At 60.6% G+C, this 44,103-nt stretch carries 35 protein-coding genes (2 of these 35 only partly in view); 19 read left to right on the top strand and 16 right to left on the bottom strand.

The genetic code is table 11. The features are described 5' to 3' along the window. The 4 genes from pssA to M1E04_RS03490 all read right to left on the bottom strand — a co-directional run. Nucleotides 1–774 carry the 5' portion of a CDP-diacylglycerol--serine O-phosphatidyltransferase gene (gene pssA / locus M1E04_RS03505; RefSeq protein WP_065988279.1) on the bottom strand. It extends 75 nt beyond the left edge of the window, so only the first 774 of its 849 coding nucleotides appear in the window; its start codon is at nucleotides 772–774; its stop codon lies beyond the left edge, outside the window. Between the two features lie 149 nt (nucleotides 775–923). Continuing rightward, the gene (gene ilvC, locus M1E04_RS03500) at nucleotides 924–1,940 is read right to left on the bottom strand and encodes a ketol-acid reductoisomerase (RefSeq protein ID WP_065988280.1); all 1,017 of its coding nucleotides are present in this window, start codon (nucleotides 1,938–1,940) and stop codon (nucleotides 924–926) included. 46 nt (nucleotides 1,941–1,986) lie between these two features. Further along, on the bottom strand, nucleotides 1,987–2,478 hold the full coding sequence (ilvN, locus tag M1E04_RS03495; protein WP_065988281.1) for an acetolactate synthase small subunit: 492 nt from the start codon (nucleotides 2,476–2,478) through the stop codon (nucleotides 1,987–1,989). Nucleotides 2,479–2,480: 2 nt separating this feature from the next. Next, nucleotides 2,481–4,205 (bottom strand): acetolactate synthase 3 large subunit, encoded by a 1,725-nt coding sequence (locus tag M1E04_RS03490; RefSeq protein WP_192135969.1) that lies wholly within the window; start codon nucleotides 4,203–4,205, stop codon nucleotides 2,481–2,483. A gap of 410 nt (nucleotides 4,206–4,615) precedes the next feature. Here M1E04_RS03490 and M1E04_RS03485 point away from each other — a divergent pair, with 410 nt between their 5' ends. Further along, the gene (locus tag M1E04_RS03485) at nucleotides 4,616–5,044 is read left to right on the top strand and encodes a DUF4124 domain-containing protein (RefSeq protein ID WP_065988282.1); all 429 of its coding nucleotides are present in this window, start codon (nucleotides 4,616–4,618) and stop codon (nucleotides 5,042–5,044) included. Nucleotides 5,045–5,047: 3 nt separating this feature from the next. Here M1E04_RS03485 and M1E04_RS03480 read toward each other — a convergent pair whose 3' ends face one another. From M1E04_RS03480 to mrcB, 3 genes are read right to left on the bottom strand one after another with little or no spacing between them, the layout of a single operon-like run. Further along, the gene (locus tag M1E04_RS03480; RefSeq protein ID WP_065988283.1) at nucleotides 5,048–5,377 is read right to left on the bottom strand and encodes a YqcC family protein; all 330 of its coding nucleotides are present in this window, start codon (nucleotides 5,375–5,377) and stop codon (nucleotides 5,048–5,050) included. Beyond that, nucleotides 5,370–6,110 (bottom strand): tetratricopeptide repeat protein, encoded by a 741-nt coding sequence (locus tag M1E04_RS03475; protein WP_065988284.1) that lies wholly within the window; start codon nucleotides 6,108–6,110, stop codon nucleotides 5,370–5,372. Before M1E04_RS03475 ends, M1E04_RS03480 begins: the two co-directional genes overlap by 8 nt. A 31-nt stretch (nucleotides 6,111–6,141) precedes the next feature. Beyond that, nucleotides 6,142–8,463: a penicillin-binding protein 1B gene (gene mrcB, locus M1E04_RS03470; protein ID WP_410930680.1), complete on the bottom strand. Its 2,322-nt coding sequence runs from the start codon at nucleotides 8,461–8,463 to the stop codon at nucleotides 6,142–6,144. Nucleotides 8,464–8,596: 133 nt separating this feature from the next. Here mrcB and M1E04_RS03465 point away from each other — a divergent pair, with 133 nt between their 5' ends. The 3 genes from M1E04_RS03465 (at nucleotide 8,597) to M1E04_RS03455 (ending at nucleotide 11,094) form a co-directional block, all read left to right on the top strand. After that, on the top strand, nucleotides 8,597–10,132 hold the full coding sequence (locus M1E04_RS03465) for a bifunctional aminoglycoside phosphotransferase/ATP-binding protein (RefSeq protein ID WP_456292406.1): 1,536 nt from the start codon (nucleotides 8,597–8,599) through the stop codon (nucleotides 10,130–10,132). Nucleotides 10,133–10,234: 102 nt separating this feature from the next. Further along, nucleotides 10,235–10,579 carry a pentapeptide repeat-containing protein gene (locus tag M1E04_RS03460; RefSeq protein ID WP_065988287.1) on the top strand — a complete coding sequence of 115 codons (345 nt, stop codon included), beginning with the start codon at nucleotides 10,235–10,237 and terminating at the stop codon, nucleotides 10,577–10,579. A 227-nt stretch (nucleotides 10,580–10,806) separates the two neighbouring features. Next, entirely contained in the window at nucleotides 10,807–11,094 is a 288-nt protein-coding gene (locus tag M1E04_RS03455) for a TfoX/Sxy family protein (RefSeq protein ID WP_455914784.1), read from the top strand. 181 nt (nucleotides 11,095–11,275) lie between these two features. Here M1E04_RS03455 and deoC read toward each other — a convergent pair whose 3' ends face one another. The 3 genes from deoC to M1E04_RS03440 form a co-directional block, all read right to left on the bottom strand. Then, on the bottom strand, nucleotides 11,276–12,052 hold the full coding sequence (gene deoC, locus M1E04_RS03450) for a deoxyribose-phosphate aldolase (protein ID WP_296306039.1): 777 nt from the start codon (nucleotides 12,050–12,052) through the stop codon (nucleotides 11,276–11,278). A gap of 189 nt (nucleotides 12,053–12,241) precedes the next feature. After that, nucleotides 12,242–13,009, bottom strand: coding sequence for a heme ABC transporter ATP-binding protein (locus tag M1E04_RS03445; RefSeq protein ID WP_410930677.1), 768 nt, complete (start codon nucleotides 13,007–13,009; stop codon nucleotides 12,242–12,244). Next, the gene (locus M1E04_RS03440) at nucleotides 13,009–13,992 is read right to left on the bottom strand and encodes a FecCD family ABC transporter permease (protein ID WP_456293146.1); all 984 of its coding nucleotides are present in this window, start codon (nucleotides 13,990–13,992) and stop codon (nucleotides 13,009–13,011) included. Before M1E04_RS03440 ends, M1E04_RS03445 begins: the two co-directional genes overlap by 1 nt. 212 nt (nucleotides 13,993–14,204) lie before the next feature. Between M1E04_RS03440 and M1E04_RS03435 the strand changes: the two genes are divergently transcribed. Beyond that, nucleotides 14,205–14,534 carry a Rieske (2Fe-2S) protein gene (locus tag M1E04_RS03435; protein WP_456293145.1) on the top strand — a complete coding sequence of 110 codons (330 nt, stop codon included), beginning with the start codon at nucleotides 14,205–14,207 and terminating at the stop codon, nucleotides 14,532–14,534. On the opposite strand, the gene sfsA is transcribed toward M1E04_RS03435, so the two are convergent. Next, the gene (gene sfsA / locus M1E04_RS03430; RefSeq protein ID WP_456292405.1) at nucleotides 14,512–15,255 is read right to left on the bottom strand and encodes a DNA/RNA nuclease SfsA; all 744 of its coding nucleotides are present in this window, start codon (nucleotides 15,253–15,255) and stop codon (nucleotides 14,512–14,514) included. The two genes, M1E04_RS03435 and sfsA, sit on opposite strands and share 23 nt — an antisense overlap. Then, nucleotides 15,255–16,427 carry a pyridoxal phosphate-dependent aminotransferase gene (locus M1E04_RS03425; RefSeq protein ID WP_192135958.1) on the bottom strand — a complete coding sequence of 391 codons (1,173 nt, stop codon included), beginning with the start codon at nucleotides 16,425–16,427 and terminating at the stop codon, nucleotides 15,255–15,257. Before M1E04_RS03425 ends, sfsA begins: the two co-directional genes overlap by 1 nt. Nucleotides 16,428–16,778: 351 nt before the next feature. Between M1E04_RS03425 and dksA the strand changes: the two genes are divergently transcribed. The 10 genes from dksA (at nucleotide 16,779) to pgi (ending at nucleotide 29,496) form a co-directional block, all read left to right on the top strand. Continuing rightward, entirely contained in the window at nucleotides 16,779–17,222 is a 444-nt protein-coding gene (gene dksA / locus M1E04_RS03420) for an RNA polymerase-binding protein DksA (protein WP_065988293.1), read from the top strand. Between the two features lie 177 nt (nucleotides 17,223–17,399). Continuing rightward, nucleotides 17,400–18,287, top strand: coding sequence for a tRNA glutamyl-Q(34) synthetase GluQRS (gene gluQRS, locus M1E04_RS03415; RefSeq protein ID WP_456292404.1), 888 nt, complete (start codon nucleotides 17,400–17,402; stop codon nucleotides 18,285–18,287). Nucleotides 18,288–18,408: 121 nt separating this feature from the next. After that, the gene (locus tag M1E04_RS03410; protein ID WP_002552060.1) at nucleotides 18,409–18,585 is read left to right on the top strand and encodes a hypothetical protein; all 177 of its coding nucleotides are present in this window, start codon (nucleotides 18,409–18,411) and stop codon (nucleotides 18,583–18,585) included. Beyond that, nucleotides 18,569–21,523, top strand: a complete 2,955-nt coding sequence (locus M1E04_RS03405) for a sensor histidine kinase (protein WP_192135956.1) — start codon at nucleotides 18,569–18,571, stop codon at nucleotides 21,521–21,523. Before M1E04_RS03410 ends, M1E04_RS03405 begins: the two co-directional genes overlap by 17 nt. Before the next feature lie 22 nt (nucleotides 21,524–21,545). Further along, a complete protein-coding gene (locus M1E04_RS03400; protein WP_456292403.1) occupies nucleotides 21,546–22,985 on the top strand; it encodes a sigma-54-dependent transcriptional regulator in 1,440 nt (479 codons plus the stop codon). Nucleotides 22,986–23,741: 756 nt separating this feature from the next. After that, complete coding sequence (locus tag M1E04_RS03395; RefSeq protein WP_065988297.1) at nucleotides 23,742–25,139, top strand: polynucleotide adenylyltransferase PcnB; 1,398 nt, start codon at nucleotides 23,742–23,744, stop codon at nucleotides 25,137–25,139. A gap of 6 nt (nucleotides 25,140–25,145) precedes the next feature. Next, nucleotides 25,146–25,628 (top strand): 2-amino-4-hydroxy-6-hydroxymethyldihydropteridine diphosphokinase, encoded by a 483-nt coding sequence (gene folK, locus M1E04_RS03390; RefSeq protein ID WP_369320123.1) that lies wholly within the window; start codon nucleotides 25,146–25,148, stop codon nucleotides 25,626–25,628. A gap of 210 nt (nucleotides 25,629–25,838) precedes the next feature. After that, nucleotides 25,839–26,639, top strand: coding sequence for a 3-methyl-2-oxobutanoate hydroxymethyltransferase (gene panB / locus M1E04_RS03385; protein ID WP_065988299.1), 801 nt, complete (start codon nucleotides 25,839–25,841; stop codon nucleotides 26,637–26,639). Further along, on the top strand, nucleotides 26,636–27,487 hold the full coding sequence (gene panC / locus M1E04_RS03380) for a pantoate--beta-alanine ligase (RefSeq protein WP_456292402.1): 852 nt from the start codon (nucleotides 26,636–26,638) through the stop codon (nucleotides 27,485–27,487). The genes panB and panC overlap by 4 nt, the downstream gene beginning before the upstream one ends. Nucleotides 27,488–27,831: 344 nt before the next feature. Beyond that, the gene (gene pgi, locus M1E04_RS03375) at nucleotides 27,832–29,496 is read left to right on the top strand and encodes a glucose-6-phosphate isomerase (RefSeq protein WP_065988301.1); all 1,665 of its coding nucleotides are present in this window, start codon (nucleotides 27,832–27,834) and stop codon (nucleotides 29,494–29,496) included. Between the two features lie 69 nt (nucleotides 29,497–29,565). Here the strand turns inward: pgi and M1E04_RS03370 are convergent, their stop codons facing one another. Further along, nucleotides 29,566–30,135, bottom strand: a complete 570-nt coding sequence (locus M1E04_RS03370; protein ID WP_065988302.1) for a hypothetical protein — start codon at nucleotides 30,133–30,135, stop codon at nucleotides 29,566–29,568. Nucleotides 30,136–30,460: 325 nt separating this feature from the next. Here M1E04_RS03370 and M1E04_RS03365 point away from each other — a divergent pair, with 325 nt between their 5' ends. Further along, the gene (locus tag M1E04_RS03365) at nucleotides 30,461–31,642 is read left to right on the top strand and encodes an acetyl-CoA C-acetyltransferase (RefSeq protein WP_456292401.1); all 1,182 of its coding nucleotides are present in this window, start codon (nucleotides 30,461–30,463) and stop codon (nucleotides 31,640–31,642) included. 1,310 nt (nucleotides 31,643–32,952) lie between these two features. On the opposite strand, the gene mgtA is transcribed toward M1E04_RS03365, so the two are convergent. Beyond that, nucleotides 32,953–35,688, bottom strand: coding sequence for a magnesium-translocating P-type ATPase (gene mgtA / locus M1E04_RS03360; RefSeq protein ID WP_410930672.1), 2,736 nt, complete (start codon nucleotides 35,686–35,688; stop codon nucleotides 32,953–32,955). A 765-nt stretch (nucleotides 35,689–36,453) separates the two neighbouring features. Here mgtA and M1E04_RS03355 point away from each other — a divergent pair. The 3 genes from M1E04_RS03355 (at nucleotide 36,454) to M1E04_RS03345 (ending at nucleotide 40,856) form a co-directional block, all read left to right on the top strand. Further along, nucleotides 36,454–37,470, top strand: coding sequence for a class I SAM-dependent rRNA methyltransferase (locus tag M1E04_RS03355; protein ID WP_456292400.1), 1,017 nt, complete (start codon nucleotides 36,454–36,456; stop codon nucleotides 37,468–37,470). A gap of 111 nt (nucleotides 37,471–37,581) precedes the next feature. Then, complete coding sequence (locus tag M1E04_RS03350) at nucleotides 37,582–40,539, top strand: DUF748 domain-containing protein (protein ID WP_456292399.1); 2,958 nt, start codon at nucleotides 37,582–37,584, stop codon at nucleotides 40,537–40,539. A 26-nt stretch (nucleotides 40,540–40,565) separates the two neighbouring features. After that, the gene (locus tag M1E04_RS03345; RefSeq protein ID WP_456293144.1) at nucleotides 40,566–40,856 is read left to right on the top strand and encodes a DUF2845 domain-containing protein; all 291 of its coding nucleotides are present in this window, start codon (nucleotides 40,566–40,568) and stop codon (nucleotides 40,854–40,856) included. A gap of 362 nt (nucleotides 40,857–41,218) precedes the next feature. Here M1E04_RS03345 and M1E04_RS03340 read toward each other — a convergent pair whose 3' ends face one another. Further along, entirely contained in the window at nucleotides 41,219–42,592 is a 1,374-nt protein-coding gene (locus tag M1E04_RS03340) for an HlyD family type I secretion periplasmic adaptor subunit (protein ID WP_065988308.1), read from the bottom strand. Further along, on the bottom strand, nucleotides 42,582–44,103 hold the 3' portion of the coding sequence (locus tag M1E04_RS03335; protein ID WP_192133623.1) for a type I secretion system permease/ATPase. It continues 632 nt past the right edge of the window; 1,522 of the gene's 2,154 nt are visible here — the last part of the coding sequence; the start codon falls outside the window, past its right edge — the gene reads right to left on this strand; it ends in the stop codon at nucleotides 42,582–42,584. The genes M1E04_RS03340 and M1E04_RS03335 overlap by 11 nt, the downstream gene beginning before the upstream one ends.

Raw genomic sequence — 44,103 nt, 5'->3', positions numbered from 1 at the left:
AATGCGCGGCGGATCACTGAACACCACAGCGAATACCAAAACGACGGCCAGAATCGCAACAAACGGCACCCGCCCTTTCAGATCCAGCTCTTTGAAGCTGTTGTACTTGATGTTGCTGACCATCAGCATGCCCGCTGCCGCGACCAATAGTGCAACCAGAAACGACAGTTTCGAACCCTGGATGCCGTAATCGCTGAACGCCCAGACGGTGCCCGCGACAACGCCTGCGGCGGCAGGACTTGCCAGGCCAATAAAGTAACGCTTGTCCGCCTTGCCCACCTGGGTGTTGAACCGGGCCAGACGCAACGCTGCCCCCGCCACATAGATGAAGGCGACCATCCAGCCGACCTTGCCCATGTCACCCAGCGCCCAGCCAAACGCCAACAGCGCCGGCGCCACGCCAAAAGCAACCATATCGGACAGCGAGTCGTACTCTGCGCCGAATGCGCTCTGGGTGTTTGTCATCCGCGCAACACGGCCGTCCAGACCATCCAGGACCATGGCAACGAAGATGGCGATGGCGGAAAACGCGAAGTATTTGCTCGCGCTCGCCTGATCACCCGCGCTCAATGCACTCTGCGCACTCATGGCGCTGATGATTGCGTAGAAGCCGGCGAACAGGTTCGCAGTGGTGAACAGATTGGGTAGCAGGTAGATGCCGCGATGGCGCACTTGGCGCCCCTCGTCGTCGTGACCCTCTTCAATGTGTTCATCAATCGGTAGCAGGCTTTCGGCGTCAGCAGCCTTGTTCGGCTCTTCGGGACGTTCGCTCATGGACAATACCTTGCAGCTGAAGAATTTCGACAAATGCTTGTGGCCTCTGGGCCGACAAACGATGCAGCTTTATACCAGATGAGCCCCCATAACGAAAAAAACGCGACCCGAGGGCCGCGTTTTTTACTGCAGGAACCTGATCGGTGATCTTAGTTCTTGGCTTGGTCGACGATCTTGTTCTTCGCGATCCAAGGCATCATCGAGCGCAGTTGCTCACCGATGATTTCCAGGCCGTGCGCCTTGTTGTTGCGACGCTTGGCGGTCATCGACGGGTAGCCGCTGGCGCCCTCGGCGATGAACATTTTGGCGTACTCGCCGTCCTGGATGCGCTTCAGAGCGTTGCGCATGGCCTGGCGGGATTCGGCATTGATGACTTCCGGGCCGGTAACGTACTCGCCGTATTCCGCGTTGTTGGAGATCGAGTAGTTCATGTTGGCGATGCCGCCTTCGTACATGAGGTCGACGATCAGCTTCAGTTCGTGCAGGCACTCGAAGTAAGCCATTTCCGGCGCATAACCGGCTTCAACCAGGGTCTCGAAACCGGCTTTGACCAGTTCAACAGTACCGCCACACAGAACGGCTTGCTCGCCGAACAGGTCGGTTTCGGTTTCGTCCTTGAAGGTGGTTTCGATGATACCGGTACGGCCGCCGCCAACACCCGACGCGTACGACAGAGCGACGTTCTTGGCGTTGCCCGAGGCGTCTTGGTAAACGGCGATCAGGTCAGGGATGCCACCGCCTTTGACGAATTCTGTACGCACGGTGTGGCCTGGTGCTTTTGGCGCGATCATGATCACGTCGAGATCGGCACGAGGAACAACCTGGTTGTAGTGAATCGCGAAGCCGTGGGAGAAGGCCAGTGTTGCGCCCTTCTTGATGTTCGGCTCGATTTCGTTCTTGTACAGCTGGGACTGGAATTCGTCCGGGGTCAGGATCATGACCAGGTCTGCAGCGGCGACGGCGGAAGCCACGTCAGTCACTTTCAGGCCGTGAGCTTCAGCTTTGGCGACAGTACCCGAACCCTTGCGCAGGCCAACAGTAACATCAACGCCGGAGTCTTTCAGGTTGCACGCTTGAGCGTGGCCCTGAGAACCGTAACCGATGATGGCAACTTTTTTTCCCTGGATGATCGAAAGGTCGCAGTCTTTGTCGTAATAAACTTTCATGAAATTCCCCTGATAACTTGGCCGCAAGGCCATTTGCAAAATTAGGTTAGATGCTCAGCACTTTGTCGCCGCGGGCAATGCCCGTGACGCCGCTTCGTACGGTTTCCAGAATGGCAGTAGTGCCAATCGCCTGGATGAAGCTGTCCAGCTTGTCGCTTGTCCCGGTCAACTGCACGGTATAGACGCTGCTGGAGACGTCGACGATCTGGCCGCGGAAAATGTCGGTGGTGCGCTTGATCTCGGCACGCTGGGCGCCAGTGGCTTTCACCTTGATCAGCATCAGCTCGCGCTCGATGTGGGCGCTTTCCGACAGGTCGACCAGCTTGACCACTTCGACCAGCTTGTTGAGGTTCTTGGTGATTTGCTCGATCACTTCATCTTGGCCAACGGTGGTCAGCGTCAGACGCGACAGGGTCGGGTCCTCGGTTGGCGCCACTGTCAGGCTTTCGATGTTGTAGTTGCGCTGCGAAAACAGGCCGACCACACGAGACAGCGCACCCGGTTCGTTTTCCAGCAATAGCGAAATGATGTGGCGCATGGTTATGTCCGCTCCGTCTTGCTCAGCCACATGTCACGCATGGACCCGTCTCTGATCTGCATCGGATAGACGTGCTCGCCGACATCGACCTTGATATCGAGGAACACCAGCCGATCTTTCATGGCGAACGCTTCTTCCATCTTCGGCTTCAGGTCCTTGAGATCGGTGATGCGCATGCCGACGTGCCCGTAAGCCTCGACCAGCTTCACGAAGTCAGGCAGCGACTCCATGTAGGAATGCGAGTGACGACCGCTGTAGCTCATGTCCTGCCACTGACGGACCATGCCGAGCACGCCGTTGTTGAGCAGGATGATCTTCACCGGCAGGTTGTACTGCAGACAGGTCGACAGCTCCTGAATGTTCATCTGAATGCTGCCTTCGCCGGTGACGCAGGCGACATTGTCATTCGGGAAACTCAGCGCAACACCCATCGCGGCCGGCAGGCCGAAGCCCATGGTGCCGAGGCCGCCGGAGTTGATCCAGCGATTGGGTTTGTTGAAGCGGTAGTACTGAGCCGCGAACATCTGGTGCTGCCCCACATCGGAGGTGACGTAGGCATCGCCTTTGGTCACTTCGCACAGCGTCTCGATCACAGTCTGCGGCTTGATGACGCTTCCGTCGCCACGGTTGTAAGGGAACAGGTCACCGCCGGCGCGCCATTCTTCGATCTGCTTCCACCACGTCGCGACCGACTCCTTGTTAGGGGTTTCGGCGAGCTCTTTGAGGGTCGCAACCATCTCGGTCAGCACGCTCTCGACCGGCCCGACGATTGGCACGTCGGCCTTGATGGTCTTGGAGATGGACGCCGGGTCGATGTCGACGTGAATGATTTTGGCGTTCGGGCAAAATTTCGCCGGCCCGTTGATCACGCGATCGTCGAACCGCGCGCCCACCGCAAGAATCACATCGGCGTGGTGCATCGCCAGGTTGGCGGTGTAGCTGCCATGCATCCCCAGCATGCCGACGAACTGGCGATCGGTGCCTGGATAAGCACCCAGGCCCATCAACGTGTTGGTGACCGGAGCGTTCAATTGCTGCGCCAGTTCGGTCAATGGCGCCGAACCGTTGCCCATGATCACGCCGCCGCCTGCGTAGATGACCGGGCGCTTGGCCGCGACCAGCATTTCCACGGCCTTGCGGATCTGGCCGGAATGGCCGCGGACCGCCGGGCTGTAGGAGCGCAGCTTGGCTTTCTTGGGGAAGATGTATTCGAACTTCTCTGCCGGGTTGGTCATGTCTTTCGGGATATCGACGACGACAGGACCAGGACGACCGGATTGGGCCAGGTAGAACGCCTTCTTCAGGACTTCCGGGATCTCCGACGGGTGTTTGATCATGAAGCTGTGCTTCACGATTGGCCGGGAGATACCGATCATGTCGGTTTCCTGGAACGCGTCGGTACCGACCATGTTGCTCGGGACCTGACCGGACAGCACCACCATTGGAATCGAATCCATGTAGGCGGTCGCGATACCGGTGATGGCATTGGTTGCGCCGGGACCCGAAGTCACCAGCACAACGCCTGCCTTGCCGGTGGCGCGGGCGTAACCGTCAGCCATGTGAGTCGCGGCCTGTTCGTGACGAACAAGGATATGGCTCACAGCCGGTTCTTTGAACAGCGCGTCGTATATATGCAGGAGGGCACCGCCAGGGTACCCGTAGATGTGCTCTACGCCTTCGTCACGCAAAAAGCGGACGACCATTTCAGCGCCAGATAAAAGCTCCACGTTGTTCACCTCTAAAACGCCAGAATACCGTCCACACAAGCGAGGAGACGGGTCTTAATAGGTTTACTGCAAAGCAGAGCATGAGCGACGGTGGTCGCCGACTACGTCAGCACTGACTGAGCAAGTATTGGGATCGCCCCTTAAGTGTTTCGGGGTCTTCCCACCCAGCGCGAGGTAACGCGTTGCGGGTGTTACGGGTCGGCGCGGGTGTGCGCCTCATGATCTACCGAGACGGTCTGCTTCTGGCAGTCCCTCTACAGCGAACTTTGGATTGTTCGGATTCGCCCCTCTCAAGTCAAGTCATCGATGCGCTTTCTTCGTCCACTGCCCGCCAAAAGGCACCGAATGAGGTCGCAGCGCGCCGCTTGTGATAGGTTTCCGGCCATTGCCACAGAAGTAAGGAACCGGGAATGCGCTGGATGATTCTTGCAGCGACGCTGACACTGGCCGTCGCCCCGGCGGTCGGCCAGGCCGCGCAGATATACAAATGGGTGGACGCTCAGGGCGTCACGCATTTCGACGCCCAGCCGCCTGCCGGGCAGACAGCACAGGAAATCAATACAGGGAGCCCCGTCTCCGCCCCACCTGCCCCGCCGCCGCAGAACCAGGAGGGAGCACGGGAGCAGGAGGCGGTCGATGCCAAGGTCAGAAAACAGGTTGCCGCTCAGGAAGCCAAGCGCAAAGAAGCGTGCGACGAACAGCGAACCAACCTTGCCCAACTGCAGAACAACCCTCGGGTACGGCAGGAGGTGAATGGCGAGTTCAGGCGGTTCACGGAAGAAGAGCGGCAGGCGCGCATCGTCGAGGTCAAGCAGTACCTCGACGATCAATGCAACTGAGGGTCAGACAGCCTCGGTAATCAACCGGTCGAAGTCTTTCAGCAGCGCCAGCAGGTTGCGCGCTTCGCGGATACGGCTGGCGTAAACCATCTCCGCCATTTCCAGAATGCCGGATGCCGTGGGCAACGGCATATCCTGCTCAAGGATGATCTTCATGCGTGGCAGGAAGATCCATTGCAGCCACTGATCAAAATCCAGCGTGTCGACGCAGAAGGGTTCACGGCTCGACAGCGACTCGTCGCTGGGCGGCACTTCCTTCCACCATCCCAAGACTCGCAATTCGCGCTCGATCAACAGCAACTGGTCAGCGATTTTCGGAAAGCGTTTATCCATTGGCTTTCTGCCGCGCCAACGCTGCACCGGCGGCGTCACCCTGCTTTTCCCGCGATTGGGCAATCAGGCCCCAAAGACTGGCTTGAAGGCTCGCGCGACCGTTGGCGTAGGTCAGAGCACGACGGGCCAATTGCTCAGCCTGAGGCGCATCGCCCTGGGCCAGACGCACTTGCGCCAGACGGTAGAGGACCTGGGGCTCACGGGGGGCAACACGTTGAGCACGCTCAAGGCTCGATGATGCGCCGTTGAGATCGCCACCGGACTGCTGCTGCTGAGCGGTGGTGAGCAACGCCAGCACCGGCCCATCCAGTTGCTCGTCTTCTGACAACCCGCCGCTGGACGCAGACGGAATGCCAGTCGGCGCCGAGGCCGGCATGTTGTAGGTATTGCTGGTCGCTGGCGGCGGTGTGTACGTATTGTTCACTGGGGCCTGATTAACCGGCGCAGTGCTGATCGGCGCCGTAGCGGGTGGCACGAACGTCGAAATAGGCGCACCACTGGCGTTGGCGCCGCCGGGTACCATGACCGTGACACCAGAATCTTCCTGAATCGTCTGCGACTGCGCGGGTGCCTGTACCGGCGCGCGATAGGTGTTGCTGCGAGTAGACGAAACGCGCTCGCCGTTTGAAACGCGTGACCCTGAATCGACCACCGGAATCGCACTGCGCGTCTGGGACGCGCAACCGTTGAGCAAAGCCAGAGCCGTTACAGCCGGAATCCACCACTTGTTCACGTCACATCCTCTTTGCTTAATTCAACCAGGCTTAGTTCAACCAGCCCTTGACCCAGTCCATCACCGAATCGGCAGGCGCTGCTGCCCCACCGCAGGTCGGGCCGGGTTGCGGCTCACTGCCGCGAATATACGGCATCTGTACGGCGTTCGGGCAGCTGGCGTCGGTGCCTTCGCCGGTACTGGCATTGACCCAGGCCTGCACGACGTTATCAGGCATCGCCATGTCCAGCGGCAGCGGATCGGCTTTCTTCATGAAGCTGGTCCAGATCTGCAGTGCGCCGGTAGCCCCAGTGAACGGCGTCTTGCCGTTGTCGTCGCGGCCCATCCAGACGATCGCCAGCAAGTCCTGGCTGAAGCCGGCAAACCAGCTGTCGCGCGAGTCATTGGTGGTGCCTGACTTGCCCGCCAGATTCAGGGTGCTCGGCAGCACGTTGTACACCGATTTACCCGTACCCTCGCGCATCACCCGCTGCATGGCGTTCTGCAGTAAATAGATCGAACCCGGGTCGAAACGTTGCTGAATCTGGAACGGGTAGCGCTTGAGCGGCTCCCCTTCGGCGGTCAGTACGCTGCGAATCCCGCGCAACGGCGTGTTGAAGCCGCCGCTGGCGATGGTCTGGTACATCGTCGCCACTTCGATCGGCGTCAGCGCGCCAGCCCCCAGGAGCATCGACGGGAACGCCGGCCACTCGCGAGTGACGCCCAGCTTGGTCAGGGTTTTGAAGACATTCGGAATGCCCAGGTCCAGACCCAGCTTAGCGCTGGACAGGTTGTAGGAATGCGCCAGGCCCTGATACAGGAAAATGTTGCCGTGGGCTTTGTGATCGTAGTTCTGCGGTTTCCAGATCTGGCCGTCGGCGCCTTTCACCTGAAAAGGCTCGTCGGGAATCCAGCTGGTCAGCGAGTACTGCTGCGGACGCTCGAGAGCGGTCAGATAGATGGCCGGCTTGACCAACGACCCGATCGGCCGAACGGCATCCAGCGCCCGGTTGAAACCCGCGAAGCCTGCCTGGCGGCTGCCGATCAGCGCCTGGACTTCGCCGGTCTCCGGATTGGTCACGACCATGGCCGTTTCCATCTCGTCCGCGCCTTTGCGGCCGGAAATCTTGGCGAAGCTTTCGCGCACGGCAGCTTCGGATTTCATCTGCAGAATAGGGTCGAAACTGGTGAAGATCCGCAGGCCCTCTTCGGTCAAATCCTCGTCGCGGTAGTCCTGACGCAGTTGACGTTTGACCAGATCGAGGAAGTCCGGGAACGAGCTGTCGGCCAGCGATCCGACTTTGCTCACGCCAAGCGGCATCTTCTTCGCAGCCGCAACCACTTCGGGGGTGGCGACACCCTGTTGTTCAAGCAGATCGAGGACCAGATTGCGACGCTCCAGCGCACGCTCGGGATTGCGGCGCGGGTTGTAATACGAAGGCCCCTTGACCAGACCGACCAGCAAGGCGACCTGATGCAGCTTCAACTCCGACAGCGGCTGACTGAAGAAATACTGACTCGCCAGACCAAAGCCGTGGACCGCGCGCTGGCCGTCCTGCCCCACGAACACTTCGTTGAGGTAGGCCTCGAGAATCTCCTGCTTGCTGTAATGAATCTCCAGCAGAACTGCCATCATCGCTTCGGTCAGCTTGCGGGTGATGCTGCGCTCGTTGGTCAGGTAGAAGTTCTTGACCAGTTGCTGAGTCAGCGTCGATCCGCCCTGGCGCATCTGGCCAGCGGAAGCGTTGATCCAGAAAGCTCGCAGGATCCCCTTCGGCGATACGCCGAAGTGATGGTAGAAATCCCGATCTTCGACGGTGACGAGCGTGTCGAGCAAATAAGGCGGCGCCTGATCGAGCTTGATCAGAATCCGGTCTTCGAGATTCTTCGGATACAAGCCGCCGATCATCAGGGGCTCAAGCCGCGCGACAGCAAGCTTGGCGCCATTGGCGGCGCTCAGTTCCGCGACGTAATCGCCGGAGAAGCGCACATGGATCTGCTGAGCCGGATCAGCGCCTTCATAGAACTGGAAGCCGCGGGTGTTGAGATCGACAGTGTTGCCGTTGACCGCGGCAGCGCCCGGCCCGTTGGCCACACCTTCACGACGATAGCCCAGCGCATCGAGCTCCAGAAGGAAGTCATCGCGTGAAAGCTTCTGGCCGACGAACAGCTCCAGTGGCCGTGCATAGACCTTGGCCGGAATGGTCCAGCGCTTGCCGGAGAATTTTTCCTGGACGATGGAATCCAGGTAAACGGCGAAGCAGCCAAGGATCACCAGCCCGACAAGACTGAGTTTCAGGGCCCAGCCCAACAGGCTGCGCAGGCGGCTGTTGGTGGGTTTGGGGGATTTTTTCGGGGTGCGGGATCGGGTCATGGCGGCGGATTATACGCACTTTCAAAGCCCCCGACAGACCGCCCTTTAAGCGGTTTGCAGCAATGGCTCCAGCGGCCATAATGGCCGCCTTTCGCTACTTCTCTATCGCCTTATCACCTTTCAAGGATCGTCCGTGAGCCAGACACTGATAGCCGCGCTGCAAAACCCCGCCCTGTTTCCTCACCCGGTCGAACAGTTTCAGGTCATCGAGACGCATATTTCCTGGGTGCTCCTCACCGGCCAGTACGTCTACAAGATGAAGAAGCCGGTCAATTTCGGTTTTCTGGACTTCACCAACCTGCCGGCGCGCCAGCATTTCTGTGAGCAGGAGCTGATGCTGAACCAGCGCCTGACGGACGATCTGTACCTGGAAGTGCTGCCTGTTACCGGCAGCATCGACGCTCCGCAGCTGAATGGTGAAGGTGAAGCGATCGAGTACGTGCTGAAAATGCGCCAGTTCCCGCAGGACGGCTTGCTCAGCACCTTGCAAGCAAAGGGCGAACTGACCACCGCGCACATCGACGACATGGCCCGGCAGATCGCCGAGTTTCATCGCAAGTCGCCCAAGGTGCCGATGGAAAACCCCCTCGGCAGCGCCGACAGCGCAATGGCGCCGGTCACGCAAAATTTTGAGCAGATTCTGCCCTTCCTCAGCGAAAAGTCTGACCTCATCCAACTTGAAGCGCTGGAGGCATGGGCGAACAGCAGTTTCGAGCGCCTCAAGCCATTGATGAACCAGCGCAAGCTCGACGGATTTGTCCGCGAGTGCCATGGCGACATCCACTTGGGCAATGCAACTCTGATCGATGGCAAGGTGGTGATTTTCGACTGCATCGAGTTCAACGAGCCCTTCCGCATGACAGATGTCTATGCCGACATCGGCTTCCTGGCCATGGACCTTGAGGATCGCGGCCTGAAAAGCCTTTCCCGTCGATTCGTCAGTCAGTACCTCGAACTGACCGGCGACTATGCGGGACTTCAGCTTCTCAATTTCTACAAGGCCTACCGGGCACTGGTCCGCGCCAAAGTGGCGCTGTTTAGCCTGAATGCCGACGCCGATCAGGTGCAACGGGCCGCGACACTGCGCCAGTATCGCAATTACGCCAACCTGGCCGAGAGCTATAGCGCGATTCCGTCGAATTTTCTGGCCATCACCCATGGCGTTTCCGCGGTCGGCAAAAGTCAGGTTGCGATGCGCCTGGTCGAAGCGCTGGGGGCGATCCGTCTGCGTTCAGATGTCGAGCGCAAGCGTGCATTCGCCGACCATGAAGATCTGTATTCCGCCGACGTCAGCGCGGCTACTTATCAGCGTCTGAATGAGCTGGCGGGTGTCGTGCTCCGCGCAGGCTTGCCGGTGGTCATCGATGCAACCTATTTGAAGCTCCCGCAGCGTCAGGCGACTGCGCAGATTGCCGAGGCAATGGGCGTTCCTTTTCTGATCGTTGACTGCGCCGCGCCAAAAGCGGTTATCGAGGGTTGGCTGGCGCAACGTCGGGCACAAAATGATGATCCTTCGGACGCAACCATGGAAGTCATTGAAGCGCAGCTGGCCAGTCGCGAGGCGCTGACCGCTGATGAAATATTGCGCAGCCGCCACGTCGAGACCAACCTCAGTGGTGATCTGGACAAGCTGGTCGCCGACATTCGTCAGCATCTCCCGGGGCTCTGATAGCCCGCATCCGCCAGCGGTCGAGTCGTGATGGATAACGCTTCACGGCTCGACGTAGGTGGCATTATAGTGGCGTCAGAATACCAACAATGGAGACGTCAAATGAACCAGCCCAAACAGCTCGACTCGCCTCTGTTCGCACTGTTGCGAAAAGACGATGTGACCGCCTTCAACCTCGAACGCCCTAAGCAGGGCCCTGTTGATCTTTCTGGAGGCGATTTCCGCGGCCTGGATCTGCGTGAGATCGACGCCGACCGCATCGACTTCACTGATGCTTACTTCAGGTCGGCGGACTTGCGCGGCGTTGACTTCCGGACGAGCCAACTTGAAGGTGCAAGCATCGCCCATGCACAGATATCCGGGGCGTACTTCCCGCCAGAGCTCAGTGCTGACGAGATTCTTATGTCAGTCAATTTCGGTACTCGCCTGCGCTATCGCACCCGCTAAGCCTCGCTCTAACCTCTCGCCCTGCATGCGCCGCCATGTCGGGCCTGCCCTCGCCTGCTTATCCAATCCAACCTGATCCTACCGTTCGGCGGCGTACGCCGCGTTCGAGTGGTAACACTCTGCAGATTGATTCGGCGTCGTCTACGCTAAACGGCATGGCTCGCCTTTTCAGTTTATGTCGAGCCTATGGAGAAGTTATTACATGGAACCACAGGATGGGTTTGCACATGGATGACGAATTGTTGGGCATGAAGAACCTGGGGAGGACCTCGGTTCAATGGCTTCACGCTGCGGGTATTCACACGATTGCTGATCTGCGGCGACTCGGCGCAATTCAGGCCTACCGGGCCGTTCAGGTCAGGGGATTCCGGGCCTCTAAAGCGCTGCTCTACTCACTGGAAGGCGCGTTGTCAGATCGCCCTTGGGCCGAGCTGCCCCAGGCGCACAAAGATTCCATGGACACTGAACTGAAGAACGCCAGTTCTGGGCTAATCCGGGAACGCCACATTCCATAAGTAAAATAGTCTGCAGAACGCTGTTGACTTACAAATGAGAATCACTATGATTATCACATCCGGTCGCGAGACTGGTCGATAACCTGAAAGGCTCCTTGGTTCGGACTCTCAGATTATCTCCTCATCAGGCTAATCACGGTTTTTGACCCGGCTCTTTGCCGGGTCTTTTTTTGCCTGGGATTCAGGGCCCTACTCCCAAGTGGCCCAACAAATCATCCAGCAGGCTGGTCGCCCCGAGCCGCAGTCTCCCCTGCTCAAGCCAGCGTGGGCCAAATCGTGCCTTGACCAGATCCATGTGAACCCGCGCTTCCTTGAGCGTCCGTACATTCCCGGAGACGTTGATGCCCACATGCGCGCCTGACTCGGCGATGGCAGCAATCAAAATCCGGCTGGCCTGGGGTGTCGCGTTGAGGACCTGTTTCCCCGTACTGGTTTTCAGAAAGTTGGCGCCCTCCTGAATTGCCACACAGCTTGCGCCGTGAATGACCTGCGGATCACGCAGCACGCCGGTTTCCAGCGTGACGGTCAATGCGGCACGACCGCATCTGGCTTTACAGGCGTTAATGATGTCCGCGCCAATCTGTCTGTCCCCGCCAAGCAGCGCATGGAAGGGATAGACCAGATCGATTTCGTCGGCACCCGCGAGAATTGCTGCCTGGGTTTCCGACTCGGCCGAGCTGACAGAAGGCGAACCGCTCGGAAAGTTAACCGCAGCCACGACGCTGACCTCCCGCGCATGCAGGCTGTCGAGGGTGCGCCGCGCCAGTCCTGCGAATCGGGGCATTACACAGACGGCGGCAACATGCCCCACAGGTGTCAGGGCTCGATGACACAACGCAATGATCTTTTCCGGCGTGTCATCGGCATTCAACGAAGCCAATTCCATCAGGCCTATAGCCAGTTGCGCCAATGACGCATCGACCGCATGCACGTCAATCGCTTCGTTTAAGTCGTTCATTACACATCCTCGATACCTTGGCTTGAGGCGACGATAATCGAGAACGGCTGTGCCTGAACGGTCACAAAGACGCAAAAGAGCAGGCCTACGTGATTACAAGAATTGTCCGAAGGACATTGCCCGCACAGGCAATGGAAACGGGGCTGCTGCATCGATAAAGGCAGCTGATGCACATCGACACGAGCCCATTCAGCGAGCGATCACCAGCGGATGCCCACGCTCGGGATGAGGCTGCACCAGAACATCCAGACCGAACACCGACTTCAGCGCCTCAGGCGTGAGCACGTGCTCTGGTGTGCCGGATAGATGTGCGCGCCCTTGCGCCAGCAGCAACAGCTGATCGCAGTAACGGGCTGCCAGGTTCAAGTCATGCAGGATCACCATCACCGCGCCGCCACGGTCGGCGAAGGCACGAACGGCCAACAGCGTGGTGTGCTGATGCAGCGGGTCGAGCGCCGACGTGGGCTCGTCCAGCAAGAGAATCTGGCCCTCCTCGCCCGGCCACACCTGCGCCAGCACCCGTGCCAGGTGAACCCGCTGACGCTCGCCGCCCGACAGCGTCAGATAGCTGCGACCGAGCAGGTGAAGCCCATCGGCCGCCGCAAGGGCGTGCTGGATGATCTCTCCGTCACATTGCTGACCGCTGTCATGGGGCAAGCGGCCCATCGCAACCACTTCCTCGACCTTGAACGCGAAATCCAATGTCGAGCTCTGCGGCAGTACCGCCAGCCGACGCGCCCGTTCGTGGCCGCGCCATTGATTCAGGGGAATGTCGTCCAGCACCACGTGACCGTGAGTCGGGGCAAGCTCGCCGCACAGGGCAGCCATCAGCGAACTTTTGCCGGCCCCGTTGGGCCCCAGCACGCCGAGCATCTGACCGGGCGCCAACGCCAAGTCGATGTTGGCGACCACCTGTTTGCCATCGCGCACGATGCCGAGGTTATTAGCGATCAACATCAGCGACGGCCTCGAACCAGCAGGAAAAGAAAAAACGGCGCGCCAAGGAACACGGTAACGATTCCGATTGGCAGCTCCGCCGGCGCCATCACCAATCGGGCGAAGATGTCTGCGACGAGCAGCAGTGTTGCCCCTGCCAGCGCTGAGGCGGGAAGGACAAAGCGGTGGTCCGGCCCGGTCAGCAGTCGCACCAGGTGCGGCACGATCAGGCCGATGAAGCCGATCAGCCCCGCCGCTGCGACGGCAGCCCCGACGCCAAGGGCGATGCACAGAATCAGCTCACGCTTGAGGCGTTCGACCTCGATGCCCAGATGGCGCGCTTCCGATTCTCCAAGCAGAAGCGCGTTGAGCGCCTTGGCTCGGCGCGGCAGCCAGAGGATCACCGCCACGCAAACCAGCAAAAGAGGCCAGAGCCGTGCGTAACTGGCACCATTAAGTGTGCCCAGGTTCCAGAACGTCAGCGTCCGCAGACTGGCGTCGTCGGCCATATACGTGAGCAGGCCGATGACTGAGCCGGCCAGCGCCGTCATTGCTACACCCGCCAGCAGCATGGTGCTGACGCTGGTTCGGCCCTCGCGGCGTCCCAGCCGATAGACGATTGCGGTCACGCCAAGCCCACCGGCAAATGCGCAGACTGACAGCAAATACGGCTGGAACGGCTCAGGTAAACCGCCCAGCGATGCTCCGGCAACGATGGCCACCGCCGCGCCCAATGCCGCGCCACTGGAAACCCCGACCAGACCGGGGTCGGCGAGGGGATTGCGAAACAAAGCCTGCATCGCCACGCCCGACAAGGCCAGCACAGCCCCCACCGCCAGCCCGAGCAACGTACGGGGCAGGCGGATCTGGCCCACGATCAGCTCCGCCTGCTGCAAGTTGTCCTCCGCCAAGGGCATGCCCATCAGATGAAGAACCGCGCGCAAAGTATCCATCATCGGCAGGCTGACAGGCCCGAGCGCGAGGGACGCCCACATCGCCAGCAAACAGGCCAGGCTCAGCGCGATCAGTTGAGAGGTGAAGCGCATAAAAAGGTGCGTCCCCTATAAAGGAAGGCGCAGTCGATCACCTCAAGGCGCGACTGGCTGGATTTCGTTCATCGACTGGCGGGTTCGACTGCTGGCAGAATGCGCAGCCTGCCAGGGCCTGGAATTTGATGATTATTTGCATTTGAGCGTCAAGCGCCAAGGAGACCATGCTGAAATACCTGTGCGACAGCGCTGCGCTGATGGAAGGCAAAAGCCTCGGGTTCGAGGTTGATGAACTCAGGATTCTGGCCGTCCGGCGAGCGGGTCAAGTGTATGTGTACGCCAATAGGTGCCCCCATCGCGGGGTGGCGCTGGAATGGCAGGCCGATGAGTTTCTCGATGCCAGCGCCAGTCTGATCCAGTGTGCCACTCACGGTGCCCTGTTCCTCATCGAAAGCGGCGAGTGCGTAGCCGGCCCTTGCGAGGGCAAGTCCCTCAGGGCTATCGCCTGCGACGAGGACGCTAAGGGCATCTGGATCAACCCGGTGGCAGCGGACTGAGCGGGCGCGTCTGGGTGAGGTGAATCTCAAGACGCCGATCAATGCGCACCTCGTCAGGGGTGAGCGCCACGCCATACGCAAGGACTTCAACCCCCGCCGCATTTGCGTCAAGTAAGGCAGCAGCATAGGCCGCGTCGATTTCGGCAGCGGGCCGCACGGCATCAATGCCTGTCAGATTCACGCAATACAGCAACACCGCACGCACGCCTTCCCGGGCCAGGGCCGCCAGTTCGCGCAGGTGCTTCGCGCCGCGTTGAGTGACCGCGTCGGGAAACGCAGCGACACGGCTGTCATCAAAGCCCAACGTCACGCTTTTGACTTCCAGGTACAGCGGGCCCTCTGGATAATCCAGCCGGAAGTCGACGCGGCTGTTTTCCTGACCGTAGGCAACTTCGCGCTTGAGCGCCGTAAACCCCGCCAATTCCGTGATTACGCCGGCCAGAAGTGCGTCTTCCACCAGCCTGTTGGCGCGCGCAGTGTTAACGCAGGCGAGCCGACCCTGTGGGGTTTCGGTGATTTCCCAGGTGCCCGGCAACTTGCGCTTGGGGTCATTGGACCTGCTGAACCAGACGCGGCCCCCCGGCATCATGCAATTGAACATGGAGCCCGTGTTGGGGCAGTGAATCGTCAGCAGTTCGCCGCTGGCGGTTTCGATGTCGGCGAGGAAACGCTTGTAGCGCTGAATCAGCCGGCCTTCTTCAAGGGGAGGAGAGAAACGCATCAGCCTTGCCAGCTCCGAAGACCACGGCCTATACGCTCGACCGCTTCCTGAAGGCGAGGCAGGCTTTGGGTGTAGGCGAAGCGCACATGGTGGCCGGCGCGGTACCGACCGAAATCCAGCCCGGGTGTGAACGCCACGTGCTCGGTTTCCAGGAAGTGATGGCAGAACGCGAACGCGTCGCCGCCGAACGCGCTGATGTCTGCGTATAGATAGAAGGCGCCCTCGGGCTCCACGGCAATGGTAAAGCCCAGTTCGCGCAGCGCCGGAAGCAGGAAATCGCGACGTCGGGCGAACTCGGCACGACGTTGCTCGAGGATCTCCAGGGTCTGTGGCTCGAAACAGGCAAGTGCCGCACTTTGCGCCATGCTCGGCGCGCTGATGTAAAGATTCTGCGCCAGCTTTTCCAGATCACCGACCGCCGCCTCGGGCGCAACCAGCCAACCGAGTCGCCAACCGGTCATGCCGAAATACTTGGAAAAACTATTCAGCACGAAGGCATCGTTGTCGACTTCCAGCACGCTGCTCGCGTCGGTGCCGTAGGTCAGGCCGTGATAGATCTCGTCAACCACGAGGTGGCCATCCCGCGCCTTGAGCGACGCCGAAAGCGCGGCGAGTTCGTCCCGGTGCAGCAAGGTCCCGGTCGGGTTGGCCGGGGAAGCCACCAGCGCACCGACGCTGTCCTCGTTCCAGTATTGGGCGACCAGATCGCCCGTCAGTTGATAACGCACGTCCGGGCCCACGGGCACCAACTGCGCGGCGCCCTCCACCAGGCGCAGAAAATGCCGGTTGCACGGGTAACCCGGATCGGCCAGGAGCCAGTGTTTGCCGGGATCGACCAGCAGACTCGCCGCCAGCAGCAACGCACCGGAACCGCCCGGCGTAATCAGGATCCGGCCCGGATCGACATTCACGCCGTAACGCTGCGCGTAAAAGCCCGCGATCGCCTCGCGCAATTCCGGCAGACCACGGGCCGCCGTGTAACGGGTCTTGCCAGCGGCCAACGCCGCCTGACCGGCCTTGATGATCGGCTCGGCCGTGGTGAAATCCGGCTCGCCGATCTCCAGGTGGATAACGTCATGCCCGGCCGCTTGCAGTTCATTCGCCCGCGCCAGCAGCGCCATGACATGAAAGGGTTCTATGGCGCGGCTGCGCGCACTGTAGGGCTGTGGCATGGGCCTTCCTTTGGTGAGGGGTGGCGAGACAAGTGGCCGATTCTACTCATCCGCCCGAGCGGGCTACAGCGTTTATCCGCCTTGACGGCAGTGACTTGCAGCCGACAGTCCGGAAAACCCGGGGCTTGCGGGCGCAGGGACTAAACTCGACGCGCTGCAAAATAGATAAAACCGGGGGCTCAGCCTGTGGTCATAGTCCACGTGCGTGTTGCAGGCCATCCTCGACAACCGGGAGTAGCGCGCTCCGATTCGATCTGGTAAGTTCGCCCGCTTGCAGCCGCAGGGCCGGCAGGTGTCGGCGATGGATCTTAACCTGTGTAATGGCTTAGAAGAGTGAGAGGCGGTCCGTTCATGCCCACCGAAGAAAAGCAAAAGAGCACCCCGGCAATCAGTGGTTTCGAACCTTACGTCGCGACGAAGGGTGAGGAATACATGGGCGACCCCATGCGCAAGCACTTCACCAAGATCCTGTCCAAGTGGAAACAGGAGTTGATGGTAGAAGTTGATCGCACGGTTGTTCACATGAAGGACGAGGCCGCTAACTTCCCTGACCCTGCCGACCGTGCAAGCCAGGAAGAAGAATTCGCACTGGAACTGCGCGCCCGTGATCGTGAGCGCAAGTTGATCAAGAAGATCGACAAGACGCTGCAGCTGATTCAGGACAAGGAATACGGCTGGTGCGAATCGTGCGGCGTCGAGATCGGTATCAAGCGCCTTGAAGCCCGCCCAACGGCCGATATGTGCGTTGACTGCAAAAGTCTCGCTGAAATCAAGGAAAAACAGGTCGGTAAATGATCCTGTTGATCCAGTAAAAAAAGGACGCCTCGGCGTCCTTTTTCGTTTGTCTGAAGACCGACCGGGCACCCGACGGCGTGGGCTGGAAAGCGCCCTACCGGGGCGTAGCGCTTTCCCACACGCCATGACATGTCCTCCGGTATTTCGTACGTTTTATTTCCAGTACCATCAGCGCCCATGAAAACCCCTTCTTATATAGGGCGCTTTGCGCCAACCCCCAGCGGTTATCTGCACTTCGGTTCTCTGGTAGCAGCCCTGGCCTCCTATCTCGACGCCCGCTCGGTCGGTGGAAAATGGCTGATGCGCATGGAAGATCTCGACCCTCCCCGCGAGGTCCCGGGTGCCCAGGCAGGAATACTCCACACCCTCGACGCCTACGGATTCGAATGGGACGGCGAACTGGTCAGGCAAAGCGACCGGCACGAGGCTTACCAGGCAATCATCCATCGGTGGTTCAGCCAAGGCCTCGCTTACGCGTGCACCTGTTCGCGCAAGCAACTGGAAGGCTACAACGGCATTTACCCGGGTTTTTGCCGTAATGCGGGCCACCCACCCGAGGATGCGGCCATCCGGATTCGGGTGCCTGAGCTGGAATACCGTTTCGAAGACCGGGTACAGGGGGAGTTTCGTCAACATCTGGGGCGCGATTCGGGAGATTTCATCATTCGTCGCCGGGACGGGTTTTACGCCTACCAACTGGCGGTTGTCCTCGACGACGGCTGGCAAGGAGTGACCGACATCGTACGCGGCGCAGATCTGCTCGATTCCACGCCACGTCAGCTGTACCTGCAAGAACTGCTGGGCTTGCCGCAACCGCGCTACCTTCATGTGCCGCTGATCACCCAGCCCGATGGTCATAAGCTGGGTAAGTCCTACCGATCGCCGCCACTGCCGCCGGACCAGGCCACGCCGTTGCTGCTCCGGGGGCTGCGGGCCTTGGGCCAAGAGACGCCAGGTGAACTGGATGACGCTACACCTCGAGAGGTACTGGATTGGGCCGTTGCCCACTGGAACGCCGATTCGATACCCCGCCTAGGTGCTATCGAGGAAGCTCGAATAGACTGAGCTCGCGCCACCGATTCATGTTGAGGGAGCACAAAGCTGGCGGAAACGTCGCTTGCAGCCCCATCGCCATCCGTTACCATGCCGCTCCGTCATCGTCTGGTCAGTCAACCTGGGAGGCCAAATGTATATTTATCGATTGGTCCTGCTGCTGGTGGTGGGCATCTATCTGTTCTCCCCCGCCATCATGGACTGGTGGATCGACGCCACGGGCGCCTGGTACAGGCCCTACATGCTGTGGCTGATCCTGATCGTCGTGACCTTCATTCTGCAGAGCCAACGAGATGCCGATGAGCTTTAGCCTGACCCAGATGATTCTGGTCAGTGCCGCCTACCTGACGTTGCTGTTCGGCGTTGCCTGGGTCAGTGAACGTGGCCTGATCCCGCGCTGGATCATTCGTCACCCGTTGACCTACACGCTGTCACTTGGCGTCTACGCCAGTGCGTGGGCGTTTTACGGCACGGTGGGGCTGGCTTACGAATACGGCTACGGTTTTCTGTCGAGTTATCTGGGGGTGTCCGGCGCTTTCCTGCTCGCCCCCGTCCTGCTTTACCCCATTCTCAAGATCACCCGCACCTACCAGCTCTCATCACTGGCTGACCTGTTTGCGTTCCGCTTTCGCAGCACTTGGGCGGGCGCGCTGACGACCATCTTCATGCTGATCGGCGTCTTGCCATTGCTGGCACTGCAAATCCAGGCCGTGGCCGACTCCATCGGCATTCTCACCCGGGAACCGGTGCGCAACTACGTGGCCTTTGCGTTCTGCGCGCTCATCACGCTGTTCACTATCTTCTTTGGCTCGCGTCACATCGCCACCCGGGAAAAACACGAAGGGCTGGTGTTCGCCATCGCCTTCGAGTCGGTCATCAAACTGGTCGCCATCGGCGGCATCGGTCTGTACGCCCTGTACGGCGTGTTCGATGGACCGCAGAGCCTGGAGCAATGGCTGCTGCAAAACCAGAGCGCACTGGCGGCGTTGCACACACCCCTGCAGGAAGGCCCATGGCGGACGCTGCTGCTGGTGTTCTTCGCCTCAGCCATCGTGATGCCGCACATGTATCACATGACCTTCACTGAAAACCTCAACCCCCGCTCGCTGGTCAGCGCCAGTTGGGGTCTGCCCCTGTTTCTGCTGCTGATGAGTCTGGCGGTACCCCTGGTGCTGTGGGCAGGGTTGAAACTGGGCGCCACCACCAGCCCTGAATATTTCACCCTGGGCATCGGCATCGCCGCGCACAGCAAGACCTTGGCGTTGCTCGGCTATATCGGGGGACTTTCCGCAGCGAGCGGACTGATCATCGTCACCACGCTGGCGTTGTCCGGCATGGCGCTGAACCACTTGGTGCTGCCGCTTTACCAGCCGCCAGCCGAAGGCAATATCTATCGCTGGCTGAAGTGGACACGGCGCGGCCTGATTGTCGCGATCATCATGGCCGGCTTTGGCTTCTATCTGTTGCTCGGCGCCAAGCAGAATCTGGCGAATCTGGGCATCGTCGCCTTCGTGGCAACATTGCAATTTCTACCCGGCGTGCTGTCGGTGCTGTACTGGCCGGCCGCCAACCGACGCGGTTTCATGGCGGGGCTCATCGCAGGCATCGCGGTCTGGACCATCAGCATGTTGCTGCCGCTGATCGGCGACTTCCAGGGGTTCTACATTCCGCTGCTGAACATGATTTACGTGCTGGATGACACCAGCTGGCACATGGCAGCCATCGCTTCTCTGGCGGCCAACGTGCTGGTGTTCACCCTGATTTCACTGTTCAGCAATCCCAGCCCCGAAGAGGCAAGCGCGGCCGAGGCCTGCGCGGTAGACAACGTTCGCCGCCCACAGCGTCGCGAACTGCACGCGGCCTCCCCTCAGGAGTTCGCCACCCAGCTGGCCAAACCCCTGGGCGCGAAGGCTGCGCAGAAGGAAGTCGAACAGGCGCTGCGGGATCTTTATCTGCCATTCGACGAGCGCCGGCCTTATGCGCTGCGGCGTTTGCGCGACCGTATCGAGGCCAACCTCTCCGGGCTGATGGGGCCGAGTGTTGCGCAGGACATGGTCGAGACGTTTCTGCCGTACAAATCCGGCAGTGAGAACTACGTCACCGAGGACATCCACTTCATCGAAAGCCGCCTCGAGGATTACCACTCCCGCCTCACCGGCCTGGCGGCAGAACTCGACGCCCTGCGCCGTTATCACCGCCAGACCCTGCAAGAACTGCCGATGGGTGTGTGCTCCCTGGCCAAGGATCAGGAGATCCTGATGTGGAACAAGGCCATGGAAGAGCTGACCGGCATCGGCGCTCAGCGCGTCGTCGGGTCACGGCTCGAGACCATCGTCGATCCCTGGAAGCAGCTGCTGCTGGGTTTCATCAACGTTCCTGACGAACACTTGCACAAGCAGCGCCTGGGCCTCGACGGTCAGACTCGCTGGCTCAACCTGCACAAGGCGGCCATCGACGAGCCGCTCGCGCCGGGTAACAGCGGGCTGGTGATTCTGGTGGAAGACCTGACCGATACCCAGATGCTCGAGGACAAACTCGTGCACTCCGAGCGGCTTGCGAGCATTGGTCGACTGGCTGCCGGCGTTGCCCACGAAATCGGCAACCCGATCACCGGCATCGCCTGCCTGGCGCAGAACCTGCGCGAAGAACGCGAAGAAGACAGTGAGCTGACGGAAATCAGCAGCCAGATTATCGAACAGACCAAGCGCGTCTCCCGCATCGTGCAGTCACTGATGAGCTTCGCCCACGCCGGTGGACATCAACACGCCGACGAGCCCGTGTGCCTGGCGGAGGTGGCGCAGGATGCCATTGGTCTGCTGGCGCTGAACCGGCGCAATTTCGAAGTGCAGTTCTATAACCTCTGCAACCCCAACCACTGGGTGGACGGCGATCCACAACGTCTTGCACAGGTGTTGATCAATCTGCTGTCCAACGCCCGCGACGCATCACCCGCCGGCAGTGCAGTGCGCGTGAAAAGCGAGGCCTCCGAACACACGGTCGATCTGATCGTCGAAGACGAAGGCAGCGGCATTCCGAAAGCCATCATGGACCGCTTGTTCGAACCTTTCTTCACCACCAAGGATCCGGGCGAAGGAACAGGACTGGGCCTCGCGCTGGTCTATTCCATCGTTGAAGAGCATTATGGACAGATCACCATCGACAGCCCGGCTGACCCCGAGCACCAACGCGGAACCCGGATTAGGGTGACCTTACCGCGACATGTCGAAGCGACGTCCGCCGTGAACTGAGACCGTCGAGAGAACCGAATCAATGCCTCACATTTTGATCGTGGAAGACGAAACCATCATCCGCTCCGCCCTGCGTCGACTGTTGGAACGTAATCAGTACCAGGTCAGCGAAGCCGGATCCGTGCAGGAAGCTCAGGAACGTTTCAGCATCCCTTCGTTTGACCTGATCGTCAGCGATTTACGCCTGCCCGGCGCCCCCGGCACAGAGCTGATCAAGCTCGGCCAGGGCAAACCCGTGCTGATCATGACCAGTTACGCCAGCCTGCGCTCGGCCGTGGACTCGATGAAAATGGGCGCGGTGGATTACATCGCCAAACCCTTCGACCACGACGAAATGCTTCAGGCCGTTTCGCGCATCCTTCGCGATCGCCAGACGCTGCAAAGCATGCAGGCCGAACGCGCCGCCACCGCAAAAACTGCGACGGGCGACAAGTCCGGTCCGGACAACAGCAACGGCGAGATCGGCATCATCGGCTCGTGCCCGCCGATGCAGGACATGTACAGCAAGATCCGCAAAGTCGCGCCAACCGACTCCAACGTGCTGATTCAGGGCGAGTCCGGTACGGGCAAGGAACTGGTGGCCCGCGCGCTGCATAACTTGTCCCGTCGCGCCAAGGCCCCGATGATTTCGGTCAACTGCGCAGCGATTCCGGAATCCCTCATCGAATCCGAGCTGTTCGGCCACGAAAAAGGGGCGTTTACCGGTGCCAGTGCCGGTCGTGCCGGTCTCGTGGAAGCGGCGGATGGCGGCACGTTGTTTCTCGATGAAATCGGCGAACTCCCGCTTGAGGCGCAGGCCCGCCTGTTGCGCGTCCTGCAAGAAGGCGAAATTCGCCGGGTGGGCTCGGTGCAGTCGCAAAAAGTCGACGTCCGCCTGATCGCAGCGACTCACCGCGACCTAAAGAGCCTGGCCAAAGTGGGCCAGTTCCGCGAAGACTTGTACTACCGCCTGCACGTGATCGCGCTGAAACTGCCCGCGCTGCGTGAACGCGGGGCAGACGTCAATGAGATCGCCAATGCGTTCCTGGCGCGGCAGAGCCTCAAGGCCGGTCGTAACGACTTGCGTTTCGCGCCGGATGCCGAGCAAGCGATTAGACACTATTCGTGGCCCGGTAACGTGCGAGAGCTCGAGAACGCGGTCGAGCGCGCGGTAATTCTGTGTGAAAGCCCGAACATTTCTGCCGAGCTGCTGGGCATCGATATCGAGCTGAGCGACCTCGACGTCAACGAGTTCATCGGCCTTGCACCCCAGGCGTCAGGCTCGTCGAGCTCCACGGCTGGTGAGCCGACCGAGGACTTGTCGCTGGAGGACTATTTCCAGCACTTCGTTCTGGAGCATCAGGACCACATGACCGAAACCGAACTGGCGCGCAAGCTGGGCGTCAGCCGCAAGTGCCTGTGGGAGCGTCGCCAACGCCTGGGTATTCCGCGACGCAAGACCGGAGTGGCCAGCGAAACGTGAGCGCATCTTCGCGCAGGCTCTGGCACGCGGGTTACGCGCCATGTGAAAAAACTGTTACCTCATAAATGGTGACGTAACAAAACCGGGGCGTACGGTAACGAACCCCCGGTTTTTTTCCGCCCGCGCAAAATAGCGTCAATTTGCCACACCCTTGCATTCCGCGGCGTGTAGCCTGTTTTCCAAAAGTTGGCACAGCTACTGCTATATGTATTCGTACAAGAACAACAAAAATCAGTCACCCGAAACACCAACATAATAAAAACAAGACGAAACGACTCACGCATAACAAGAACAACACGGCGGAGGCGCAGCTAACTGATTCTTTTGGAGAGGCGTTGCATTTGGGACTTGTCCCGCAACCAGGCCGAGAACAACAAAAACTACCCTTAGGTAGAGCCTGAACTGGTTGGATCGATAGATCACTGCCGCACAGCGACCAAAGCAATCCGTTTGCTCTTGACTCCCGATTGGGAGGTTTCACAGGCGAAAGCCGTGAATTGGGCGGTCAACAACAATAAAAAGCCCATCAGACAATAAAAATAAGAGCACGCACTTTGGGGGAGCTTCGGCTCCCCCAGTAGCATCTGCAATAAACCCCGTCCTGCTCGCCCCCCCCCTTGCACCCATTGTGCAGTCCGCCCCCAGGTGCCTATCGAGCTGCCTCCTACACCATCCCTCGACTAAATGCTAGAATCCCCGCCCATCGTGCGGTCACTCTTCGAAATTGGCCGAATATTCCTTCAAACAGTGCCTCCCATGCTGAAGAAGCTGTTCCAGTCATTCCGTTCCCCACTGCGCAAGCCGCAGCAACATGTGCGCACAACGCCTGAAGTGCTCAGCGGTAGCCAGCATTCGTTGCAACGCAATCAATTCAGCCGCTATGCGGTGAATATCGTCGAGCGCCTGCAGACCGCCGGCTACCAGGCCTATCTGGTCGGTGGCTGTGTCCGCGACATGATGCTCGGCATCACGCCCAAGGATTTCGACGTCGCCACCAGTGCCACGCCCGAGCAAATCCGCGCCGAGTTTCGCAACGCCCGTATCATCGGCCGCCGCTTCAAGCTGGTTCATATCCACTTCGGCCGTGAAATCATTGAAGTCGCGACCTTCCGCGCCAATCACCCGATCGATGACGAAGACGAAGACAGCAACCAGTCTTCGCGCAACGAGAGCGGGCGCATTCTGCGTGACAACGTCTACGGCACCCTCGAAGACGACGCCCAGCGCCGGGACTTCACGATCAACGCCCTGTATTACGATCCAGTGACCGAGCGCGTCCTCGATTACGCAAACGGCGTACACGACATCCGCAATCGCCTGATTCGTCTGATCGGCGACCCTCAGCAGCGTTACAAGGAAGACCCGGTGCGCATGCTGCGGGCCGTGCGTTTCGCCGCCAAGCTGGATTTCGGCATCGAGAAGCACAGCGCCACGCCCATTCGCCCGCTGGCGCCGATGCTGCGCGACATCCCGTCTGCGCGTCTGTTTGAAGAAGTACTGAAGCTGTTCCTATCGGGTTATGCCGAGGCGACGTTCGAGATGCTGGTCGATCTCGAACTGTTCGAGCCGCTGTTCCCGGCCAGCTCCAAGGCCCTGGAATACAACCCGACTTACACCCACACGCTGATCAGCGAGGCGTTGGCCAACACCGATCTGCGCATCAAGCAGAACAAACCGGTCACACCGGCGTTCCTGTTCGCAGCCCTACTGTGGCCTGCCCTGCCCGCCCGCGTGCTGCGTCTGCAAGAGCGCGGCATGCCGCCGATCCCGGCCATGCAGGAAGCGGCTCACGAACTGATTACCGAACAGTGCCAGCGGATCGCGATCCCGAAACGCTTCACCATGCCGATCCGCGAGATCTGGGACATGCAGGAACGTCTGCCGCGCCGATCGGGCAAACGCGCCGACCTGCTGCTGGAAAACCCGCGCTTCCGTGCCGGCTACGACTTCCTGTTGCTGCGCGAATCCGCTGGCGAAGAAACCGACGGCCTGGGTGAATGGTGGACCGACTATCAGGACGCCAATGATTCCGGACGCCGCGACATGATTCGTGACCTGGGCAGCAAGCCCGACGCCACCGGCCAGGGTCCGCGCAAACGTCGTCGCAGCAGCAGCGGCAAGCGCAAACGCGCTGGCGTCGACGGGGCGGAATAACACCCGATGATCGAGCGCGTTTACGTCGGCCTGGGGAGCAACCTGGCCGACCCTGCCGAACAGTTGCGCGAAGCGATCAAGGCCATGGGCCTGATACCGCAGAGCAGCCTGGCAGGCGTTTCCTCTTTCTATGTCAGCGACTCGCTGTTGCCGGGTCAGCCGCGCTACACCAATGCGGTGGCTGCGCTCGACACCTCGCTCCCCCCATTGGCGCTGCTCGACGCCTTGCAAGGCATCGAAAACGATCAGGGCCGCGAGCGCCTCGAACGCTGGGGGCCGCGCACGCTGGACCTCGACATCCTGTTGTTCGGCGATCGCCTCATCGATGAGCCGCGACTGAAGGTGCCGCATTACCAGATGCAGGCGCGCGCGTTTGTGCTGTACCCACTGGCCGAGCTGGCACCGGGCATCACCCTCGCTGATGGCCGCGCGCTGAATGATTTGCTTGCCCAGTGCCCGTTCGAAGGCCTGGAACGATCGCCGAGCTGAAGCTGTTCTGCGGGCACGCTCAAACCGGTAACACCCGGAATTGACTTCCCGCCCCCTCCTCACGAAGATAAGCGTCCCAAAGCCGGACGACCGGCCAAAAGGCGCGGATCAGGCCGTTGCAAACATCGCAAAACGACGATGTGCCTGCCTCCCAAGATGAATCACGCGTTGCTCGCCGCAGTATTCACAGCGCCTGAATGAGGACTTTCCATGCCCGATATCACCGTTACGTCCCTGCTGGCTCTGAAGCAAAAAGGTGAAAAAATCACCATGCTGACCTGCTACGACGCGACTTTTGCCCACACCGCCAGCCAGGCCGGTGTGGAAGTGCTGCTGGTCGGCGACTCGCTGGGCATGGTTCTTCAGGGCCACGACAGCACACTGCCTGTCACCACCGCCGAGATGGCGTACCACGTGGCCGGTGTCAAACGCGGCAACCAGGGCGCGCTGATTCTGGTGGATCTGCCGTTCATGTCCTACGCCACTCCTGAGCAGACCTTCGCCAACAGCGCCACGCTGATGCAAGCGGGTGCGCACATGGTCAAGATCGAAGGCGCGGCGTGGCTTGCCGACTCGATCCGGCTGCTGGCCGAGCGCGGCGTTCCCGTCTGTGCACACATGGGCCTGACGCCTCAGGCGGTCAACGTGCTGGGCGGCTATAAAGTGCAGGGTCGGCTGGAGTCGCAGGCGCGGCAGATGCGGGCCGACGCGATTACCCTTGAGCAGGCCGGCGCCGCGATGATTCTGCTGGAATGCGTGCCGAGCGAGCTGGCCCAGGAAATCACCCACGCCGTGAAGATTCCGGTGATCGGGATTGGCGCCGGCAGCGCCACAGACGGTCAGGTGCTGGTGCTTCACGACATGCTCGGCCTGTCGATCACCGGCCGTGTGCCCAAGTTCGTGAAGAATTTCATGGCCGGTCAGCCGGACATCCAGTCGGCGATCGCCGCGTATGTCAGCGCGGTCAAAGACGTCAGCTTCCCCGCTCCAGAACACGGATTCTCGGCATGAACACAGTTAAAACCGTTCGTGAGTTGCGCGCGGTTGTCGCCCGCGCACGCAGCGAAGGCAAACGCATCGCCCTGGTGCCCACCATGGGCAACCTGCACAGCGGCCATATCGCGTTGGTCACCAAAGCCGTTCAACGCGCTGATTTCGTGATCGCCAGCATCTTCGTCAACCCGCTTCAGTTTGGCCCCAACGAAGACCTGGCGTCGTACCCGCGGACCCTGGCCGCCGATCAGGAGCAGTTGCTTCAGGCCGGGTGCCACCTGTTGTTCACACCGACGGTCGATGAAATGTACCCCCATGGCATGGCCGATCAGACCATCGTGCGCGTGCCGGTGGTGTCAGAAGGTCTGTGTGGCGGCAGCCGTCCTGGTCACTTCGACGGCGTTTCGACGGTGGTCAGTAAGCTATTCAACATGGTGCAGCCGGACATCGCGATTTTCGGTCAGAAGGATTTCCAGCAGCTGGCCGTCGTCAACGCACTGGTGCGTGACCTGAACATGCCCATTCAAATCATCGGCGAACCCACCGTGCGTGCCGCCGACGGCCTGGCCCTGTCGTCGCGCAATGGCTACCTGACTGAAGCCCAGCGCGCTGCAGCGCCTGCGTTGTACCGCGTCATCAAACAGATCGGCATGGCGTTGCAGAATGGCGAGCAGGATCACCAGCAGTTGATCGGCGAGGGTGTGAAAGCGCTCGAAGCAGCGGGCTTTCGTACTGATTACCTGGAGATTCGCAACGCGGTCAGCCTGCGCCCTGCGACCCCGGATGATCATGATCTGGTTGTGCTGGGCGCGGCGTTCATGGGCAAGACGCGCCTGATCGACAACCTGCATCTGGTCAAGGAATAACCTGCACACCCGGCTGAAGGACGCGCCCGGTCATGTGTAAAGCAAAAGTCACGTGATCGGATGACCATCTGCGCCTATGCTCACTGCGCAAACCCGTTGTGGAGCGCAGGCCCTGGCCTTCGCAGGGCGCTGGTGATGAACTTAGCCAGACCCGCAATGCCATACCGATACAGTTCGTGTCAGACAAGCAACTCTACTCTGTGAGAAAAAGTACCGAGCAAAGGTAAAGCAAGGCGCAGACATCGGCGTTGCCTGGGACTAGTCTCTGATGCACCCACGAATTCATGTCCAATCCTGCTTTTCAGCGTCCAAAAGGCAGTTCAAGTACAAGGAAACCCGCAGCGATGGCGTACTACCGCACTCCTCATGACGTCACTACCCTGCCCGCCTGGCAGGCGCTCAAAGATCACCGCGAAGCGATGCAGAATTTCAGCATGCGCGAAGCGTTCAACGCCGACCCGAAGCGTTTTGACGAATTCACCCTCAGCAGTGCCGGTCTGTTTCTCGACTACTCGAAGAACCTGATCACCGCCGAGACCCGCCAGTTGCTGGTCAATCTGGCCAACGAAGTCGGCCTGAAAGAAGCCATCAAGGCGCAGTACGACGGCGAGCTGGTCAACGCTTCTGAAGGTCGCCCTGCACTGCACACCGCGCTGCGTCGTCCGGTGGGCGACAAGCTGCTGGTCAACGGCGTCAACGTGATGCCCGAAGTGCACAAGGTGCTGAATCAGATCACTGATCTGGTGGGGCGCATCCACGACGGTCTGTGGCGCGGTTACACCGAAAAGCCAATCACCGACGTGGTCAATATCGGCATCGGCGGCTCGTTCCTCGGTCCTGAGCTGGTGTCGGAAGCGCTGTTGTCCTACGCGCAGAAAGGCGTTCGCTGCCATTACCTGGCGAACATCGACGGCACCGAGCTGCACGAGCTGACCCAGAAGCTGCGCGCCGAAACCACGCTGTTCATCGTTTCGTCCAAGACCTTCACCACCCTCGAAACCCTGAAGAACGCCACCGCTGCCCGCGCCTGGTACCTCGCTCAGGGCGGGTCCGAAGCCGAGCTGTATCGCCACTTCATCGCGGTGTCGAGCAACAACGCCGCGGCGGTTGCGTTCGGGATTCGTGAAGAGAACATCTTCCCGATGTGGGACTGGGTTGGCGGCCGTTACTCGCTGTGGTCGGCCATCGGCCTGCCTATCGCGCTGGCGATCGGGATGTCCAACTTCAAGGAGCTGTTGTCCGGCGCCTACACCATGGATCAGCACTTCCAGAACGCCGAGTTCGAAGAGAACATGCCGGTGCTGCTGGGCTTGCTGGGTATCTGGTATGGCAATTTCTGGGACGCGCAAAGTCACGCGATCCTGCCGTACGACCATTACCTGCGCAACATCACCAAGCACCTGCAACAGCTGGACATGGAATCCAACGGCAAGAGCGTTCGCCAGGACGGCGTGCCGGTCAAAACCGACACAGGCCCGGTCATCTGGGGTGGCGTCGGCGCGAACGGTCAGCATGCATATCACCAGTTGCTGCACCAAGGCACCCAGATGATTCCTGCCGACTTCATCGTGCCGATCGTCAGCTTCAACCCGGTGTCTGACCACCATCAGTGGCTGTACGCCAACTGCCTGTCCCAGAGCCAGGCCTTGATGCAGGGTAAAACCCGCCCCGAAGCCGAAGCCGAACTGCGCGCCAAGGGCGTACCGGAAGAAGAAGTGCAGCGTGTCGCGCCGCACAAGGTCATTCCGGGCAACCGTCCGAGCAATACCATCGTCGTCGAGCGCATCAGCCCGCGCCGCCTGGGCGCACTGGTCGCGATGTACGAGCATAAAGTGTTCGTGCAAAGCGTGGTCTGGGGCACCAACGCCTTCGACCAATGGGGTGTCGAACTGGGCAAGGAGCTGGGCAAAGGCGTTTACAGCCGCCTTGTCGGCACCGACGAAACGGTCGCTGAAGACGCGTCGACCCAGGGCCTGATCAACTACTTCCGCGGTCGTCACCGCGGCTGATCTGCCGTCCTGTTACACCCTCGAAACCCGCTCCTTCGCAAGAGGCAGCGGGTTTTGTGCGTCCGGGTTTCAGTCTTGCAGTTCCGGTAGCGCTGTCGGGTCGAGCTGGATGGTGTGCTGCCGTGGATTGCGCTCACAAAGAAACAAGTCGTCTCGGGGACCGTCCTTGGGACCGACGTGACGCAGGTGCATCAACGAACCACACCAGGGACATTGCGCGGTCAGCCGATTGACCCGCAGGCGACCGCTCTGGCTCATTTCAAGGAAGTGCCGCGAGCCGAAGCAGTGATCGAATTTTCGCCGCCGCAATACCGCCGACATCACCACGGCCATGACCGCAACGATGAATGAAAACATGAACAATGTGGACCATGTGCTATGCCAGCCCAGCCCCGGCTGGAATAGGGTGAAGTACAGACCGATCAGGCTGGCCAGACCGGCGATGTAACCGAACACCGACACATTCCGGCTGTCGAGGCTGCGCCCGCCGAACGTCGGGTGACGCTCGATGTGCAGTTGTTCGGGAGTGAAGGTCGTGCGCTCACCGTTGTTGATATTCACATCGGCGCCACGAAAATCGCCGACGCCGACGTTCAGGCTGTTGTCGCCGCTTTGACTGCCATGGTTATCGTTGGACAAAAGGAGGCTCCTGAAGCATGACCGCTGGAATGGCCGGCGATTGTCCATGCATTCACTTTCAACAAAAATCAGCCGCTTCTCGGGTTTGCGTCAGAACCTGCGACACTTCTTGTCGTATGTTTCCGTAAGAAAAGTCCGCAGGCCGGCCACAGGATCGACCGGAAGCTTTGGAAGGCCGTGACTGCAAAATCCGGGCGACAAAGGGCTTAAATTATCATCGTCATTCATGCAACCATGCTCTCCCTTGATCCGGCTGCCCCGCTGTTTTCTTCACCTTTTCAAGCCCGGGCTCGCGCCGCGTCGCACACCATTGAGGATTCGCACCATGCAAGACGTCGTAATCGTTGCCGCTACCCGCACGGCTGTGGGCAGTTTCCAGGGTTCGCTGGCGAATGTCCCCGCAGTGGATCTCGGCGCTGCCGTCATCCGCCAACTGCTGGAGCAGACCGGTCTGGACGGCGCGCAGGTCGATGAGGTGATCATGGGTCAGGTGCTGACGGCGGGCGCCGGACAGAATCCTGCACGTCAGGCCGCGATCAAGGCGGGCTTGCCGTTCACGGTGCCGGCCATGACGCTGAACAAGGTCTGTGGCTCGGGCCTGAAGGCGCTGCATCTGGGGGCGCAGGCGATTCGCTGCGGCGACGCGGAAGTGATCATCGCCGGCGGCCAGGAAAACATGAGCCTGTCCAACTATGTGATGCCGGGCGCGCGAACCGGTCTGCGCATGGGCCACGCGACGATGGTCGACACGATGATCAGCGATGGCCTGTGGGATGCGTTCAACGATTACCACATGGGCATCACGGCCGAGAACCTGGCCGATCAATACGACATCAGCCGTGAGGCGCAAGATGCGTTTGCTGCGGCGTCCCAACAGAAAGCAACTGCCGCCATTGAAGCCGGGCGCTTCGTGGATGAGATCACCCCGATCCTGATTCCTCAGCGCAAGGGCGATCCGCTGTCTTTCAGCACCGACGAGCAGCCTCGTGCGGCGACCACTGTCGAATTACTGGGGAAGCTCAAGCCCGCGTTCAAAAAGGACGGCTCGGTCACGGCAGGCAATGCCTCGTCGCTGAATGACGGCGCGGCAGCGGTCATCCTGATGAGTGCCCGAAAAGCAGAAGAACTGGGCTTGCCGGTGCTGGCGCGGATTGCCGCTTACGCGAACGCCGGCGTCGATCCGGCGATCATGGGCATCGGCCCGGTGAGCGCAACCCGCCGCTGCCTGGACAAGGCGGGTTGGTCGCTGGAGGAGCTCGATCTGATCGAAGCCAACGAAGCCTTCGCGGCGCAGTCTTTGTCGGTTGGCAAGGAATTGGGCTGGGACATGAACAAGGTCAACGTCAACGGCGGCGCCATCGCCATCGGCCACCCGATCGGCGCGTCGGGCTGCCGCGTGCTGGTGACGCTGCTGCACGAAATGATCAAGCGCGACGCGAAGAAAGGCCTGGCGACGCTGTGCATTGGCGGCGGACAAGGCGTGGCGCTGGCGTTGGCGCGGTCTTAACAATCTGGGCAGTACGTGCGTAGGACCGGCTTCAGCCGGGAAGAGGCCGGTGTGAACGCCCTCAATTTTGCGGTGTGACGACTGACGCATTCCCGGCTAAAGCCGGTCCCACAAAAAGCACGCGCTCGGTCAGTAGGACCGGCTTCAGCCGGGAAGAGGCCGGTGTGAATGCCCTCAATTTTGCGGTGTGACGTCTGACGCATTCCCGGCTAAAGCCAGTCCCACTAAGAGAACGCGGTCAGTCAGTAGGACCGGCTTCAGCCGGGAAGAGACCGGTGTGAACGCCCTCAATTTTGCGGTGTGACGACTGACGCATTCCCGGCTAAAGCCGGTCCCACAAAAAGCACGCGCTCGGTCAGTAGGACCGGCTTCAGCCGGGAAGAGGCCGGTGTGAATACCCGCAGTTTTGCGGTGTGACGACTGACGCATTCCCGGCTAAAGCCAGTCCCAGAAAAAGCACGCGCTCGGTCAGTAGGACCGGCTTCAGCCGGGAAGAGGCCGGTGTGAACGCCCGCAGTTTTGCGGTGTGACGCCTGACGCCTTCCCGGCTAAAGCCAGTCCCACCAATAGAACGCGCTCGTTCAGTAGGGCCGGCTTCAGCCGGGAAGAGGCCGGTGTGAATACCTGCAGTTTTGCGGTGTGACGACTGACGCATTCCCGGCTAAAGCCAGTCCTACTAAACGCACGCGGTCAGTCAGTGGGACCGGCTTCAGCCGGGAAGAGGCCGGTGTGAACCCCCTCAGTTTGCGGTGTGACGCCTGCCCCATTCCCGGCTAAAGCCAGTCCCACTCAACGCACGCGCTCGGTCAGTAGGACGGGCTTCAGCCGGGAAGAGACCGGTGTGAACGCCCTCAATTTTGCGGTGTGACGACTGACGCATTCCCGGCTAAAGCCGGTCCCACAAAAAGCACGCGCTCGGTCAGTAGGACCGGCTTCAGCCGGGAAGAGGCCGGTGTGAATACCCGCAGTTTTGCGGTGTGACGACTGACGCATTCCCGGCTAAAGCCAGTCCCAGAAAAAGCACGCGCTCGGTCAGTAGGACCGGCTTCAGCCGGGAAGAGGCCGGTGTGAACGCCCGCAGTTTTGCGGTGTGACGCCTGACGCCTTCCCGGCTAAAGCCAGCCCCACTAAGAGAACGCGCTCAGTCAGTAGGACCGGCTTCAGCCGGGAAGAGGCCGGTGCGGACACCCTCACTGTTGCGGTGCAGCGAATGACGCCTTCCCGGCTGAAGCCGGTCCTACCGTGGGGGTCGACGCCAGTCTCCCGCTGCATACACGCGGTCAGTCAGTGGGGCCTGCGTCACATGCAAATCACTGCCAGCCAAACTTGCGTACGTAGAACCCCTTCACCGCCTGGGTCAGCGCCACGTAGGCGATCAGGATCAGCGGCAGGATGGCGAAGTACAGCGGTGGCAGCGCTTGCAGTTTGAAGTAGTGCGCCAGCGGGCCCATCGGCAGGAAGATGCCCACGGCCATGATGACACCGGTCATCACCATCAACGGCATCGCCGCACGGCTTTGCAGGAACGGGATTTTCGGTGTGCGGATCATGTGCACGATCAACGTTTGCGTCAGCAGGCCCACGACAAACCAGCCCGACTGAAACAGGGTCTGATGCTCAGGCGTGTTGGCGCCGAACACGTACCACATGACCGCGAACGTGGTGATGTCGAAGATCGAGCTGATCGGCCCGAAAAACAGCATGAAGCGTCCAACATCCGCAGGCTGCCAGCGCTGGGGTTTTTTCAGCAGTTCCTCATCGACGTTATCGAACGGGATGGCGATCTGGGAAATGTCGTACAGCAGGTTCTGCACCAGCAGGTGCATCGGCAGCATCGGTAGAAACGGGATGAACGCACTGGCGACCAGCACCGAGAACACGTTGCCGAAGTTGGAACTGGCCGTCATTTTGATGTACTTGAGCATGTTGGCGAAGGTCCGGCGCCCTTCCAGCACGCCCTCCTCCAGCACCATCAGGCTCTTCTCCAGCAGAATGATGTCCGCCGCTTCCTTGGCGATGTCCACCGCGGTGTCCACGGAAATACCGATGTCGGCGGTGCGCAGCGCAGGCGCGTCGTTGATGCCGTCGCCCATGAAACCCACCACGTGCCCGTTGGCCTTGAGCAGCCGCACGATGCGCTCCTTGTGGGAAGGCGTCAGCTTGGCGAACACGTTGGTGGTCTCGACCGCGACCGCCAGTTCGGCATCGCTCATCCGCTCGATATCACCCCCCATCAGCAGGCCCTGACGCTCCAGCCCGACTTCGCGGCAGATCTTCGCGGTGACGCGTTCGTTGTCGCCGGTCAGCACTTTCACCGCCACGCCATGCTCGGCCAACGCTTTAAGCGCCGGCGCCGTGCTTTCCTTCGGCGGATCGAGAAACGCCACATAACCGATCAGGGTCAGGTCGCTCTCGTCAGCCAGGCCGTAGGTGTCGCGGCCTGCCTCCATAGGACGCGCCGCCACCGCCACAACGCGCAGACCTTCTTCGTTGAACGCGGCGGTGACGCTCAGAATGCGCTCGAGCAGCTCAGGCGTCAGCGCTTCTTCGGCATCGCCATGACGTACGCGGTTGCACACGCTCAGCACTTCTTCCAGCGCGCCTTTGCAGATCAGCAGATGCGGCTCGTGCTGCTGTTGCACCACCACCGACATGCGCCGGCGATTGAAGTCGAACGGGACCTCATCAACCTTGCTGAACGCGGTGCCGACTTGCAGCTCGCGGTGAATCTCGACGTGCTCCAGCACCGCGACGTCCAGCAGGTTTTTCAGGCCGGTCTGGTAGTAGCTGTTGAGGTAGGCCATTTCCAGAACGTCGTCGGACTCATCGCCCCATACGTCGACATGGCGTGCGAGAAAAATCTTGTCCTGGGTCAGCGTGCCGGTCTTGTCGGTGCACAGCACGTCCATGGCGCCGAAGTTCTGGATCGCGTCGAGACGTTTGACGATGACTTTTTTGCGCGACAGAAACACCGCGCCCTTGGCCAGCGTCGAGGTGACGATCATCGGCAGCATTTCCGGGGTCAGGCCGACCGCGATGGACAGCGCGAACAGCAACGCTTCCATCCAGTCGCCCTTGGTGAAGCCATTGATGAACAACACCAGCGGCGCCATCACGAACATGAAGCGGATCAGCAGCCAGCTGACTTTATTGACCCCGGCCTGAAACGAGGTCGGCGCACGATCGGTGGCGCTGACCCGTTGCGCCAGCGCGCCGAAATAGGTGTGGTTGCCGGTGGCCAGGATGACACCCGTCGCCGCGCCGGACACCACGTTGGTGCCCATGAACAGAATGTTTTCCAGGTCCAGCGGGTTGCCCGTATCGACGCCCTGACGCCGCGCGAATTTCTCCACCGGCATGGATTCGCCGGTCATCGCGGCTTGGCTGACGAACAGGTCCTTGGCGCTGAGCACGCGGCAGTCCGCAGGGATCATGTCGCCGGCAGACAGCACGATGAGGTCGCCCGGTACCAGTTGCTTGATCGGCAGCTCAATGCGTTTTTGCTTTGCGTTATCGGCAGCGTCGAACGAGCTGTCGGCGCGGCGCATTACCGTCGCGGTGTTGCTGACCATTGCCTTGAGCGCGTCGGCGGCCTGATTGGAACGCGCCTCCTGCCAGAAACGCAGCAGCGTGGAGAGCACGACCATGGAGAAAATCACCGTGGCGGCTTTCATGTCTTCGGTCAGCCACGAGATGAACGCCAGCAGGGTCAGCAGCAGGTTGAACGGATTTCGATAGCAGTGCCACAAATGCACCCACCATGGCAGCGGCTGTTCGTGCTCGACTTCGTTGAGGCCGTGTTGCTCGCGCAGTTCGTGCGCTTCGGTTTCGGTGAGACCGTCGGCGTGGCTGCTCAGGCGTGCGAGCAATTCAGGCACATCGCTGCTGGCGCCGCGGGTCAGGGTCTGCGCGAGGGTGGGCGGCACTTCGCGGCTGACGGTGGCGTCGGTCACGCTGTCGAGCGTCGCCAGCCGACGGAAGTGCCGGCCGAGTTTGCGGGTGCGGACGAAGTCTGCGAGGAATTCTTTCAGGAGGGTGTACTTCATGGTTGTGTCCCCTGGACTGAAGGCTGCTGGAGCTGAAAGCACAGGAACCTTGAGCGGGTACGGCACGCCTCAGGCGGCGCGCTCGTTCATGAGCAGGCACCGCAGGCTGGCCCGCGCAGCAAAAGCCACGCGCGTCCGATGCGCAGACGAACGACAGACGCGTCGGTCATCACGCAGGATTGGGCGTCAGGGAAAGGACAGGGAAGCGGGCTCTGAGCAGAGTCCGCGGGCCACCGCCGCTTCTCACGTTGTCGGCGAGATAGCGGCAGTGAAAAGACTGCGCGTTATCGTGCCGAGGATTGGCCGGTCGTTATCACCGGCTGACGTCTGTCACTCGAACAAGTACCCACTGTGGGTCTCCGCATTGGTTGAAAACGGGCGAAGCATACGCCCGGGTTGTATGAGAGTAAATCGCCAGCATGGAGGGTGTGGGGGTTAATGCGGATGTCTTCAGGGGAGGTTCAGGAACCGGGGGATGACGCCCCTTGTAGGAGTGAGCTTGCTCGCACATGCGTCATATCTGAGACCCAAAGGTTGAACTGATTCACCTCAGTTTCTGTAGGAGTGAGCTTGCTCGCGATGGCGTTATGTCTGCGAAGAGGATGTCGTCTGACACGCCGCTATCGCGAGCAAGCTCACTCCTACAGTGGTTTGCGGCGAGGGCAGTGCGAAAGTCCGTAGAAGCTTGCTGGCGAACAGGCGGCAACACCGGCATTGGCCTTGCTGATAAACTCGCACGCCCTCATTCCTGCCCCAAGGCCGAGCATGTCCTCGTTGAATCAGGCGCTCAGCGTCGCCCTCGATAATCGTCAATCCCTGCTGGCGGAACTGCACGCCCAAGGCACCGATTGTTATCGCCTGTTCCACGGCAGTCAGGAAGGCGCGAGCGGGCTGACCGTCGATCGTTACGGCCCGCAATTGCTGGTGCAGAGTTTCCACAACAGCCTGGATCTCGACTCGCTGCTGGCGCTGCAGGCCACCGTCAATGGGCGGCTGGGCCTGGAACTGATGCTGGTTTATAACGACCGCTCCCAGGGCAACTCGCGGGTCGACCGGTCAGACCCGATCTACAAAGCCGACGACGCTGCGCTGGCCGATCTGGTCGGCCATGAGTGGGGCCTGAATTACCGGGTGCGCGGTCGTCATGCCGGGCAGGATCCACTGCTGTTTCTAGACCTGCGCAACGCCCGCGGCTGGGTCAAGCAACATGCCGCCGGCAAGAGCGTGCTCAATCTGTTCGCCTACACCTGCGGCGTCGGCCTGAGCGCAGCGGCGGGTGGCGCGCGCGAGGTGTGCAACCTGGATTTCGCCGAGGGCAATCTGGCCGTCGGGCGCGAGAACGGCCTGCTCAATCCGCAGCTGCCGGCCATGCAGTTCGTCCAGTCCGATTACTTCCCGGCCATTCGCCAATTGGCCGGACTGCCCATCGCTTCCCGTCGCGGCCACAAGCTGCCGAGTTACGTGCGCCTCGAGCAACGCCGATATGATCTGGTCTTGCTGGATCCGCCGGCCTGGGCCAAGAGCGCGTTCGGCACCGTCGATCTGCTGCGTGATTACCAGAGCCTGCTCAAACCCGCGCTGCTGACCACCGCCGAAGACGGCGTGCTGATCTGCTGCAACAACCTGGCGAAGGTCAGCCTCGACGATTGGCGCGAGCAGGTGGTGCGTTGCGCCAGCAAAATCGGCCGGCCCGTGCGCGACTGCCAGGTGCTGACCCCGGGCGCCGACTTTCCGTCACAGGACCAACAGCCCCCGCTCAAGACATTGATCTTGCAGCTGTGATGCTCAAACAGGCCTAAGGAAATTTCCCACAAGGATTGAAGCGACTGGATTCGGAACCAGATTGGCGTGCCATACTCCAAGGACCTCCCATCGAGAGAGTCGGCGACCTACATGCCCAAAGGATTGAAACGCGCCATCGGCGCCCTGCTGGCCGTCTTCGCCATTTACAGCGTGCTGGGGTTTCTGATCCTGCCCGGCGTTGCATTGCGAATCATCAATCAACAGCTGGCCAATTACGCCACGGTGCCGGCCAGGCTGGACCGTCTCGAACTCAATCCCTACAGCCTGGAAGTCACCCTCTGGGGCCTGAACATCGGGGCGCCGGGCAAGGAGCAAATCGGTTTCGCGCGGCTTTACGCGAACCTGCAAATCGACAGCCTCTGGACCAAAGCCCTGCACCTCAAGGCCGTCGAGCTCGATAAACCCAAGACCGAGTTGCTGTTCGCCAAAGACGGCACGCTCAATCTGGCCGGGCTGTTCAAGCTGCCGGCCAGCGAACCTGCTAAACCTGACGAACCCCCGAGCAAACCGTTCCCGCTGCGCATCGGCGAGATCAAGCTGGCCGACGGCTACGTGCATTTCCAGGACATGCGCCCCAGCGAGCCCATCGAGTTTCTCTACGACGCGCTGAATTTCGAGCTGAAAAACCTCAGCACGCTGCCGGAAGACAACGCCGACATGACCCTGGTCGCCGCGGGGCCTAACGGCGGTCAGATCGACTGGGTCGGGCGTATCAGCCTTGTGCCCCTCTCGTCCGAAGGCACGCTAAAAGTCACCGACGGCAAGATGGAAGTCTGGTGGCCCTACGTGCGCGACGCGCTGCCGCTGGTCCTCAAAGACGGCGTCCTCAATTTCAACACCCATTACACACTCAGTCTGGCGAAGGAAACCGAGCTGCTGCTGGACAAGACATCCCTGAGTGTTGCGCCCTTCGCCATCGATGCCCCGGACGGCAGACCGCTGGCGCGCCTGAAAAAACTGAGCGTGAGCGACACGTCAATCGATCTGGCCAAGCAGTTGGTGTCGGTCGGCAAGATTCGCAGCGAAGGCCTGGAAACCTGGGCGACGCGGGAGTCTGACGGCGAGCTGGACTGGCAGAAGCTGTTCGCCAGCCAGCCGTCCAAAGCACAAGCCAAGAAAGTCGAGGCTGAAAAACAGCAGCCCGCGACCGCCACCGGCGCAGAAACCACGGCCAGCGCAAAAACGGCGGCGCCAAGCAAACCTTGGCAGGTGTTGCTGCGGGATACGCAGCTGCGCGACTACCGGATTCATCTTGCCGACAAGGTCCCGAAAGAGCCTGTGGCGATTGATGTCGGCCCGCTGAACCTGGACCTGACCGGCTTCGACAGCCTCAACAAGTCACCCTTCAAGCTCAAGCTCGACACTGGTGTGGGCAAGCAAGGCAAGCTGACCGCCGAGGGCGAGGTGAATCTTGCGCCGGTTCGCGCCAATCTCAATGTCACTACGCGCGACATCGACCTGCGAGTCGCGCAGTCCTACGTCACGCCGTTCATTCGCCTGGAAGTGCGCAGCGGCATGCTCAACAGCGATCTGGCCGTGGACCTGAAAAGCACCGAGCCCTTTGCGCTGCGCATCACCGGCAAGGCGCAGGTTGACCAGTTGCATACCCTCGACACCCTCAAGTCGCGGGACTTCGTGAAGTGGCAGCGGTTGAACGTCGACGGGCTGAATTTCCAGCTGGGCGATAGCCTGACCATCGCTTCGATTAATGTCGACCAGCCGTATGCGCGCTTCGTGATCGCTGACGATCGCTCGACCAACATTGACGACCTGCTGATTCCGCAGCCTGCAGATAAGGCGCCTGCCGCGCCGAAAGCCAAAGCCGCCAGCAGCGAAAAGCCGATGGGCATTCGCATTGGCGAGGTGAACATCACCAACGGCTCGGCCAACTTCGCCGACTTTAGCCTGACGCCGAACTTCGCCACGGCCGTTCAGCAACTCAACGGCAAAATCGGCACGCTGGATAACCGCCAGGACAAACCCGCGACGGTGAATATCAACGGTAAGGTTGATCGCTATGCGCCGGTGACCATCAAGGGCGCGCTGAACCCGTTCAACCCGATGGCGAGTCTGGACATCGCGACCAGCTTCAAGCGCGTGGAGCTGACCACGTTGACGCCCTACTCCGGCAAATTCGCCGGTTATCGCATTCGCAAGGGGCGTCTGAATCTGGATCTCCACTACCTGATTACCAAGGGCCAGCTCAAGGCTGAGAACAAGGTGGTGGTCGAGCAGCTGCAATTGGGTGAGAAGGTGGACAGCCCGGACGCGGTGAATCTGCCGCTGAAACTGGCGATTGCCCTGCTCAAGGATACCGATGGCAAGATTTCCATCGAGTTGCCGGTAACGGGCGATCTCAACAATCCGCAGTTCAGCGTGATGCCGATCGTCTGGCAGACCCTGCGCAATCTGGTGGTGAAGGCAGCGGCGGCGCCGTTCAAATTCATCGGTGGATTGATCAGCGGCGGTGGCGGATCGGAGGACCTGGGCACGGTGTCCTTCGCGCCAGGGGCTGAGGAGCTGAGCCCTGAGGCGATGGCTTCGCTGGACAAGCTGGCGGCAGCCTTGAAAGCCCGGCCAGCGTTGCGTCTTGAGATTGAAGGCACCAGCGCTGAAGCCAGCGACGGCCCGTTGATTGCCCAGCAACGACTGGAGCGTGAATACCAGAGCACGTACTACAAGATTCTCCAGCGCCGAGGCGACAAGGTGCCTGCGCAGCCGAGTGATCTGACGGTACCTGCGGATGAGAAGGCGCCGATGCTTGACGGTATTTATCGCACGCGCCTGAAACAGCAGCCGCCGGCCGAGTGGGTGAATCTGGGCAAGGAAGAGCGTCAGAACAAGCTGCGCGAGGCGGTGCTCAAATCCTGGAGTTCGAGCGCGCTGCTGCTGCGTCAGCTCGGCCAGGCGCGGGCCGGAAGCATCAAGGACTACCTGGTCGACAAGGGCCAACTGGCAGACGAGCGGGTGTATTTCATCGACACCACCCTTGGCAAGCCAGAAAAAGACGGCCGCGTCATCAGCCCCCTGCACCTCGACAGCGAGTAATGATTTTGAAGAATGCGATAACGAGGATGGCGGTGATGCTCGGTATGACGGCGCTGCTTGGCATTGCCCAGGCAGACACATTGCGCTGTGGCAGCCAGCTGATCAGCGTCGGCGACCGGATGTTTGAAGTGCAGCAGAAATGCGGCCAGCCGGTCAGCCAGGACATCATCGGCTATAAGGAAACCGTCAATCACTACCGCCAGGTGGATCAGGTGCAAGTCCAGGAATGGATCTACGGCCCGAGCAACGGGATGTACCAGTATTTGCGGTTCGAAGGCGGGCGATTGGTGAGGATCGATAGCAAACGCGGAAGGTGATGGCTGCGGAAGATTTATTGTAGGACCGGCTTTAGCCGGGAAGAGGCCAGTATGAACACCACACATCTGCGGTGTGACACCCGACGCTTTCCCGGCTAAAGCCGGTGCTACAAAGGTGAGCCTGCCGCACTAGCAGGCGCGCCGCAGTTTTATAGTAGGACCGGCTTTAGCCGGGAAGAGGCCAGTGTGAACACCACACATCTGCGGTGTGACACCCGACGCTTTCCCGGCTGAAGCCGGTCCTACAGGGGAAGAGGCCCGCGTGAACACCCTACATTTGCGGTGTCACGCTTGACGCTTTCCCGGCTGAAGCCGGTCCTACAACGAGCGGGGCCAGTCCCACAGCCGTCAACCATCTACCATCAACGCTCGTGCAATGCCTCGGCGCGGGCTTTGAGGACGGGTTTGAGCATGTAGCTCAGGATGGTTTTCTTGCCGGTGATGATGTCCACCGAGGCGACCATGCCAGGGATGATCAGCAGCGGGTGCTCATCGGTGCCGAGGTGGCTGCGGTCGGTGCGCAGTTTGATCACGTAGAAGGTGTTCTTCTTCTCTTCGTCCTGAATGGTGTCAGCACCGATCTGTTCCAGCTTGCCTTTCAGCCCGCCATAAATCGTGTAGTCATACGCGGTGAACTTGATCATCGCCTCCTGACCCGGGTGCAGGAAGGCAATGTCTTGCGGGCGAATGCGCGCTTCCACCAACAGCGTGTCATCCAGCGGCACAACTTCGGCGATGTCGCTGCCCGGCTGAATGACGCCGCCAACGGTGTTGACCAGCATCTGCTTGACCACGCCGCGCACCGGCGATGTCACCATCGTGCGGTTGACGCGGTCTTCAAGGCCCTTGGCCGTCGACTGCGCTTTGGAAAGGTTGGTGCGCGCTTCATTCAGTTGCGTCAGCGCGTCGCTGCGGAATTTGCCACGGGTTTCATCGATCTTGCGCTGCACTTCGGCAATCGCCGCCTGTGCGCGAGGGATCGCCAGCGTGGTGCCGTCCAGCTGACCACGGGTTTCCACCTCGGATCGTTTCAGCCGAAGGATGTCCACCGGCGACACCGCGCCCTGTGACACCAACGGCTCGGACATGCCGATCTCCTGTCGCAACAGGCCGAGGCTGCTGCGGTACTGCTCCTGCTTGGAAGCAAATTCGCGCAATTCCTGCTGGCGTTGAATCAGCTGCTGCTGCAAACCACCGACCTCATCGACCAACTGCTGACGGCGGCTCTTGTACAGCGATTCTTCATTGGACGCCTGATTCGGCACCAACTTGCGCGCTTCGGCGCTGATGTTCAGTGGCCGATCGTCGACCTCGGCGCTCAGGCGCTCGACGCGCAACTGCATCGCCAGACGATCCGCTTCAGTCTCACCCACGTTGGAGGCAAAGCGAGTGTCGTCGAGACGAATCAGCGGGGCGCCGGCGTCGACAATCTGGCCGTCGTGGGCATAGATCTGCGCGACGATGCCGCCTTCCAGGTTCTGGATTTTCTGGATCTTGGTCGACGGAATGGCCTTGCCCTCGCCCTTCGTCACTTCATCGATCACGGCGTAGTTAGCCCACACCAGCAAGAAAACGAAGAACAGGATCACGGCCCAAATGGTCAGCCGCACGATGCGCGGGGCGTCGTCGACCAGTGCCTTTTTGACTTCCGGCAGCGCCTGGCCTTCAAGAGAAGGCGAGCCTTTGAAATAGCCGAAAATGCCGCCACCGGAGTTTTGACCTGACTTAAGCAACACTGATCTGCCCCTTCTTCAACGCTTCCATAACGGCGGCTTTCGGGCCGTCGGCCACGATCTGGCCGCGGTCGATGACCACCAGGCGATCAACCAGGCTGAGCAACGAAGCTCGGTGTGTCACAAGAATCACGGTCTTTTTCTCGATAACGCCATGCAGGCGCTGCTTCAAACGTTCTTCGCCGGTGTTGTCCATGGCGCTGGTGGGTTCGTCGAGCAACAGGATCGGCGGATCGAGCAACAAGGCCCGCGCCAGCGCAACGTTCTGCCGTTGACCACCGGACAGGTTCTGCCCGCGCTCGCCCACCTGCAACTCATAGCCCTGGGGATGCAGGCTGGCGAATTCATGCACGCCGGCCAGTTCAGCGGCCTGCAGCACCATCTCGTCGTCGACGTAACGCGCGCCGGAAATCAGATTGTCCCGCAGCGTGCCTGATAACAGTTGAATGTCCTGGGCCACGTAGCCGATGTTGTGGCGCACTTCGCTGACGTCGATCTGACGAATGTCGACGCCATCCACCAGCAGCGAGCCTTCGTCTGGCTGATACAGACCCACCAGCAGTTTGGCCAGAGAGCTTTTCCCCGAACCGCTGCGGCCGATGATGCCGACCTTCTCGCCCGGGCGGATCACCAGATTGATGTTGCGCAGGGCCAGGTTCTGTTGATTCGGGTACGTGAACTCCAGATTGCGGAATTCCATGGCGCCCTGCAGGACCTGACGGCTGAGCGGACGCTCGTCGAAGTTGCGTTCCTGGGGCAGCTCCATCATCTGATCGACCGAGACCATGGTGACTTTCGCTTGCTGATAACGGGTCAGCAGGCCGGACAATTGCGCCAAGGGGCCTAAAGCACGACCGCTGAGCATGTAGCACGCCACCAGGCCGCCCATGCTGAGGACGCCGTCCATGATCATGTAGACGCCGAAACAGATCATCGCCACGCCCGCCAGTTGCTGGATCAGCAGGGTGATGTTCATGGCGAGACCGGAAAGCACTTTGACGCGCAATTCCAGGCGGCTGAGCGTGCCGATGGTGTGTTCCCACTGGTACTGACGCTCGCTTTCGGCGTTGTTGACCTTCACGGCGTCGAGGCCGGCGAGGGTTTCAATCAGGCTCGACTGACGCTCGGCCCCCAGCGCCATGGTGCGTTCAAGGGTGGAGGTCAGCGGTTTTTGCAGGAAGTGGCCGATGCCCAGCGCCAGCGGGAAGGCAATGATCGGAATCCACACCAGATGCCCGCCCAGCAGCGCGATCACCAACAGGATGATCAGCGTGAACGGCAGGTCAATGAGGCTGGTCAGGGTCAGCGACGTGAGGAAGTCACGCATGCCCTGAAACTCATGGATGTTCTGGGCGTAGCTGCCGACCCGCGCCGGGCGAAACTTCATCGCCATGCCGACGATACGCTCGAACAGCGTGGCGGAAATGATCAGGTCGGTTTTCTTGCCGGCCAGGTCCAGGCACAGACTGCGCAGGCCCTTGAGCAAAAGATCAAACAGGAACGCGCCACAGATG

This window comes from Pseudomonas sp. AK106, assembly GCF_053903055.1.
This window is presented reverse-complemented; position numbering and strand designations above follow the sequence as displayed.

Bases quoted from the DNA above. Each gene is read 5' to 3' on its own strand.
- ilvC (WP_065988280.1), bottom strand. From the start codon at position 1,940: ATGAAAGTTTATTACGACAAAGACTGCGACCTTTCGATCATCCAGGGA.
- ilvN (WP_065988281.1), bottom strand. From the start codon at position 2,478: ATGCGCCACATCATTTCGCTATTGCTGGAAAACGAACCGGGTGCGCTG.
- M1E04_RS03485 (WP_065988282.1), top strand. From the start codon at position 4,616: ATGCGCTGGATGATTCTTGCAGCGACGCTGACACTGGCCGTCGCCCCG.
- M1E04_RS03480 (WP_065988283.1), bottom strand. From the start codon at position 5,377: ATGGATAAACGCTTTCCGAAAATCGCTGACCAGTTGCTGTTGATCGAG.
- mrcB (WP_410930680.1), bottom strand. From the start codon at position 8,463: ATGACCCGATCCCGCACCCCGAAAAAATCCCCCAAACCCACCAACAGC.
- M1E04_RS03460 (WP_065988287.1), top strand. From the start codon at position 10,235: ATGAACCAGCCCAAACAGCTCGACTCGCCTCTGTTCGCACTGTTGCGA.
- M1E04_RS03455 (WP_455914784.1), top strand. From the start codon at position 10,807: ATGGATGACGAATTGTTGGGCATGAAGAACCTGGGGAGGACCTCGGTT.
- deoC (WP_296306039.1), bottom strand. From the start codon at position 12,052: ATGAACGACTTAAACGAAGCGATTGACGTGCATGCGGTCGATGCGTCA.
- M1E04_RS03445 (WP_410930677.1), bottom strand. From the start codon at position 13,009: ATGTTGATCGCTAATAACCTCGGCATCGTGCGCGATGGCAAACAGGTG.
- sfsA (WP_456292405.1), bottom strand. From the start codon at position 15,255: ATGCGTTTCTCTCCTCCCCTTGAAGAAGGCCGGCTGATTCAGCGCTAC.
- M1E04_RS03425 (WP_192135958.1), bottom strand. From the start codon at position 16,427: ATGCCACAGCCCTACAGTGCGCGCAGCCGCGCCATAGAACCCTTTCAT.
- dksA (WP_065988293.1), top strand. From the start codon at position 16,779: ATGCCCACCGAAGAAAAGCAAAAGAGCACCCCGGCAATCAGTGGTTTC.
- gluQRS (WP_456292404.1), top strand. From the start codon at position 17,400: ATGAAAACCCCTTCTTATATAGGGCGCTTTGCGCCAACCCCCAGCGGT.
- M1E04_RS03410 (WP_002552060.1), top strand. From the start codon at position 18,409: ATGTATATTTATCGATTGGTCCTGCTGCTGGTGGTGGGCATCTATCTG.
- M1E04_RS03405 (WP_192135956.1), top strand. From the start codon at position 18,569: ATGCCGATGAGCTTTAGCCTGACCCAGATGATTCTGGTCAGTGCCGCC.
- M1E04_RS03400 (WP_456292403.1), top strand. From the start codon at position 21,546: ATGCCTCACATTTTGATCGTGGAAGACGAAACCATCATCCGCTCCGCC.
- M1E04_RS03395 (WP_065988297.1), top strand. From the start codon at position 23,742: ATGCTGAAGAAGCTGTTCCAGTCATTCCGTTCCCCACTGCGCAAGCCG.
- folK (WP_369320123.1), top strand. From the start codon at position 25,146: ATGATCGAGCGCGTTTACGTCGGCCTGGGGAGCAACCTGGCCGACCCT.
- panB (WP_065988299.1), top strand. From the start codon at position 25,839: ATGCCCGATATCACCGTTACGTCCCTGCTGGCTCTGAAGCAAAAAGGT.
- panC (WP_456292402.1), top strand. From the start codon at position 26,636: ATGAACACAGTTAAAACCGTTCGTGAGTTGCGCGCGGTTGTCGCCCGC.
- pgi (WP_065988301.1), top strand. From the start codon at position 27,832: ATGGCGTACTACCGCACTCCTCATGACGTCACTACCCTGCCCGCCTGG.
- M1E04_RS03365 (WP_456292401.1), top strand. From the start codon at position 30,461: ATGCAAGACGTCGTAATCGTTGCCGCTACCCGCACGGCTGTGGGCAGT.
- mgtA (WP_410930672.1), bottom strand. From the start codon at position 35,688: ATGAAGTACACCCTCCTGAAAGAATTCCTCGCAGACTTCGTCCGCACC.
- M1E04_RS03355 (WP_456292400.1), top strand. From the start codon at position 36,454: ATGTCCTCGTTGAATCAGGCGCTCAGCGTCGCCCTCGATAATCGTCAA.
- M1E04_RS03350 (WP_456292399.1), top strand. From the start codon at position 37,582: ATGCCCAAAGGATTGAAACGCGCCATCGGCGCCCTGCTGGCCGTCTTC.
- M1E04_RS03345 (WP_456293144.1), top strand. From the start codon at position 40,566: ATGGCGGTGATGCTCGGTATGACGGCGCTGCTTGGCATTGCCCAGGCA.